General features: G+C 70.9%; 33 protein-coding genes. 21 read left to right on the forward strand and 12 right to left on the reverse strand.

Annotated features, from left to right (window positions below; genetic code table 11):
* Positions 1-325: 325 nt before the first annotated feature.
* The 5 genes from ETD83_RS11945 to ETD83_RS11965 form a co-directional block, all read right to left on the reverse strand.
* Positions 326-712 carry a Fur family transcriptional regulator gene (locus ETD83_RS11945; RefSeq protein WP_138645162.1) on the reverse strand — a complete coding sequence of 129 codons (387 nt, stop codon included), beginning with the start codon at positions 710-712 and terminating at the stop codon, positions 326-328.
* Between the two features lie 18 nt (positions 713-730).
* The gene (locus ETD83_RS11950) at positions 731-1,630 is read right to left on the reverse strand and encodes a metal ABC transporter permease (protein WP_138645163.1); all 900 of its coding nucleotides are present in this window, start codon (positions 1,628-1,630) and stop codon (positions 731-733) included.
* A complete protein-coding gene (locus ETD83_RS11955) occupies positions 1,627-2,334 on the reverse strand; it encodes a metal ABC transporter ATP-binding protein (RefSeq protein ID WP_138645188.1) in 708 nt (235 codons plus the stop codon). Before ETD83_RS11955 ends, ETD83_RS11950 begins: the two co-directional genes overlap by 4 nt.
* A gap of 74 nt (positions 2,335-2,408) precedes the next feature.
* Positions 2,409-3,362 carry a metal ABC transporter substrate-binding protein gene (locus tag ETD83_RS11960; protein WP_138645164.1) on the reverse strand — a complete coding sequence of 318 codons (954 nt, stop codon included), beginning with the start codon at positions 3,360-3,362 and terminating at the stop codon, positions 2,409-2,411.
* Between the two features lie 80 nt (positions 3,363-3,442).
* Positions 3,443-3,751, reverse strand: a complete 309-nt coding sequence (locus ETD83_RS11965; protein ID WP_138645165.1) for a DUF6703 family protein — start codon at positions 3,749-3,751, stop codon at positions 3,443-3,445.
* Positions 3,752-3,790: 39 nt separating this feature from the next.
* Here ETD83_RS11965 and ETD83_RS11970 point away from each other — a divergent pair, with 39 nt between their 5' ends.
* From ETD83_RS11970 to secD, 5 genes are all read left to right on the forward strand, one after another.
* The gene (locus ETD83_RS11970; RefSeq protein WP_138645166.1) at positions 3,791-4,075 is read left to right on the forward strand and encodes an antibiotic biosynthesis monooxygenase family protein; all 285 of its coding nucleotides are present in this window, start codon (positions 3,791-3,793) and stop codon (positions 4,073-4,075) included.
* A 153-nt stretch (positions 4,076-4,228) separates the two neighbouring features.
* Entirely contained in the window at positions 4,229-5,809 is a 1,581-nt protein-coding gene (locus ETD83_RS11975) for a glycoside hydrolase domain-containing protein (protein ID WP_138645167.1), read from the forward strand.
* 265 nt (positions 5,810-6,074) lie between these two features.
* Positions 6,075-7,463 carry a glycine--tRNA ligase gene (locus ETD83_RS11980; RefSeq protein ID WP_138645168.1) on the forward strand — a complete coding sequence of 463 codons (1,389 nt, stop codon included), beginning with the start codon at positions 6,075-6,077 and terminating at the stop codon, positions 7,461-7,463.
* Positions 7,464-7,704: 241 nt separating this feature from the next.
* Complete coding sequence (locus ETD83_RS11985; protein ID WP_138645169.1) at positions 7,705-8,181, forward strand: hypothetical protein; 477 nt, start codon at positions 7,705-7,707, stop codon at positions 8,179-8,181.
* Between the two features lie 59 nt (positions 8,182-8,240).
* Complete coding sequence (secD, locus tag ETD83_RS11990) at positions 8,241-10,511, forward strand: protein translocase subunit SecD (protein ID WP_138645170.1); 2,271 nt, start codon at positions 8,241-8,243, stop codon at positions 10,509-10,511.
* 93 nt (positions 10,512-10,604) lie between these two features.
* Here the strand turns inward: secD and ETD83_RS11995 are convergent, their stop codons facing one another.
* Positions 10,605-11,591, reverse strand: coding sequence for a DUF4190 domain-containing protein (locus ETD83_RS11995; protein ID WP_138645171.1), 987 nt, complete (start codon positions 11,589-11,591; stop codon positions 10,605-10,607).
* A 291-nt stretch (positions 11,592-11,882) separates the two neighbouring features.
* The gene (locus ETD83_RS12000) at positions 11,883-13,769 is read right to left on the reverse strand and encodes a glycoside hydrolase family 15 protein (protein ID WP_230420841.1); all 1,887 of its coding nucleotides are present in this window, start codon (positions 13,767-13,769) and stop codon (positions 11,883-11,885) included.
* Between the two features lie 303 nt (positions 13,770-14,072).
* Between ETD83_RS12000 and ppdK the strand changes: the two genes are divergently transcribed.
* The 8 genes from ppdK (at position 14,073) to sigJ (ending at position 23,503) form a co-directional block, all read left to right on the forward strand.
* Entirely contained in the window at positions 14,073-16,784 is a 2,712-nt protein-coding gene (ppdK, locus tag ETD83_RS12005) for a pyruvate, phosphate dikinase (RefSeq protein ID WP_138645172.1), read from the forward strand.
* Positions 16,785-16,909: 125 nt separating this feature from the next.
* Complete coding sequence (locus ETD83_RS12010) at positions 16,910-17,746, forward strand: YdcF family protein (RefSeq protein ID WP_230420842.1); 837 nt, start codon at positions 16,910-16,912, stop codon at positions 17,744-17,746.
* Positions 17,747-17,799: 53 nt separating this feature from the next.
* Positions 17,800-19,098 (forward strand): deoxyguanosinetriphosphate triphosphohydrolase, encoded by a 1,299-nt coding sequence (locus ETD83_RS12015; protein WP_138645173.1) that lies wholly within the window; start codon positions 17,800-17,802, stop codon positions 19,096-19,098.
* A gap of 154 nt (positions 19,099-19,252) precedes the next feature.
* Positions 19,253-20,479 carry an NAD(P)/FAD-dependent oxidoreductase gene (locus ETD83_RS12020; RefSeq protein WP_138645174.1) on the forward strand — a complete coding sequence of 409 codons (1,227 nt, stop codon included), beginning with the start codon at positions 19,253-19,255 and terminating at the stop codon, positions 20,477-20,479.
* Between the two features lie 121 nt (positions 20,480-20,600).
* Positions 20,601-21,851: an MFS transporter gene (locus ETD83_RS12025; RefSeq protein WP_138645175.1), complete on the forward strand. Its 1,251-nt coding sequence runs from the start codon at positions 20,601-20,603 to the stop codon at positions 21,849-21,851.
* Positions 21,852-21,930: 79 nt separating this feature from the next.
* Positions 21,931-22,416: a GtrA family protein gene (locus ETD83_RS12030; protein WP_138645191.1), complete on the forward strand. Its 486-nt coding sequence runs from the start codon at positions 21,931-21,933 to the stop codon at positions 22,414-22,416.
* A complete protein-coding gene (locus tag ETD83_RS12035) occupies positions 22,413-22,607 on the forward strand; it encodes a hypothetical protein (RefSeq protein WP_138645176.1) in 195 nt (64 codons plus the stop codon). Before ETD83_RS12030 ends, ETD83_RS12035 begins: the two co-directional genes overlap by 4 nt.
* A complete protein-coding gene (gene sigJ / locus ETD83_RS12040; protein ID WP_138645177.1) occupies positions 22,604-23,503 on the forward strand; it encodes an RNA polymerase sigma factor SigJ in 900 nt (299 codons plus the stop codon). Before ETD83_RS12035 ends, sigJ begins: the two co-directional genes overlap by 4 nt.
* 374 nt (positions 23,504-23,877) lie before the next feature.
* On the opposite strand, the gene ETD83_RS12045 is transcribed toward sigJ, so the two are convergent.
* Positions 23,878-24,747: an LLM class F420-dependent oxidoreductase gene (locus tag ETD83_RS12045; protein WP_138645178.1), complete on the reverse strand. Its 870-nt coding sequence runs from the start codon at positions 24,745-24,747 to the stop codon at positions 23,878-23,880.
* A 662-nt stretch (positions 24,748-25,409) separates the two neighbouring features.
* On the opposite strand from ETD83_RS12045, the gene ETD83_RS12050 reads away from it, so the two are divergent.
* The 6 genes from ETD83_RS12050 to ETD83_RS12075 all read left to right on the forward strand — a co-directional run bounded on the left by ETD83_RS12050 (position 25,410) and on the right by ETD83_RS12075 (position 31,753).
* Positions 25,410-26,660 (forward strand): HNH endonuclease signature motif containing protein, encoded by a 1,251-nt coding sequence (locus tag ETD83_RS12050; RefSeq protein ID WP_138645179.1) that lies wholly within the window; start codon positions 25,410-25,412, stop codon positions 26,658-26,660.
* 334 nt (positions 26,661-26,994) lie between these two features.
* A complete protein-coding gene (locus ETD83_RS12055) occupies positions 26,995-27,237 on the forward strand; it encodes a hypothetical protein (protein WP_205717607.1) in 243 nt (80 codons plus the stop codon).
* Between the two features lie 109 nt (positions 27,238-27,346).
* Positions 27,347-27,889: a potassium channel family protein gene (locus ETD83_RS12060; RefSeq protein WP_205717608.1), complete on the forward strand. Its 543-nt coding sequence runs from the start codon at positions 27,347-27,349 to the stop codon at positions 27,887-27,889.
* 309 nt (positions 27,890-28,198) lie between these two features.
* Positions 28,199-30,718, forward strand: a complete 2,520-nt coding sequence (locus tag ETD83_RS12065) for an ATP-dependent Clp protease ATP-binding subunit (RefSeq protein WP_138645181.1) — start codon at positions 28,199-28,201, stop codon at positions 30,716-30,718.
* Positions 30,719-30,758: 40 nt separating this feature from the next.
* On the forward strand, positions 30,759-31,313 hold the full coding sequence (locus ETD83_RS12070; RefSeq protein ID WP_205717609.1) for a CGNR zinc finger domain-containing protein: 555 nt from the start codon (positions 30,759-30,761) through the stop codon (positions 31,311-31,313).
* Entirely contained in the window at positions 31,310-31,753 is a 444-nt protein-coding gene (locus tag ETD83_RS12075) for a protein-tyrosine phosphatase family protein (RefSeq protein WP_138645182.1), read from the forward strand. Before ETD83_RS12070 ends, ETD83_RS12075 begins: the two co-directional genes overlap by 4 nt.
* Here ETD83_RS12075 and ETD83_RS12080 read toward each other — a convergent pair.
* From ETD83_RS12080 to ETD83_RS12090, 3 genes are all read right to left on the reverse strand, one after another.
* Entirely contained in the window at positions 31,743-33,362 is a 1,620-nt protein-coding gene (locus ETD83_RS12080) for a GMC family oxidoreductase (protein WP_138645183.1), read from the reverse strand. The two genes, ETD83_RS12075 and ETD83_RS12080, sit on opposite strands and share 11 nt — an antisense overlap.
* A 369-nt stretch (positions 33,363-33,731) precedes the next feature.
* On the reverse strand, positions 33,732-35,003 hold the full coding sequence (locus tag ETD83_RS12085; RefSeq protein ID WP_138645184.1) for a trypsin-like serine peptidase: 1,272 nt from the start codon (positions 35,001-35,003) through the stop codon (positions 33,732-33,734).
* 125 nt (positions 35,004-35,128) lie between these two features.
* The gene (locus ETD83_RS12090; protein ID WP_138645185.1) at positions 35,129-38,836 is read right to left on the reverse strand and encodes a M28 family peptidase; all 3,708 of its coding nucleotides are present in this window, start codon (positions 38,834-38,836) and stop codon (positions 35,129-35,131) included.
* 260 nt (positions 38,837-39,096) lie between these two features.
* Between ETD83_RS12090 and ETD83_RS12095 the strand changes: the two genes are divergently transcribed.
* Entirely contained in the window at positions 39,097-40,071 is a 975-nt protein-coding gene (locus tag ETD83_RS12095) for a LysR family transcriptional regulator (RefSeq protein ID WP_171064158.1), read from the forward strand.
* A gap of 13 nt (positions 40,072-40,084) precedes the next feature.
* On the opposite strand, the gene ETD83_RS12100 is transcribed toward ETD83_RS12095, so the two are convergent.
* Positions 40,085-41,068: a GlxA family transcriptional regulator gene (locus tag ETD83_RS12100; RefSeq protein WP_138645187.1), complete on the reverse strand. Its 984-nt coding sequence runs from the start codon at positions 41,066-41,068 to the stop codon at positions 40,085-40,087.
* 71 nt (positions 41,069-41,139) lie between these two features.
* On the opposite strand from ETD83_RS12100, the gene ETD83_RS12105 reads away from it, so the two are divergent.
* Positions 41,140-41,749: APC family permease (locus ETD83_RS12105; RefSeq protein WP_205717610.1), on the forward strand; the 610-nt coding region annotated here is incomplete at its 3' end.

A 41,749-nucleotide genomic window follows, 5' to 3' on the forward strand; every position in this document is an offset into this window, starting at 1 on the left:
GGCGGGAACGGCGGGGATCGCGGTGCCGGCGGTCGTCAGCAGGATCGCCGAGGCCAGGAGCACGGTCCGTCGGCTGGTGAACGCCCGTCTTGTCATGAACGCCCTCTCGTGCGGGCGCCACGCCCCCCGAAGGGCCCGCCGTCGGGCCGTGCCGTGGCGATGGGGACATTTATGACATAGGCATACTCATAAGTAGATGTAGCAATGTGCCAACGATTGCTTACGGAGGGTGTGAACTCCGAACCTTGTTCGGTGGCGGTGCGTCACCTAATGGGTGCACCGCGTGTCGCCGCTCGCCCTCGCGGCCGCGGCTCGGGCGGGGGCGTCAGCGGGACTTCGCGATGCAGTCGGCGCAGGTGCCGAACACCTCGACGGTGTGCGTGATGTCGGCGAAGCCGTGCTCGGCGGCGATCGCCTCGGCCCAGCGCTCCACGGCCGGGCCCTCGACCTCGATCGTCCGGCCGCACTCGCGGCAGACGAGGTGGTGGTGGTGCTGCTCGGTGCGGCAGGCCCGGTACACGGCCTCACCCTCGTCCGTGCGCAGCACGTCGACCTCGCCCGCGTCGCTGAGCGCCTGCAGCGCCCGGTACACCGTGGTGAGGCCGATCTTGGATCCGTCGGCGCGCAGGTCGGCGTAGATGTCCTGCGCGCTGCGGAAACCCTCGGAGCCGGTCAGCACCTGCCGCACCGCGTCCCGGCGGGCCGTCGTCATCCCCCAAGCACCTCCGCGTCATCCCCCCATCACCTCGGCGTCCACGCGCGCCTCGACACCTGGCCCGGCCGCCGCGGGGACGTTCTCCGCGGCCGTGCCGGCCCGGGCGCGCCTTCGGCGCACCAGCGTGCCCCCGGCGACCGCGGCGACGAACAGCGCGAGCGCCAGCAGCACGATCGAGGGGCCCGGAGGCAGATCGTACTGGAAGGAACCGGCCAGGCCCGATACGGCCGACAGTACACCGGTCGCCATCGCGGCCAGCATCGTCCCACGGAATCCCCGCGTGAGCTGCTGCGCCGCCGCCACCGGGACGATCATCAGCGCGCTGACCAGCAGCAGCCCGATCGCCCGCATCGAGATCACGACGGTGACCGCGGCGGTCGCGGCGATCAGCACGCTGAGGAACCGGACGGGCAGCCCCGACGCGCGCGCCACCTCCTCGTCCTGGCACAGCAGGAACAGCTCGCGGCCGAACAGCGCGACCACCCCGAGCACCGCGGCGGCGAGGCCCGCGACCACGTACAGGTCGGTGACGGTCACGCTGGTGATCGAGCCGAACAGGTACGACTGCAGGCTCGTCCCGCTGCCGCCGTTGGCGTTGGTGAGGATCACGCCGCCCGCCAGCCCCCCGTAGAACAGCAGGGCCAGCGCGACGTCCGCGCCGCTGCGGCTGCGGGCCCGCAGCACCTCGATCGCCACCGCGCCGAGCACCGACACCACCAGCGCGCCGAGGACGGGCGAGGTGCTCGTCAGCAGGCCCAGCCCGATGCCGGTCAGCGCGATATGGCCGATGCCGTCGCCGAGCAGCGACAGCTTGCGCTGGACGATGAACGTGCCCACGGCCGGGGCGGTCAGCCCGATCAGCACCGCCATCACCAGGGCGATGCGCATGAACTCGTACTGCAGCATGCCGCTCACACGGGCCTCCCCGTAGCCGTGTCCCGCGCCGGGTTCTCCCGGACGGTGGTCTCCTGGACGATGCGGCCGTGCCCCAGCTCGACCGTGCGCGTGATCAGCGGCTCCAGCGGGCCGAGCTCGTGGGTCACCAGCACGACCGTCCGCCCGGCCCCGGTCAGCTCGCGCAGCGCCGCCGCGAGGGCCGCCTGGCTGCGCGCGTCCACGCCCGCCGTCGGCTCGTCCATCACGAACACGTCGGGCTCGCCCGCGAGCGCACGCGCGATCAGCACGCGCTGCTGCTGGCCGCCCGACAGCAGATGCGCCGAGTCGCGGGCGTGGCCGGTGAGCCCGAGGGTCTCCAGAGCGCGGTCGACGGCGGCCCGGTCGGCCGCCCGGTCGTTGAAGACCGCGGGCCTCCAGCGCGACCGCCGCCCCAGCCGCCCGGACGAGACGACCTCCCGGACGGTCGCGGGCACCCCGCCGCCCATCGGCAGCCGCTGCGGGACGTACCCGATCCGCCGCCAGCCGCGGAACCGCGCCGGCGGCGTGCCGTAGATCTCCGTCCGCCCGGCGGCCAGCGGGACCAGCCCGAGCAGCGCCTTGACCAGCGTGGACTTGCCCGCGCCGTTCGGCCCGAGGACCGCCAGCACATCGCCGGTCCCGACCCGCAGGCCGACGTCCGCGAGCACCTCGCGGCCGTCCCGCCGGACGACACCGCCCGTCATCGCGAACGGCGGCGCCTGCTCGGTCGGCGTCTTTTCAGGTGGCGCGTCGTGGAGCGGAAGGGTCGGGTCGTGTTTCATGAGCACTCCAGCGCGGGGCGCAGTGTCCGCAGGTTCTCGGCCATGATCGTCATGTAGTCGCCGGACGAGCCGTCCTCGATGCCCTCGACCGGGTCCAGGACGGCCGTCCGCACGCCCGCCTCCCGCGCGAGGGACCGCGCGACCTTCGGGCTGACCAGCGTCTCGGTGAAGATCGTCGTGGCGCCGGCGGAGGAGACCCGGCGCGTCAGGTCGGCCATCCGCTTCGGGGACGGCTCGCTCGCCGGATCGACGCCGGCGACCGGGATCTGGTGCAGGCCGTACCGGTCCGCGAGATAGCCGAACGCGCCGTGCGCGGTCACGATGTCCCGGCGCTTGCAGGCCGCCAGGCCGACGCGGAACTCGCGGTCGAGCGCGGTCAGCCGGGCAGCGGTGGCCCCGGCGCGCTGCCGGTAGCCGGGCGCGTGTCCGGGGTCGGCGGCGGCCAGCCGGTCGCCGAGCGCGGTCGCGATGCCCGCCATGCGGCTCGGATCGAGCCAGATGTGCGGGTCGTAGTCCGCTTCCTCGTGGCGGACGCCGTCGTGGGCCTCCTCGTCGCCCTCGGTCTCCTCCGGCGGGGCGAGCGTCCGCACCACGCTCGCCGCGTCCAGCGACCTGCTCTTCGCGTGCAGCCGGACGGCGTCGTCCACGGCGGGCTGGACGCCCCTCACGTAGACGGCGTAGTCGGCGTCCGCCACGTTCGCGACCTGCCGGGCCGTCAGCTCCAGGTCGTGCGGCTCGGCCCCGGGCTCGGTGAGCGTCCGCACGAAGACGTCGTCGCCGCCGACCTGCTCCGCCAGCCATGCCACCGGGTAGAACGACGCGACCACCACCGTCTTGCCGGGCGGGATGTCGGCGTCCGCGTTCGCGCAGCCCGTCAGGGCGGCCGCGAGCCCGGCCAAGGCCAAGGCCGCGGCGGGCAGGGCGCGCCGGGGGGCGCTGTAGTGAGGCACCCGCCGATTATGGCGGTAAATGAAAATGATTGTCAAAGTCGCGCAATGGGGCGCGCAATGGGTGGAACCGGCCGGGCCGGTCAGAACTGACCGATGCCGCGCCCCAGCGCGAACGCCACCAGGACCGCCAGCGCCACGACCCGCAGCGCCCTGCCCGAGCCGTCCAGCGCGGGCCAGTTCAGGAAGGCGAACCAGGCCAGCGCCACCGCCAGGACCAGCACCGCGGCGGCCGCCACCCAGCCCGTCCCGGCCATCCCGATCACCAGCAGGACGAACACCGCGACGAGCAGCACCCACCGCGGCAGCCGGTGCAGGAACACCACCGGCGCCGCACTCCACCGCTCGACCGCCGCCCGCAGGCCCGTCGCCTGCTCACCTCTCGCGTCCACGTGCCCAACGTACTGCCAACGTCCTGCCAGGATGGACCGGTGATCGCGATAACCCGGTACCGCGTGCCAGGCGACGACGCCGACGGCTTCGCCGAAGACGTGACCGCGGTGCTGACACTGCTGTCCGCGAGCCCGGGATTCCGCTCCGGGCGCCTCGGCAGGACGGTCGACGATCCCGGGCTGTGGGCCCTCGTCACCGAATGGGACGGCGCGGGCCACTACCGCCGCGCGCTGGGCCAGTACGAGGTGCGGCTGCAGTTCATCCCGCTCGCCGCCATGGCCGTGGACGAGCCGGGCGCCTACGAGATCGTCACGTCCGCTTGATCGGCCGCGTGCTTGATCGGTGGGGTCTTGATCAAGGCGTGTCTGCATACGGGAAACGGCGGGGCAAGAAGCGTCCCGGCCCGGTTTCGCGGCACGCGGTCAAGGTCATCTTTGCGGCATCACGATCATGCCGTGCCCGCCGGGGGAGATGTGATGCGCCATGCCGTCCAGTCCAGCGCCGTCCTGTCCCGTGCCGTCCTGTTCGGCGGTCTGGCCGTGCTGGCGGCCGTCCCTCCCGTCGTCGCCGCCGTCCGGACGTCCCCCGCGCGGCCCGCGCCCCACCAGACCGCCGCGCTGAGCGACGGCGGGGCGCGGCGGGACGCGCCGCGCGTCGTCGCGTACCGCGGTCTGAGCCTCGCCGTTCCGGCGGGGTGGGAGGTCCACGACCTCGACCGGGATCCGTCGCGCTGCGTCCGCTACGACCGGCACGCCGTCTACCTCGGCAGGCCGGGACCGCAGCCCGACTGCCCGGCCCGCCTCGTCGGCCGCACCGAGGCGATCCACGTCCAGCCCGCGGACCGGGCGCGCCCCGCCGCCCACGGACGCGTGTCCCGGACGGTCGTGCACGGCTCACAGCTCGCCGCGTTCACGGTCCCGCAGACCGTCGACCAAGAGGCGCGGCTCACCGTCCCCGAGGCGGACGTCACCATCACCGCCGTCTACGGGACGGATCCGGCCGGGCTCCAGCGGACGCTCCGCAACGCCCGCCTGGTCGCCGCGCAAACCACCGGTGAGCGGACGCCCGTGCCGTCAACACCCCCCGTACCGCCGATACCGTCCGTCCCGCCGATACCGCCCGTGCCACCGGTGCCGCCCGTGCCGTCAGCGCCTTCGGCCCCGCCCGCGCATTCGGCACCGCCCGCGCATTCGGAGGCGGCCCTGGCATCGGTGCGGTCCGAGCCGACGCCACCTGTGCCGTCCGTGCCGTCTTTGCCGGACTTGGGGACCGGGCTGGACATGGGGTCCGAGCCAGACATGGCGTCCGAGCCGGACTCGCCACATGCAAGGCCGGAAGGGCAGGACTCCGCGGCCAAGCCGACGCTCGACCGGCGCCCATGGGTGCGGGGCAAGGGGTTCGACACCTGCACGGCTCCGTCCCTCGCGGCCATGAGGGCATGGCGGCCCTCGTTCAAGGTCACCAACATCTACATCGGCGGCGCGGCGCGCGGATGCGCACAACCCAACCTCACCCGGGGGTGGGTGAGGCAGGTCCGTGACATGGGCTACCGCATCACGCCCACCTACGTCGGGCTCCAGGCGCCCTGCGGCAGCCGTCCGCAACGCTTCACCGCCAAGAACGCCGCGTCAGAGGGCGCCAAGGCCGCCGTGGACGCCGCGCGCAAGGCCCGGGGCCTCGGCATCCCGGAAGGCGCCCCCATCTATTACGACATGGAGGCGTACAGGGGCAAGCAGCCCGGCTGCAGAGCCGCGGTCCTGCGATTCGTGGACAACTGGGTCCGGAGGCTGAAGAAGGCCGGGTACGAGCCCTGCCTCTACAGCAGCGTCAAGTCGGCCATCCGGGACGTGGGACGCTCCGAAGGCATCAGCAGGCCCGTCGCCGTCTGGTTCGCCAACTGGGACGGCAGGGCCAGGGTGTACGGTGACCCGTTCATCCCGGACGAATGGTGGAGCCCGCACCGCCGCATCAAGCAGTACCGCGGCGGGCACAGGGAGACGCACGGCGGCGTCACCATCAACATCGACAACAACATCGTCGACGGACGCGTCTATTAGGGCCCAAACCAGGCTCCGCCAGGGCTGTGAACTGGGGTGGTGTATCCGGGCGGGCTCATGGGCGCGCATACCACGCTGCGTCTACTAGACTCGCCTGTGCCCTAAGCTGGGGTTGCTCGCAGGCGCCGGCGAAGACCGAATCGTTGCCGGCCGGCCGCCAGGGCGCCATCACCGGGGATCGCAATCGCCGCCACCCGCCGTTTCCACGGCGGGATCGGGGCGCACTCACTGTCCCGCCGACCGCCAGCCGGATGGAGAATATTTCATGGCACGCCGTTCCGATGTGCTGGAAACGATCGTCAACCTCGCCAAACGGCGGGGCCTGGTCTACCCGTCGAGCGAGATCTACGGCGGGCTCCGCGCCTCCTGGGACTACGGGCCGCTCGGCGTCGAGCTGAAGAACAACGTCAAGCGCCAATGGTGGAAGTCCATGGTGCAGGGCCGCGACGACATCGTCGGCCTCGACTCGTGCGTCATCCTCGCGCGCGAGGTCTGGGAGGCCAGCGGCCACGTCAAGGCGTTCGTCGACCCGCTCACCGAGTGCCAGTCCTGCCACAAGCGCTTCCGCGCCGACCACCTCGAAGAGGGCTACGAGGAGAAGCACGGCCGCCCGCCCGCGAACGGCCTCGCCGACATCGGCTGCCCGAACTGCGGCGTCAAGGGGTCGTTCACCGAGCCGCGGATGTTCAACGGCCTCCTCAAGACCTACCTCGGCCCCGTCGAGGACGAGTCGGGCCTGGCCTACCTGCGTCCCGAGACCGCGCAGGGCATCTTCATCAACTACCTGAACGTCCAGCAGTCCTCGCGGCGCAAGGTCCCGTTCGGCATCGGGCAGATCGGCAAGTCGTTCCGCAACGAGATCACGCCCGGCAACTTCATCTTCCGGACCCGCGAGTTCGAGCAGATGGAGATGGAGTTCTTCGTCAAGCCGGGCAGCGACGAGGAATGGCACCAGTACTGGATCGACGAGCGCATGCAGTGGTACGTCGACCTCGGCATCCGCAAGGAGAACCTGCGGCTGTACGAACACCCGGCGGAGAAGCTGTCGCACTACTCCAAGCGGACCGTGGACGTGGAGTACCGCTTCGACTTCATCGGCGGTGAATGGGGCGAGCTGGAGGGCATCGCCAACCGCACCGACTACGACCTGTCGACGCACTCCAAGGCGTCCGGCGCCGACCTGTCGTTCTTCGACCAGGAGTCCGGCGAGCGCTTCGTCCCGTACGTGATCGAGCCGGCGGCGGGCGTCGACCGGTGCACGCTCACGTTCATGATGGACGCCTACGCCGAGGACGAGGCGCCCAACGCCAAGGGCAAGCTGGAGAAGCGCACCGTCATGCGGCTCGACCGGCGGCTCGCCCCGGTCAAGGCCGCGGTGCTGCCGCTGTCGCGCAACGCCGACCTGTCCCCGAAGGCCCGCGACCTCGCCGCGCGGCTCCGCAAGAACTGGAACGTCGAGTTCGACGACGCCGGGGCCATCGGCCGTCGCTACCGCCGGCAGGACGAGATCGGCACGCCGTTCTGCGTCACCGTCGACTTCGACACCCTGGAGGACGACGCGGTCACCGTCCGGGAACGCGACTCGATGAGCCAGGAGCGCATCGCGATCGGCCAGGTCGAGGCGTTCCTCGCCGCGCAGCTCCTCGGCTGCTGATCCTCGGTTGGAGCCGCCTCCAGGAGCGCGTCCTCGGGGCGGAGGCGGTCTGCGGGCCGTTCGCGCAGGTCGACGGTCCGGGTTTCGTCAACGGCGGGCGAACGGTGTCTCCAGGGTGGTGAACCTGGGTTAGGTTGGCTGGACCGCCCGCCGCCGTCCCCGGCATCGTGGGCGGGGACGGACGCACCACCGATCCCGGCGACGACGCCGTCCGGTCGAGGAGCCCGAGGGGAGGGGCAGGATGCGCGATCTGTGCCGGCCTGCCCGTCCCGTCGCCCGGCTGCTGGTCGTCGCGCTGGGCCTGCTCGGGATCGTGGTCGGGCCCGCCGGGGCCGGGGCGCACGGCGGGACGTCCCCCACCGGGACGATCACCGGCGTCCGGACCGGAGCGGTGCAGCATGCCACCGCCCGGACCCGGTCCTCCACCGGCAAACACCATTCAAGCCCCCAAACCCAGGGCTCCCACACGCAGGGCTCCCATGCGCAGGGCTCTCATGCGCAGGGCTCCCATGCGCAGGCGGTGCACGCGCACCTGGCCCAGGCCGGGCAGCCGCCGTTCGTCGCGCATCCGGCGCTCGCGGTGCTGCCCGCGTCCGGCGTCGAGGTCCTTCCGCCGTCCGGACGCCTCGTCCGGGCCTTCGCCCTCCACGCCTCACCGGACGTCGAGCCGAAGGGCGTCCCGCGCGGCCGTGCACCCCCCACCTCCCCACGGATCTGAGCTAGTCGTCCGCGGTGCCGCGCGACCGCCCGGCGCCGAAGTCCGTGTGGAGGTTCCCTTTGACTCGCGCCAACGTGGTGCGGGCGGTACTGGCGTTCGCCGTGCTCGCCACATCGTTCTACTTCGCCTGGTCCAAACCCGCCCGCCTCGGCCTCGACCTGCGCGGCGGCACCCAGATCGTCCTCGAGACCCAGAACTCACCGACGGTAGAGGCCGACCGGGAGTCCACCGACCGCGCCCGGGAGGTGCTGCAGCGCCGCGTCGACGCGCTCGGCGTCGCGGAATCGTCGATCACCCGGTCCGGTGAGCGGCGGCTGATCGTGGAGCTGCCCGACGTCCAGGACCCGTCCAGGGCGACCGCCGCCCTCGGCAAGACCGCGCAGCTCACCGCCCACCCGGTGCTGCCCAACGACGGCAAGGCCGACAAGGGCCAGCAGCTGATCCCCGACGAGAGCGGCCAGCAGATCCTCATCGGGCCCGCCGCGCTCACCGGCGACGGCATCGGCTCCGCCGGCGCGAACTACGACCCGCAGAACCTCGGCGGCTGGGCCGTCAACGTCGACTTCAAGGGCGGCGGTGGCAAGACGTGGGAGCGGCTGACCGCCAAGGCCGCGTGCGCGGCCGGTGACGAGCGGCGGATCGCGATCATCCTGGACGGCAAGGTGATCTCCTCCCCGGGCGTCACCGAGAGCGTGGCCTGCGGCGTCGGGATCACCGGCGGATCGACGCAGATCACCGGGGACTTCAGCGCCACGGAGGCAAAGGATCTGGCCGCCCTGATCGAGGGCGGCTCGCTGCCCGTCCCCGTGAAGATCATCGAGCAGCGGGTGGTCGGGCCGACGCTCGGCGACGAGGCGATCGACGCCAGCGCCCGCGCCGCGGTCATCGGTGTCATCCTGACCGGCCTGTTCATCGTGGCCGTCTACCGGCTCGTCGGCTTCCTCGCCACCGTCGCGCTGACCGGCTACGCGCTGATCTCCTACGCCGCGCTCGTCGCCGTCGGCGCGACCCTGACCCTGCCCGGGCTCGCCGGTTTCGTCCTCGCCATCGGCATGGCCATCGACGCCAACGTGCTGGCCTTCGAACGCGCCAGGGAGGAGATGTCGGCCGCCCCGGGGCGCAGCGCGCGGACCGCGCTGGCCGTCGGGTTCGACAAGGCGTGGTCGGCGATCGCGGACTCCGCCGTCACCACGCTGCTCGCCGGGGCGCTGCTGTTCTTCCTCGCCTCCGGTCCGGTGAAGGGGTTCGGCGTCACCCTGACCATCGGGGTCCTCGCCTCGCTCGTCTCGGCGATGCTGCTGAGCCGCGTCCTCACCGACGCCACGGCGGCGCGGTTCCCCCGGCTCGGCAAGGGCCGAGCGGGCGGGCTCAGCGGCGCCGGACGGATCCGCCGGTGGCTGGAGGAGAGCGGCCCCGACCTGATGAAACGCAGCCGCCTCTGGCTCGGGATCTCCGCGCTCGCCGTCGTCGTCGCCGTGACCGGGATCTTCGTCCGCGGCCTCAACTTCGGCGTGGAGTTCACCGGCGGACGGCTCGTCGAGTACTCCACGAGCCGTCCCGTGGACATCGACGTCGCCCGCTCCGCCGTCGCCGACGCCGGGTTCCCGCGCGCCGTCGTCCAGACGTCCGGGGAGGACGACATCTCCGTCCGGACGGTCGACCTCACCAACGAGGAGGAGAAGCGCGTCCACGACGCCCTGGCGAAGAAGGGCGGCGGCGCCACCAAGCAGCGCGACGAGCTGATCGGCCCCAGCCTGGGCGACGAGCTGCGGACCAAGGCCCTCATCGCCCTCGCCGTCGCGCTGCTGGTCCAGCTCGCCTACCTGACGATCAGGTTCCGCTGGACGTTCGCGGCGGGCTCCGTCATCGCCATGTTCCACGACATCACGATCGTCACCGGCATCTTCGCCTGGCTCGGCAAGCCGATCGACGGGGTGTTCCTCGCCGCGCTGCTCACCATCATCGGATACTCGGTCAACGACTCCGTCGTCGTGTTCGACCGCGTCCGGGAGATGTGGGGCGAGAACCCGAAGGGACGGTTCGCCGCGATCGCGAACCGGGGCGTCCTGCAGACCGTCCCGCGGACGATCAACACCGGGATGGGCGCGCTGTTCATCCTGTCCGCGCTGGCGGTCCTCGGCGGCGACTCGCTGACCGACTTCGCCATCGCGCTCCTGATCGGGATCATCGTCGGCACGTACTCCAGCGTGTTCACCGCGACGCCGATGGCGGTCGTCCTGGAGCGCTTCGCCAAGGCCCCGCCGCCCCAGCGCAAGACCAAGTCCCGCCCGCCCCGCCGCACCACACACGATTCGGGCGCGGTCGTCTGACCCGAACGGCGGGCCCCGGATGCCGCCGGGGCCCGGATGCCGCCGGGGCCCGGATGCCGCCGGGGCCCGGGTGGCGCCGGGGCCCGCTTCGGGTCATCGCGGCAGCAGCGACTTCTTCAAGGGCCGGTCATCGCTCTCGGCGAGGCAGACGACGGTGCGGACGCCCGCCTCCCAGTCGTACTTCTCGGGGAACAGCCACGAGATCAGCTCCGGCGACGGGCGTCCGGTGAAGACCTTGTCCGCGCGCTTGTCGCAGGCCGCGGCCGCCTTCTTCTCCGTCGCCTTCGGCCCCGGATACGGGCCCTCAGGCAGCGTGAGCACCGCGTAGACCTGGATCCAATGCGGCTGTGCGCAGGGGATGACGCGCTGCGCCTGGGTGTTCTCATCCCACTTCCCGAGACAGTCGCCGACGGCGAGCCCGAGCCATTCCTTCATGGTCGAGTCCACGGTCTTGGCGAGCGGAGCGGTGAGCGTCCCGGAGCCGGTGTAGCGGGCCAGGCAGATCAGCTTGCGGTCCCCGGCGTTCCAGCTCGTCTTCGTCGGCTGGATGCTGTACTGCGCCAGGTCCCTGGCGTACCGGCTCCGGCGGAACTGGAGCATCTTCCGTCCGCACAGGCCGGTCGCCGCTTCGGCCACCTTCTGGTCGCCGGGGTACTCCCCGCCGGGCATCTGCAACGTCGCGATGACCTCGCCGTCATGCGGCTCCGTGCAGGGCAGCGCCGTGACGAGGTTCCGGAAGGCGCCCTCCCGTAACCCGGTGAAGCAGTCGCCGGTCCGCAGCGCCGCGGGCAGCACCTTGTCCTTGCCGGTGACCCGCCCCGACGCGTCTCGGTCGGTGGTGAAGATCGAACCGACGAAGACCGCCAGGGCGACGGCCGCGACCAGGACCCAGGCGACGGACGCGGCGAGCCCGCCGATCGCCAGGCCCTTGCCCTTCTCGCCGCGGCGCCCGATCTGGACGAACGCGGCGATGGCGAAGCCCACGGCGAGCAGCACCAGGCCCGTGAGGCCGGTGACGAGGGCCACGACGGCGAACCGGTTCGTCCGCCCCGGCGCCGACCCGGGCGCCGGCATCGGCATCGGCATCGGCACCGGCCCCGGGGGGTACACGGGGCCAGGCGGAGGCGGGGGCGGCACCGTCCCTGCGGACGCGCCGGGCGGAACCCACCCGAGGCCGTCCGCCGGGGGCGTGTCTGTAGCGCCGCCCCTGTCCCTGTCGTCAGCGTTCTCGTCAGCGTTGTCAGCGGACGGTGGCATGGTCACGCGCGGTACGGTAACCGGCGCCACCGACATAAGCCGCAATTCAGGCAACCCGCCATCAACTTGTGATCAATGCCGGACCATCGACCGCCAGTCAGATCCTTCGGGTGTTTATGCCAAGGGCGATTGGGGTTCGTTGCTCTCGGCGTTGATGACCTGCATGACCGCGTTGATGAGGGCCAGATGCGTGAACGCCTGCGGGAAGTTGCCCAGATGGCGGCCGGTGTGCGGGTCGATCTCCTCCGAGTACAGCTGCAGCGGGCTCGCGTACGACAGCAGCTTCTCGCACAGGGCCCGCGCCCGGTCCAGTTCGCCGATCATCACCAGCGTGCTGACCAGCCAGAACGAGCAGATGGTGAAGGTGCCCTCGTCCGACTCGAAGCCGTCGTCGGTCTCGGCGGGCCGGTAGCGCAGGACGAGGTCGTCCTCCGACAGCTCGTCGGCGATGGCGAGGACGGTCTCCCGGACGCGCTTGTCGTCGGCGGGCAGGAAGCCGAGCAGCGGGATCAGCAGCGCGGACGCGTCCAGGGTCGTCGCGCCGTAGTGGGCGGTGAAGACGCCGCGCTCGTCCAGCGCGTTCGCGAGGACGTCGGCGTGGATCTCGTCGGCGGCGGCCTGCCACCGCGCGGCCCGGTCGCGGTCGCCGCGGATGCGGGCGAGGCGGGCGCCGCGGTCGGCCGCGACCCAGCAGAAGACCTTGGACGAGGTGAAGTGCTGCGGTTCGCCGCGCACCTCCCACATGCCGCAGTCGGGGACGCGCCAGTTGGCGAGCGCGTCCTCCACCTGCTTGATGATGATCTTCCAGAGCCGGTCGTCCAGCCGGTCCCGCTTGCGCACGAACAGGTAGATGGAGCCGATGATCGCGCCCCACACGTCGTGCTGCGCCTGCATGTACGCTTCGTTGCCGATCCGGACGGGACGCGCGTCGTCGTACCCGGACAGGTGGTCGAGCGTGGACTCGGGAAGCTCCTCCCGCCCGTCCAGCCCGTACATGATCTGCAGCTTGCCCTCGGCGGCCTCGGCGACGTCGGTGATGAAGTAGAAGAAGTCGTTTGCCTCCCAGTCGTAGCCGAGGGTGTAGAACGCCCACAGCGCCATCGTGGAGTCGCGGATCCAGGTGTAGCGGTAGTCCCAGTTCCGGTCGCCGCCGGGCGACTCCGGCAGCGACGTCGTCGCCGCGGCCGCCACCGCACCCGATGGCGCGAACGTCAGGCCCTTCAGCGTGAGCGCGCTGCGCTGCAGGTGGCTGCGCCAGGGATGGTCGGGGAAGCGGCCGCGGTCCAGCCAGTGCTGCCAGTGGTGGACGGTCCAGATCAGCCGCTCCTGCGCCTCCTTCCAGGACGACGGCGCCGCGTGCTCGCTCCACGACAGCGCGACGAACCGCGACTCGCCCTGCTTCAGCAGCGTCCGGGACGTGGCGAGCGACCCCTCGAAACCGACGTTCATGTCGGTGGTGAGCCGCAGCCCGACGCCGTTCCCGCGCGCGACGGCCTCGTGGTACCCGGCACCGGTGTGCTCCCAACGGGCGGGCGTCTGGCCGTAGTCGAACACCGGCATGCAGTCGAGCCGCACCTGGACCTGGCCGTTCACGCACCGGACCATCCGCAGCAGGACGTGGTCGGCGTCGTAGTCGGTGGGGGCGCGGCGGTGCGTGTGGGACCGTTCCGTCTCGTGGTGCCACGGGCCCATGAGCAGGGCGTCCGTCACCACGAGCCAGCCGCCGTGCACCCACCAGGTGGTCTCCATCACCATGGTGCCGGGGATGTACCGCTGCGCGGCGGGCACCTCCACACCGGCCGGGCCGACCCGGAAGTACCCAGCGTCGCGGTCCAGGATCGATCCGAACACGCTGGGGGAGTCCATCCTGGGCAGGCACATCCACTCGATGTTGCCGCTCGGCGCGACCAGCGCGGTCGTCTCGCAGTCCGACAGGAACCCGAAATCGGCGATGGGGGCGAACGGGTCTCCCGCCCGGCCGCCGGCGACCTTCGGCCTCACAGCCTCACCTCCTTCATGATCCATCATTCCCTCTTCCGTGCGGTGGGTACGTCACGCCGGCGCGGCGGCGATTCCGTCCTGATCATCCCCGTTGGTCCGAATTGGAATAGACCACTATCCGCGGCCTGACCTGGGCAAACACCCTCCCGGGCCGGGGGCGCCGAGCGAGGCCGGAATTCGCGGGTACAGTCCCGGCAAACAGGGCAGCGGACCCGCCGCCCGGGGGACCGCGACCGCGCGCGCCCCCGTCGCGCCGGGGCCGGCACTGCCGCTGGGAGGAACCGGAGCGAGAAGGAGCTCCCCGTGCCGAAGTTCGTGTACGACTTCACCGAGGGCAACAAGGACCTCAAGGATCTGCTGGGCGGCAAGGGCGCCAACCTGGCCGAGATGACCAACCTCGGCCTGCCCGTGCCCCCCGGGTTCACGATCACCGCGGAGGCCTGCCGTCACTACCTGGAGCACGGGAACCCGCCCGAGGGCCTGGCGGACGAGGTGAACCGGCATCTCGCCGCGCTGGAGTCCGCGATGGGCAAGAAGCTCGGCCAGAGCGACGACCCGCTCCTGGTCAGCGTACGTTCCGGCGCGAAGTTCAGCATGCCGGGCATGATGGAGACCGTCCTCAACGTCGGGCTGAACGACGAGTCCGTCCTCGGGCTCGCGGCGCAGTCGGGCGACGAGCGGTTCGCCTGGGACTCCTATCGCCGGCTGATCCAGATGTTCGGCAAGACCGTCCTGGACGTCGACGGCGACCTGTTCGAGGACGCCGTCGAGGACGTCAAGCGGGCCCGGGGCAGCGACGACGACGCCGACCTCACCGCCGAGGACTTCAAGGCCCTCGTCGACCGGTTCAAGGCCATCGTCCGGGAGAAGGCGGGCAGGGACTTCCCGACCGACCCGCGCGAGCAGATGGACCTCGCCGTCGAGGCCGTGTTCGGGTCCTGGAACGCGCCCCGCGCCGTCCTGTACCGCAGGCAGGAGCGCATCCCCGTCGACCTCGGCACCGCCGTCAACATCTGCGCGATGGTCTTCGGCAACCTGGGCATGGACTCCGGGACGGGCGTCGCGTTCACCCGCGACCCCGCGTCCGGGCAGCAGGGCGTCTACGGCGACTACCTGCAGAACGCGCAGGGCGAGGACGTCGTCGCCGGCATCCGCAACACCGTCCCGCTGACGGAGCTGGAGCGCATCGACAAGGCGTCCTACGACCGGCTCCTTGAGATCATGGAGACGCTGGAGAACCACTACCGCGACATGTGCGACATCGAGTTCACGATCGAGCGCGGGAAGCTGTGGATGCTCCAGACCCGGGTCGGCAAGCGCACCGCCGCCGCGGCGTTCCGCATCGCCTGCCAGCTCCTCGACCAGGGGCTCATCGACGCGGACGAGATCGCCCGCCGCGTCACCGGCGGCCAGCTCGCCCAGCTCATGTTCCCCCGCTTCGCCAGCAGGCTGGACGACGTCCAGAAGCTCACCAAGGGCATGAACGCCTCGCCGGGCGCGGCCGTCGGCAAGGCCGTGTTCAGCACCGAGCGGGCCGTGGAGCTCGCCGGACGGGGCGAGGACGTGATCCTCGTCCGCCGCGAGACCAACCCCGACGACCTCGCCGGGATGGTCGCCGCGAAGGGGGTCCTGACCTCCCGCGGCGGCAAGACCTCGCACGCCGCCGTCGTCGCCAGGGGCATGGGCAAGACATGCGTGTGCGGCGCCGAGGAACTCGACGTCGACGTCAAGGGCGGGCAGTTCACCGCGCCCGGCGGCGTCACCGTCAACGAGGGCGACGTGATCTCCATCGACGGGACGTCCGGGGACGTCTACCTCGGCGAGGTGCCCGTCGAGAACTCGCCCGTCGTCCAGTACTTCGAGGGCGAGCTGTCCGTCGAGGACGGCGGCGACCTCGTGAAGGCCGTCCACCGCGTCATGGAGCACGCCGACGCGCGGGCCGCGCTGAAGGTCCGCGCGAACTCCGACAACCCCGAGGACTCGGCCCGCGCCCGCCGGTTCGGCGCCGCGGGGATCGGGCTGTGCCGCACCGAGCACATGTTCCTCGGCGACCGGCGGCAGCTCGTCGAGCAGCTCATCCTCGCCGAGGACGAGGCCGGGCGGAAGGCCGCGCTGGACGCCCTGGAGCCCCTGCAGAGGCAGGACTTCGAGGGCATCTTCGCGGCCATGGACGGGCTGCCGGTCACCATCCGGCTGATCGACCCGCCCCTGCACGAATTCCTCCCCGACCTCACCGAGCTGTCGGTCAGGGTCGCGCTCGCAGGCGGCAAAGCGGATGCCAAAGACCGGAGACTGCTCGAAGCAGTCAACCGACTGCACGAGCAGAACCCTATGCTGGGCCTGCGCGGCGTGCGGCTCGGTTTGGTGATTCCGGGACTTTTCGGAATGCAGGTCCGCGCGATCGCCGAGGCCGCGGCGGCCCGGCGGAGCGCCGGCGGCGATCCGCGCCCCGAGATCATGATCCCGCTCGTCGGGGCCGTCCAGGAGCTGGAGGCCGTCCGCGACGAGGCCCGCGCCATCCTGGCCGACGTCAGGACCGCCACCGGCGTCGACGTGCCCGCGCTGATCGGCACCATGATCGAGCTGCCGCGGGCCGCGCTGACCGCCGGCCAGATCGCCGAGGCCGCCGAGTTCTTCTCCTTCGGCACCAACGACCTCACCCAGACGACCTGGGGCTTCTCCCGCGACGACGTCGAGGCGGCGTTCTTCTCCCGGTACCTGGACCTCGGGATCTTCGGGGTGTCGCCGTTCGAGACCCTCGACCGGGACGGCGTCGGACGGCTCGTCCGCATCGCCGTGGAGGAGGGCCGCCGCGTCCGCCCGGACCTGCACCTCGGGATCTGCGGCGAGCACGGCGGCGACCCCGACTCGGTGCACTTCTGCCACGACGTCGGCCTCGACTACGTGTCCTGCTCGCCGTTCCGCGTCCCCGTCGCGCGCCTGGAGGCGGGCCGGGCCGCGATCGAGGCGTCCGACGAGGCGTCCGGCTCCCCGGGAGGCAGCGACAGCCGCTGACCCCGTCCCCGCCGGATGATCCAGCCGATTGATCCATGGGCCGGATGATCTGTGGGCAGGATGACATGCCGAACCGGCGAACCGGACGCACGTGCCGGGCCATCTAACCTAACGTGTCCGATGCGATGACGTTGGAAGTGGATGTGCCGGAGACCGAGCACGCGACCGCCCGGCCCGAAGCCGCCGGGCCCGACGCCCATGCGCCCGAAACCGGCGGGCCGGGCGGCACCGGCGAGCCTGACGAGGGCCGCCGGAAGTCCCGGCGCCGCCGCCGGGACGGGCGGCGCAGGCGGTCGCCCTGGTTCACGATCCCGGCGAGCGTCCTCGCCGGGCTGATCGCCGTAGCCGTCCTGACCCCGCTCGCCGTCGGCGCGCGGGTCTGGTACCAGGCCCGGCAGGACGAACGGCCCCGCTCCGACGCGATCATCGTCCTCGGCGCGGCGCAGTACAACGGCGTGCCGTCCCCGACGCTGAAATGGCGGCTCCAGCACGCCCTCAAGCTCTACCGCGACGGCGTCGCGCCCGCCATCGTGACCGTCGGCGGCAAGGCGCCCGGCGACAACTACACCGAGGCCGGCGCCGGCCGCGCCTGGCTGATCGGGAAGGGCGGGGTGCCCGCGTCCAAGGTCTTCGCGGTGCCCGTCGGGCGCGACACGCTGGAGAGCATGAAGGCCGCGGGCAAGGAGTTCGAGCGGCACCACTGGACGTCGGCGGTGATCGTCACCGACCCGTGGCACGGCCTGCGCTCCAAGAAGATGGCCGAGGACAACGGGATCGAGGCCGCCGCGTCCCCGACGCGCAGCGGCCCCAGCGTCCAGACCCGCGGCACCCAGTTCCACTACATCGTCCGCGAAACCGGCGGGTACCTGTCGTACGTCCTGCTGGGCAAGAGCGTGAAGACGCCGAGCGAGACCGCCAAGCGCATCCACATCGACCCGTCCGCCGACCCGGCGGACGGCTGAACCGCCGGATCCTGGACCGGCCCTGAGCGCTCCCGCTTACCCTGGATAGGGCCATGACGAGCAATTCGATTCACGGGGAATCCGGACACGGAAACTCCGCCTACACGGCGCGGGACCGGCAACGCTGGGCGCCCGAGCCCGCCAAGCGGCGCGACCGGACGGCGTTCGAACGCGACCGCGCCCGCGTCCTGCACAGCGCCGCCCTGCGGCGGCTCGCCGCGAAGACGCAGGTCGCCTCGCCCGGCGCGGACGCCACCGCCGACACCGTGCAGAGCCTGCGCACCCGGCTGACCCACTCGCTCGAATGCGCGCAGGTCGGCCGGGAGCTGGGCCAGTCCCTCGGCTGCGACCCCGACCTCGTGGAGGCGGCGTGCCTGTCCCACGACATCGGGCACCCGCCGTTCGGGCACAACGGCGAGGCCGCGCTCGACATCGTCGCGCGCGACTGCGGCGGTTTCGAGGGCAACGCGCAGAGCCTCCGCGTCCTGACCCGGCTGGAGCCCAAGTCGTTCGCACCGGACGGCCCGCCCCTGCACGGGCGCAGCGTCGGCCTCAACCTGACGCGCGCCGCGCTGGACGCCGCGATGAAGTACCCGTGGTCCCAGACCGAGGCCGTCAACGGGAAGTTCGGCGTGTACGCGGACGACATGGACGTCGCCCGCTGGGTCCGCGAGGGCGTCGAACCCGGCCGGACGTGCTTCGAGGCCCAGGTCATGGACTGGAGCGACGACGTCGCCTACTCCGTCCACGATCTGGAGGACGCGCTGGTCGCCGGGCACATCGACTTCGTCCGCCTCGCCGACCCCGCCGAGCGCCGCCTCGTCGCCGCCACCGCGACCAAGCTGTACTGCCCCGACGCCGACCTCGCCGAGCTGGAGGAGCGCTTTGACGCGCTGCTCGCCGAGCCGTACTGGCCCGACCGCTACGACGGCACCCCGCGCAGCCTCGCCGCCCTGAAGAACCTCACCAGCACCCTGATCGGACGGTTCTGCCTGGCCGCCGAGACCGCCACCCGGGACGCCTACGGCGACCGTCCGCTGACCCGGTACGCGGCGGAGCTGATCGTCCCGCGGGCGCAGCGGCTGGAGAACGCGCTGCTCAAGGGCATCACGGCGCACTATGTGTGGATCAGCCACGAGGAGATCAGGGCCCGGCAGCGGACGCTGATCACCGAGCTGGCCGGCCTGATGCTCGCCGCCGCGCCCGGCACCCTCGAACCCGGCTTCCGCGCCGCCTACGAGGACGCCGCCGACGACGCGGGCCGGCTCCGCGCCGTCGTCGACCAGATCGCGTCGATGACCGATCTCACCGCGATGGCCCGCCACAGCCTGCTGAGCGGCCGACCCCGTTGATCACCTGCGCCTTTCCGGGGCCCGGCCCCGGAAGGCGCGCCGCGGCGCGGGAGGCCGTGCCGAATATGCGCCGACGCGCCCGACGATGACCCTTGTCTCGTTACATGGGCCGCTGTAGGGATAGCTACAGGTCAACTACAGGAGGTCGGTCGGCATGCCCGAGGAGACGTTCGTCATCGCAGGCGCCAGCCTGGCGGGTGCCAAGGCGGCGGAAACGCTCCGGGAGGAGGGCTTCACGGGCAGGCTGCTGCTGATCGGGGCCGAGATCGAGCGGCCCTACGAGCGGCCGCCGCTGTCCAAGGGCTTCCTCCTGGACAAGGAGCCGCGCGAGAAGGCCCACGTCCACGAGGCGGACTGGTACGAGAAGCACGACGTGGAGCTGCGGGTCGGCGTCTCCGTCGCCTCCATCGACCGGGACGCGCACCAGGTGCGCCTGTCCACCAAGGAGCCGATCGGCTACGACAAGCTGCTCCTGGCGACGGGCGCGTCCCCGAGACGGCTGGAAGTGCCCGGATCCAAGCTGCAGGGCATCCACTACCTGCGGACGATGGCCGACTCGGCGGCGCTGAAGCAGGCCCTCACGCACGGCGGGCGGCGCGTCGTCGTCGCCGGGGCGGGCTGGATCGGGCTGGAGACGGCCGCCGCCGCCCGCACCCACGGCAACGACGTGACGATCATCGAGCCGGAGCCGACGCCGCTGCACGCCGCCATGGGCCCCGAACTCGGCGGCGTCTTCGCCGACCTGCACCGCGAGCACGGTGTCGACCTGCGGCTCGACCAGGGCGTCGCCGGATTCTGGGGCGCCGGGGCGGTGTCGGCCGTCGTCACCTCGGGCGGCGCCGAAGTGCCCGCCGACGTCGTGATCGTCGGCATCGGCGTGCGGCCCAACACCCGGCTCGCCGAGGAGGCCGGGCTCGACGTCTCCGACGGCATCCTCGTGGACGCCTCGCTGCGCACGTCCGACCCCGACATCTACGCGGCCGGGGACGTCGCCAACGCCTACCACCCGCTGCTCGGCCGCCGGATCCGCGTCGAGCACTGGGCGAACGCCCTGAACGGCGGACCGGCCGCCGCCCGCGCCATGCTCGGCCAGGAGGTCTCCTACGACCGCGTCCCGTACTTCTTCAGCGACCAGTACGACCTCGGCATGGAGATGTCCGGCGTCGCGTCGCCGGGCGAGTACGACGAGGTCGTGTACCGCGGGGACGTCCCGGGCCGCGAGTTCATCGCGTTCTGGCTGTCCGGCGGCCGGGTCGTCGCCGGGATGAACGTCAACGTGTGGGACGTCACCGGGGACGTCCAGGCCCTGATCCGCTCCGGCCGCCCCGTGGACACCGCCCGCCTGACCGACCCCGGCGTCCCCCTGCCCGACCTGACCTGACACGCCCTCCCCGAAGCAGCGTCTTGGGCGGTGGTCCTGTTCTGAGGCGGTGATCCTGTTCTGGAGTGGTGGGTCCCGTTTCGGAGGCGGCGGGTCCCGTAAGGCCCGTACAGTCGGCTAGGTGGTTACGGACAAGATCGCGACGCTCGGGCGGGCCCGGGTCGCCGTGACGCTGGCCTTCGTCGCGCACGGCCTGCTCGCGGCCGCCTGGGTCGCCCGCATCCCGCAGATCAAGGAGCATCTCGGGCTGAGCGAAGGATCGATGGGCGTCGCCCTGCTGGGCGCGCCCATCGGCGTCGTGATCGCCGTGCGCTTCGCCGGACGGATCGTCGCCTGCTGGGGCAGCCGGGCCACGACCATCGCCGCCGGGATCGTGTGCGCCGGGTCGCTGGTCCCGCTCGGCCTCGCCTGGAACATCGGCGCGCTGACCTGCTCCCTGCTGCTGATGGGCGCCTCGCTCGGCCTGATGGACGTGGCGATGAACGCCCAGGGGGTCGCCGTCGAACGCGGCTACGGGCGTCCGCTGATGTCCGGCCTGCACGGCTCGTACAGCATCGGGACGCTCGTGGCCGCGCTCATCGGCTCGGGCGCGGCGCAGGCGGACGTCCCCGTCCCGCTGCACCTGACCGCCGCCGCCGTGGTCCTGGTGGCGCTCCTGGCCATCGGCTGCCGCGATCTCCTGGACCGCTCCGCCGACACCATCCCCGAGCCGCACGGCGACGCATCCGAGGTTCCACCCTCGCGCTCCGCGACTCCCGCCCTGGCTTCTCGGGCCTTGTCCCGGTGGCTGCTGATCATGCTCGGGGTCATCGGGCTGTGCTCGTTCGTCGGCGAGGGCGCCATGGCCGACTGGAGCGCCATCTACCTGCGCGAAGACCTCGATACGGGCCCGGGCGTCGCCGGGCTCGGCTATGTCGGATGCGCCGTCGCGATGACGATCGGGCGGCTGGCCGGAGACCGGATCGTCGCGCGGTTCGGTCCCGTCCCTGTGCTGCGGACGGGGTCCCTGATCGCCGCGCTCGGCCTCGGACTCGGCCTCGTCGCCGGACACCCGCTCGCGGCCGTATGCGGCTTCACCCTGTTCGGCCTCGGCGTCGCGGTCGTCGCGCCCGTCACGTTCAGCGCTGCCGGGAACGTTCCCGGCGTGCCCGCCGCGGTCGGGATCTCCCGGGTCACCGGTGTCGGCTACCTGGGCCTGCTCGGCGGGCCGCCCGTCATCGGGTTCATCGCGCAGGGCGTGGGGCTCACGTGGGCGCTGGCCGTCCCCGTCGGGCTGGTCGGCCTCATCGTCCTGCTGGCACCGGCGACCGCCACGGCCGCGGCGGTCCCGTCCGCCGCCCCCTCCGAGCCGGCCGCCACGACCGAGAGTTGAACGACACGACGTGATCTTTTAGGTGGGTTGCACCGTTGGCATATGTCCTAGTCAGGTAAGGTCTGGGCGAGTGAGCACCATGCAGCGGTCAAGACCGGTCAAAACGGTCGCGTCCGCCCCGGCGTACCGGGCATTCCTCCGTGGCAGGCTTCTCATCCGTGGCAAGTTCCTGAGCGAACTGCTCAGCTTCGGCTTCGTCGGCGTCGTCGGCACCCTGATCATGATCTTCGGCGCCAACCTGATGCGCGCCTGGCTCGGCGGCAGCCCCGTCACGAGCGTCGTCGTGCCGACCGTGGTGTCCACACTGGCGTCCTACCTGCTCAACCGGTACTGGGTGTTCCGCCACCGCGACAGCGACGGCTCCGGCCGCGAGGTCGCGATCTTCTTCGCGCTGAACGGCGTCGGACTGCTCATCCAGGTGCTGTGCACCGGCTTCACCTACTACACCCTCGGACTGCACGGCGGCATCGCCTACAACGGCGGGCTGCTGGCGGGCGTCGCCCTCGGCGCGGCGTTCCGCTACTGGTCGTACAAGAAATGGGTGTTCACCCCAGCCGCCGCATGACCCCGACCACCCCGACCACCACCGGCTCGCGCGCTCACGGCCTGCGCGTTCACGGCCAGTGCGCTCACGGCCTGCGCGTTCACGGCCAGTGCGTTCACGGCTCGCGCGGTGTGCTCACCGGCGCCATGATCGCCGTCATCATCGTGATCATCGGTGCCCGGGCCGACGCGGCCACCGCCGGATCCGGATGACCCGCCTCGACGACGAGTGGCCCGCACACCGTCCCGCCGTGTTCGGCGCCGCTTACCGCATCACCGGAAGCGTCGCCGACGCCGAGGACATCGTCCAGGATGTGTGGATCCGCGCCCACGCCCGCGATACTTCGCGCGGCGAGGCCACGAACGATGGCGGATCACTCGACCACGTCCGTGACCTGCGGGCCTGGATGATCACCGTGGCGGCGCGCCGCGCCTACGACGTCCTCGGCTCCGCCCGCGCCCGCCGCGTCGACTACGTCGGCTCGTGGCTGCCCGAACCTCTGCTGACCGGCCCGGACGCCGCTGAGCCCGTCCTCATGGACGAGACGGCCGGCACCGCGATGCTCCTGGTCATGGAGGAGCTGTCACCGCCAGAACGCGTCGCCTTCGTCCTGCATCGGGCGTTCGACGTTCCGTACGAGCAGATCGCGGACGTCCTCGGCAAGACGCCCGCCGCCTGCCGTCAGCTCGCCTCCCGCGCCCGGCGCAAGGTCGCCGCCGCGCTGCCGCACCGTCCCGTCCCGGCGGCGGAGCGGGAGAAGGTCCTGGCGGCGTTCCGCTCCGCCTACGAGCGGCGCGACGAGGCCGCACTCTTGGAACTGCTGGCCCCGGACGCGACCTACACCACCGACGGCGGCGGCCGCGTCTTCGCCGCCCGCAAGATCATCGCAGGCGCCGGACGAATCGTCACCGCACTGCTCAGAGTCAGCGCCCGCACGGAGAAGCGGCTCGCGCCCGCTCAGATCAATGGCCGCCTCGAATTCCTCGTATACCAAGACGACCACCTGACCGCCGTGGACACAGTAGAAGTGGCGAACGGCCGCATCACCGCCTACCGCCGAGTCCTGAACCCAGAAAAACTGACCCCACTAACCAAGTACCTCCCCTGACCACAGCCCTACTCAGGTAAAGCGCGGCTCAGATCACCCTGCCGCCCAGACCTCACCTGGCGGACAACGGCACGAGGTGGGTGTCTGCGCCCGCTGGTGCTGGTCCTATGTTGATCTGCCGCACGCCCACCTACGAAAAGTGCCAGGCTCAGGCCGCTCGGTGGATGATCCCGGTGTTGATCGGCTACGAGACCGCTGTCGTGGGCGTTTCCAGCATTGGCAGATCGAGTAGTCCGGGGATGGAGAGGTAGCGGGCACTCGTAGATCTCGGCCCCATATGATCATGTCTTCCATACGGCTGCGGGTTCTGCGTTGACGTGCACCGCATGGATGCGCGAACGGCTCGGTGAGCCCGAGGAGCCTGCCTGGAAAGTTCAGCGCCCTGAAGGGACGATCTTCTCGGTCTGGGTCAGGGCTTCGCCCAGGATGCCCGCCAGGTCCTGCCCGGTGCCCTGTGTGAAGATCGCATGGTCGATGCCACGCTCTGCGAGACGTCCGATCGTGTCCACGGCGGCGTCGACTGAGGGCGGGCTGCTGAAGTAGCTCAAGGAGGTCTTCTCGATCTCGGCGTAGTCGCGTCCCTCACGCTCGCAGTGCTCACGCAGAACGTCCAACTTGCGGGGCAGTTCTTCGCTGTCGAAGAGGTTGCAGGCGTCGGCATATCTGGCGACGAACCGCAGCGTCTTCTTCTCTCCGCCTCCACCGATCAGGATCGGCGGATGGGGACTCCTGAGCGCGGGCGGTGAATTCAGTGGCCGCTCCAATGTGAAATGTTCGCCCTCGAACGCTGATTCGTCACCTTTCCACATCTGGTGAGCGATCTTCAGCGTTTCCTCCAGCTTTTCGAACCTCTCCGACGTCGGCGGGAAGCGAACGCCGAGCCCTCTCGACTCGTCCTCATTCCAGGCGGCCCCGATGCCCAGCCATGCGCGTCCGCCGGACAGCACGTCCAATGTCGTCACCGTCTTGATGAGAATGCCGGGGTGCCGATAGGTGACGCCGGTGACCATCGTGCCGAGCGTGATCTGCTCCGTCAGTGCGGCCGCGTACGCAAGTGCGGAGTAGCCCTCCAGCATCGGTTCCTCCGGCGGACCGACCACGCCGATTTGGAAGAAGTGGTCCATAACCCACAGCGAGTGCAGTCCAGCCTGGTCGGCCTCCCTCGCCATACGGCCGAACGTCGGACCGATCTGCTCAGGTCCGCCGGGGAAGGTGAAGCTCGGAATCTGGAGTCCAATGCGCATGACTGACCTTTCTCATTCGCCGTGTTCCTGCAGGCTTGTCGATGTCGCGTCTTACTCTGCGACCTGGAGCGCGCTCCAGGTCAAGGGCCGTTCGCGAACTGGCGCCCTGGCCTCACGGCATACCCGCCTGGAGCTGTCCAAGCGCATGCCTCCGGAACACGTGCGCGACTCCAGTGACCTGTTTGCCATCGGCGACCACCCGGCTAGCTCGACCTCCACATCATCGGTGGCGGATAGGCGTGGCACGCTTGCTGTGAGCCGTACTTTCATGCCCGGTGGGATAGATATCGGCCTGGGCCGGACAGCCTGGCGCTGAGGAGCTTCAGTGATGAGCACAAAATGCTTGCGGCCTGGATTTTCGGCTGAATCAGAATGCCGGACGGCAGGTTCGTCGTTCGTCGTTCGTCGTTCGTGGTGGGGGTGGCGCTGCGTACGGGGCACAGCTTTCGTCGGGCAGGCTCCGCCTGCCCCCGCCCGACGCGCCGCCCCCACCCTCCAGCTCAGTAACCAAACTGCCTCAAACCGACTCAAAAACGACCACCCAACGATCCACATTCTTTATAATTTGGTTCTGACTGAGCTTGACTTCGACTATCTTACCGGTGACAAAAGACAGGCTTTTTGAGCGCGCAGGCACTCTGAGTTTTCGATACTATTGGTTTATGAGTTCGGTATCGGTCGATCTTCACTCGGCATCCACCAGGGAATTGGTGGACGCCGTCGCGGTGATCGCCCGCGAACTCGCCGAACGCGACGCACCCGACTCCGCCGCCGCCTGCATGGAACTCACCGAAACCCTCGCACGCGCCTCCGACCAACAGGAGAGCGCCCTCGCCGCGATGATCGCACGGGTGGACGCCTCCGGCGAGATGCGCCGCTGGGGTCTGCCGTCCACCCAAGCCTGGCTGCGGTCGCGGCTGGGGATGCGCGAGACCCGGGCCCGCGAACGGGTCACCCTGGCCCGGCAACGGCACCGGCTCCCACGGGTCACCAAGCTGCTCGCCGCCGGGGAGCTGTCCTACGGGTACGCCTCCACCATCGCCGACGCCATCGCCCGGCTCCACGACCAGGACTGCGCGGCTGCCGAGAACGTGCTGCTCGACATGGTCGACCAAGGATTCTCCGCCGGGAAACTCGCCTCGTTCGGCCGCCGCATCCGCGACGTCATCGCCGAACGGGACGGCACCGAAACAGCAGACCAAGACTCCCAGCGGGGTTATGAGCGATCCTGGATCACCTCCACCCGCTCCCTGGACGGCGGCCGCTATGTGAAGGGCTGGCTCAACGCCGAAGACGCCGCCGTATGGGACGGGACCCTCGGACCACTGGCCAAACCCGCCGGAACCGACGACCACCGCGACCTCCCCGAACGCACAGCCGCAGCACTCATCAGCGCGCTGGCCCACGGGCACCGGGCCACCAAGGTCACCCTCGTCATCGACCTGGACACCCTCACCGGCGGCACCGCACCCGCCCGGCTGACCGACGGAACCCCGATCCCAGCCGCACACGCCCGCCGGATCGCACTGAACGCCGGAGTCTCACCGCTGATCCTCGGGCGGGGCAGCATCCCGCTCTACCTCGGCCGCCGTGTCCGGTTCGCGACGGCCGCGCAACGCCAGGTCCTCGAAACCCTCTACCCGACCTGCGCCGTCCAAGGCTGCGAAGTCCCCGGCACCCTGTGCGAAATCGACCACGTCCAAGGATGGGTCCTCGGCGCACCCACCGACATCGACCAACTCGCACTGTGCTGCGGATGGCACAACCGCTTCAAACACACCAACCCCGACCAGATCCACATCAGCCACGGCAGCACCGGACGCTACGTCTACCGCGTCCTGCCACCACCCGACACCCGCACCATCGACATTCACGGCCCACCCCCCGACGAGATCGGTTGGGCCGCCGCCTGAGGAGCGGCCACTCTTCTCCAGCCGCCAAGAGATCGGCTACAGAGATCACCTTCCTTAGCCAGTGCTCTGGACTGGGGCTGACAGAAGGCCACGGAAGTACACAAGGGTCCCTTACAGATCACTAACCGATGTTCCTTGAACTGTAAGGGTGTGGCTGAGCGTGGCGGCGGGAGTGCGGCGGGGGGTAAATCGGTGGAGTGCTCATCGCCGGATCTGCCACGATCACCGGATGGGCCCATTGGACGCGGTCGCAGGCAGGGTGGCCGGCGGGGCCACCGTGGAGTTTCGGCCCAGTGGCTCTTCGATGGTCCCGTTGATACGGAGTCGGCAGCGGGTGGTCGTCGCTCCCGTCGACCCGTCCAAGGTGGAGGTGGGGGACATCGTCCTCGCCCGTGTCGCCGGGACGGTGTACCTGCACCTGGTGTCGTCCGTCGACGCGGCCAGGAAACGGGTTCAGATCAGCAATAACCGGGGCCGCATCAATGGCTGGACCAGCCACGATCGCGTCGTCGGCATCTGCGTGGCGGTCGATGGTGTTGCTCGTGCGGGTGCTGCGGACAAAGCCAAGACCGTGTGACATCGTCCGTCGCGCAATACGACGCTGCGGAGCGGCCGACTTGCGGATGCTTTCCACCAGCGCATGACCGGCGCGTGCTCGGGCGTGGGTTTGGGGCATGGGTGGGGGCGTGGACATCCGCTCGCGCCGGACCGGCCGTCGCCTCACGCTCAAGTTGCTACTGCGCACGGCATTGACCACGGCGTGCCTGCTGGCCGTGTACTTCGCGGCGCCGCTGAACAGGTCGTTCACGCCGGTGACCGCGGTGGCGCTGGTCGGGGCGCTGGCGGCCCTGAGCCTGTTCGTCGTCTGGCAGGTCCGTGCGATCGTGCGATCGTCGTCGCCAAGGCTCCGCGCCGTCGAGGCGCTGGCGACGCTGGTCCCGTTGTTCCTGCTGGTGTTCGCCGCGTGCTACTGCCTCATGGCCAATGGGGCCGGACGCGCCTTCTCCGAGCCCTTGACTCACGTCGACGCCCTCTACTTCACCATGACCGTGTTCTCGTCGGTCGGCTTCGGCGACATCGTTCCCCGTTCGCAGGCGGCGCGGGCGCTGACGATGGTGCAGATGGTGGGGGACCTCGTCATTCTCGGTTTCGTCGCCAAGGTGCTCGTGGAGGCGATGCGCCGCGGTGTGGAGCGCCGGGCTCGCGGTACGGACGGCAATCCGCGCTGACCCCGCCCATTCGTCAAGGACGCAGGGGACGAGGTGCCCTGGCCGCCCTCGACAGCACACGAACCGACCGGTGAGGTTCCCTGCGATCGAGCTTGCGGGCGCGAGACCGCGACGGGCCGGTTCTGGGACTCGGCTGTTCTTCCAGTGCGTCCCAGCCTGAGATCCGCTCCGTTAACGGCCGGGCGGGCCGGTCGGAACGTGCGTAGCCTCGGGCGTGGGCCGCGGAGCTGGGGTTTTCCGGGGCGTGCCATGGGCACGTCCCGACCGTTGCCATAACGCGTCTTCAACGGGGGCAGGAGGGTTTCGGAGATGACCTCGGAGTGGTACGGATCCGGCGGCATGGACCCGTTCGAGGAGATGCTCGCCCGGTTCTTCGGCGCGCGGGCGCAGCGGCGGCCGGTGGAGCGGATCAGCCTCGCGCGGCTGATGAGCGAGCCCGCGCGGGAGCTGGTGCGGGACGCGGCGGCGCAGGCGGCGCAGTGGGGCAGCGTCGATCTGGACACCGACCATCTGCTGTGGGCGGCGACGCGGCAGCAGGGGACGCGGCAGTGGATGGCGCGGGCCGGGGCCGATCCGGACAAGATCAAAGGGGAGATCGAGGAGCATGCGCGGCGGGGTGAGCCGCGGGACGTGCCGCCGGAGCTGACGCCGTCGGCGAAGCGGGCGCTGCTGGATTCGCATCAGGTTTCGCGGGCGCTCGGGTCGTCCTATATCGGGCCTGAGCATTTGCTTTTCGCGCTCGCGCTGGACCGTGGGTCCAGTGCGGGGCGGATTCTTGATCATGAGCATGTGACGCCCGATTCGCTGCAGCAGGCGGCTACCGGCGCCGGGCAGCAGCCGCCTGGCGGGCCCGGCGGCGGGCAGGCGACGGGCACGCCGACGCTGGACGAGTTCGGACGCGACCTGACCGCCCTCGCCCGGGAGGGCCGCATCGACCCGGTGATCGGGCGCGAGGACGAGATCGAGGAGACGCTCGAGGTCCTGTCGCGGCGCACCAAGAACAACCCGGTGCTGATCGGCGACCCGGGCGTCGGGAAGACCGCGATCGCCGAAGGGCTCGCGCAGCGGATCGTGGACGACGACGTGCCCGAAACGCTGCGGGGGAAGCGGATCGTCCAGCTGGACCTCGGTGGGATCGTCGCGGGGACGCGGTACCGGGGCGACTTCGAGGAGCGGCTGAAGAAGGTCGTGGACGAGATCCGCGAGCACTCCGACGACCTGGTGGTGTTCATCGACGAGATCCACACGCTCGTGGGGGCGGGCGGCGCGGACGGCGCCATGTCCGCGGGGAACATGCTGAAACCGCCGCTGTCGCGCGGTGAGCTGCACGTCGTCGGGGCGACGACCATCGACGAGTACCGCCGGGAGATCGAGAAGGACGGGGCGCTGGAGCGGCGGTTCCAGCCGATCCTGGTGCCGGAGCCGAGCCCGGACGATAGCATCGAGATCCTGCGCGGCCTGCGGGATCGGTACGAGGCGCACCATCAGGTCCGGTTCACCGACGAGGCGCTGCTCGCGGCCGTCGACCTGTCGACCCGGTACCTGACCGACCGGTTCCTGCCGGACAAGGCGATCGACTTGATCGACCAGGCGGGCGCGCGGGTCCGGCTGCGGTCGGGGACGCGGGACGGCGGCCGCCGCGAGCTGGAGCAGCGGCTCGACCGGCGGCGGCGGGAGAAGGACCAGGCGGTCGCGGACGAGGACTACGAGAAGGCGTCCGAGCTGCGCGACGAGGTCGGCCGGCTGGAGAAGGATCTCGCGGCGACGCGCGAGGACGACGAGCCGGTCACCGTGCCGTGTGTCACCACGGAGGACATCGCCGAGGTCGTGTCGAGGATCACCGGGGTGCCCGTCACGCAGCTGACGCAGGCGGAGCGCGAGCGGCTGACCCGGCTTGAGGAGCATCTGCACGAGCGGGTGATCGGGCAGGAGGACGCGGTGGCGGCGGTGGCGCGGGCCGTCCGGCGGTCCCGGGCGGGGATGGGCGATCCGGATCGTCCGATCGGCGGGTTCCTGTTCCTCGGGCCGACCGGCGTCGGGAAGACGGAGCTGGCGAAGGCGCTGGCGGAGGCGCTGTTCGGCAGCCGCGACCGGCTGATCCGGTTCGACATGAGCGAGTTCCAGGAGCGGCACACGGTGAGCCGGCTGATGGGCGCGCCGCCCGGATACGTCGGCTACGAGGAGGCGGGGCAGCTCACCGACGCCGTCCGGCGGCAGCCGTACTCGGTGATCCTGCTGGACGAGATCGAGAAGGCGCACCAGGACGTCTTCAACGTCCTCCTGCAACTGCTGGACGACGGGCGCCTCACGGACGCGCAGGGCCGCACGGTCGACTTCCGCAACACCGTGGTGATCATGACCAGCAACCTCGGGTCCGAGCTGATCACCGGGCGGACGGAGATCGGGTTCGGCACGCCCGGCGGCGACGGCCAGAGCGCCGCGCTCAGCGACCGGATCATGGGGCGGCTGCGGGAGGCGTTCCGGCCCGAGTTCCTCAACCGGATCGACGAGATCATCGTGTTCCAGCGGCTGGAGGAGGGGCAGCTCCGGCAGATCACCGACCTGCTGCTGGACGAGACGCGCCGCCGCCTCCGCGCGCAGGACGTCGACGTGTCCTTCACGACCGAGGCCGTGGACTGGCTGGCGCGGCGCGGCTACCAGCCCGAGTTCGGCGCCCGGCCGCTGCGGCGCACGATCCAGCGGCAGGTGGACGACCGGCTCTCCGACCTCCTCCTCGCCGGCGAGCTGCGGCACGGCAGCCACGTCGAGGTCACCGCCATAGGCGACGGGCTCGACTTCCACGTCACCACCATCGAAGCACCCGCGTAAGGGCTATAGTCCTTCTGTAAGCCTTACAGGAGGGTTCCGGGTGCATATCCCGATCGGCGCGTACGCGGCGGGGATCGAGCTGGCGAACGAGCTGGTCAGCACGTCGCCGACGGTGCGGGGAGCGGAGGCGCTGCCCGATCTCGGTGCGCTGTCCGGCCTGCTCGCGGGGCATGGCCTCCGGGCACCCGTCCACGAGGACGTCTTCCAGGTCCAGCTCCTCCGCCGGGAGGTGCGCGGGATCATGGAGACCGAGACGGCGGAGCAGGCCGTCGCGGGGGCTGGCGTGCTGCTCGGGCGCGCCGGGCTCGCACCCGTCCTCCGGCGTGAACCCGGCCGTCCCTGGCAGTGGTTCGTCCCGACCGTGAAGGGCGCGCCGCTCGCGGACGAGCTGGCCGCCTTCGTCGGTGCCGGGCTGCTCGGTGCCGTCCGGGCGCTCGGGCATGAGCGTTTCCGTCCCTGCGCCGCGCCCGGCTGCCGGGGCGTGTTCGCCGACGTCAGCCGGTCCGGGCGGCGCCGCTACTGCATGCCCGAGCTGTGCGGGAACCGCCTCAACGTCGCCAACCACCGTGCCCGCCGACGGGAGACGACCTCATGACCACATTGCTGACCGGCGCGCTTCAGCTCCCGGACGGGACCCGGGTCCGCGGGCGCGGGCTGCGCGACCCGCTGCCGGACGGGCCCGCGCCCGACTTCGGTCTCTACCTGGGCTCGGACCGCCTCCGCCGGCGTCACGAACCGGAAATGGGCTGGCCCGCCGCCTGGATCGAGTGGCCCGACTTCCTGCTGCCCCGCGACCCGGACGCGGCCGTACGGGACATCCGCGCCCTGCACGAGCGGGCCCGTTCCGGCGCCGCGGTCGAGGTCGCCTGCGGAGGCGGCGTCGGACGCACCGGAACCGTCATCGCGTGCTTGGCCGTCCTGTCGGGGGTGGAGCCGTCCGAAGCGGTCGCCTGGGCGCGCGAACACCACCATCCGCGGGCCGTCGAGACCCCGTGGCAGCGCCGGTGGGTGACACGCTTCCCGGTCACGCCCTGAGGATCAGTTTCGCGGCGTGTTCGCCGATCATCATGCTCGGCGCGTTGGTGTTCCCGCCCGTGATGGACGGCATGATCGAGGCGTCCGCGACGCGCAGGCCCTCGATGCCGCGGACCCGCAGCTCAGGGTCGACCACGGCCCGCTCGTCCGCGCCCATCCGGCAGGTGCCGACCGGGTGGTAGACGGTCGTCGCGCGGTTCGGCAGCTCCTTCGCGAGGGCGGCGCGGTCCGGGAAGCCGGGGCCGGGCGACAGCTCCTCCTTGACGTCACCGGCGATGGTCTTGTTGGCCATCACGTCCCGGACGAGTTCGATGCCGTCCAGCAGGAGGCGCGCGTCGTCCGGGTCGGTGAGGTAGGCCGGGTCGATCAGGGGCGCGGCGGACGGGTCGGCGGACGCCAGCCGCAGCGTCCCGCGGCTCTTCGGGTAGATCAGCGTCGGCATGATCGTGAGGGCGGAGCGCTTGTCGACCTTGTGCCGGACGGGCGCGTCCTGGTTCGGGAACGGATACGACCACGGCAGCGCGTGGAGCTGCAGGTCAGGGATATCCCCGGCCTGTCCTGTGCGGACGAACCCGACCGCCTCGAAAACGCTGCGCGCGACCCACGTCCCGCCTTTCGTCCACTCCCGGACGACCCCGGACGCGAAGTACGGCGCGGTGCCCCGGTGGCGGGCCGTGTCCATGACGTACGTCATCGGGACGAACATGTGGTCGTGCAGGTTGTCCCCGACGGGCAGGTCGGCGTGCACGTCGATGCCGTGTTCGCGCAGGTGGGCGGCCGGGCCGACGCCGGACAGCAGCAGGATCTGCGGCGAGCCGAACGTCCCCGCCGCCAGGATCACCTCGCGCGACGCCCTGATCGTCGCGCGCCGCGCCGTCCCGCGGCCCTTCTCCGCGACGACGTCGATGCCGGTGGCCCGCCCGTCCCGGACGACGACGCGCTCCACCGTCGCGCCCGTCAGGACCGTCAGGTTCGGCAGGCCGTGGCCGTCGAGATACCCGACGGACGAGCTGTACCGCAGTCCCTCGTGGACGCTCTGCTGGAAGATCCCCGCGCCGTCCTGGACCTCGCCGTTGTAGTCGTCGTTCCGCTTCACGCCCGCCGTCTCGATCAGCGCCTCGATGAACGCCTCCGACGCCGGGGTGAGGTCCCGCTGCCGCGTCACCCGGATCGGGCCGCCCGCCCCGCGCAGGGCGGTCGCGCCGTCCTCCCAGTTCTCCATGCGCTTGAAGCTGTCCAGGACGTCGTCGTGGCCCCAGCCGGCGCAGCCGTCCGCCGCCCAGTCGTCGAAGTTCCGCCGGTTGCCGCGCACGAACAGCATCCCGTTGATCGACCCGGAGCCGCCGAGGACGCGTCCCTTCGTCTGCGGGATCCTCCGGCCGAGGGCGCTCTTCTGCGGGGTGCTGGAGAAGCCCCAGTCCAGCTTCTTCTTCAGCCGCGGGACGTTGTGGAAGACGGCGATCAGGCCGGGCTTGCGCACCAGCGGCGTCCGGTCCGGGCCGCCGGCCTCGACCAGGACGACGTCCGCGCCCGACTCGGCCAGGCGCCGCGCCAGCACGCATCCGGCGCTGCCGGCGCCGACGACGACGTAGTCAGCGGTCCGCTCCATGTGTTCCTCCCAGCGGACGCGTCCGGCCGGGGCCTGTTTCTTAGGCGCGCATGGCCGGGCGACCACTCGTGAGGGGCCCGCGCCTGGCCCGATCGGCGCCGCCGCAAGGCGACCTGAGCTGCGGCGATAGTAGAGGCCCACGGGCGCGCGGCCAAGCACGAGTCCCGATGACCGGAAACCCGGTCGGCCGAAAGATCCCGTCGCGGTACCGCACCGGCTCATGGGCCAGGTCACGGCCGGTGCGATACCGGCGGGCGTCCGGCGTCCTCCCCGCCAAGGGATCGCCGGACAGCGCTCCCGGCCGGGACCCACGGGAGGAGACGTCCCGGACGAGAGGTCAACACCCTGCGCGGATCAGCGGATCACCGCTCAGCCGCTCAGGACGCGGGAATCGGGGGTTCCCGGCTCGTTGTCGATCAGGCTGGAGATCTCCTTGTAGACGAGGCTGATCCGGGTTCCCCAGTTCGGGCAGCCGCCGAGGTGGTGCAGCGCGATCACCTTGTGCGAGGACCCGGCGAGGACCGGCGAACCGGAGTTCCCGCCCGAGGTGTCGCACATGTACCCGGTGTTCACCCCGGACGACGGCGTGCGGATCACGCAGTTCCCGCCGCCGTCCTCGACGACCGACAGCCGCTTCGGCAGCGTGTCGCCGTGGCCGGGGATGTAGATCCGCTCACCGGCGGTGGGCTCGCGGGTCTCCAGGTAGAGCGTCCCGAACTGCTGGACGCTCTCGAAGTTGTTCACCGAGAACAGGGCGTAGTCCAGTGCGCTGAGCGGGCTCAGCTTCAGCAGCTGGGCGCCGCTGACCTTCGTGCCCGCCCGCGGGTCGCGGCCGCCGCACGTGGCGCACTCGTAGTCGAACTGGAACTCGCTGGCGCGCAGGTCGGCCGCACTCTCCATGCAGTGCTGGTTGGTGAGCATCGTGTTGGTGTCGCCGACGCGCCACGAGGTGCAGTGCCCGAGACCGTTCAGCAGCTGGCGGGCCACCGCGCGGGAGCGGGCGTATTCGGTGGGATGGCTTTCCTTGTAGCAGGTCGTGTCGCGGCGGTTCTCGGCGCCGCAGACGCTGAACGGGCGGGGGTTGGCCGCCGCGTACTCGGCCTTGGTGAAGCCGCGGAAATAGGAGTCGATCCGGGCGCCGAACCCCTGCCGGGTCAGCGCCGCGGCGTTGCCGCGCTGCTGAGCCGCGTGCAGGGTGACGACGGCGGTGTCCCCGTCGATGGACATCGCGGCGAACCCCGTCCCGTCGTGGACGGTGAAGGGGGAGTCGCCGCGCTGCTTCCGGACGGTCGGATCGCCGTGGTAGGTGTGCACCTCGCGGCCGGACGGCGAGGCGACCGTGACGCGGTCGCCGGGGAGCAGCCGCACGGACGCGAAATGCACCTTGACGTAGCTGGAGCCGGGCGTGCGGAGAGTCGCCTGGGTGGTTCGGCTGTCAGGCGAGTACCGGAGCACGATGTTCGCGGCCGTCTTCTCTCCGGCCGCATCGGGTCTGGGAGCGGGTTCGGCGGGTTGGCGGGGTTGGGCCTGCGTGGCGACATCGCCGCTCCGGACGGGAGCGGCCGACGCCGCGGCGGCGGGCAGGATCAGGGTCACGGCGAGCGGGATCACCGCCGCCAGGAAGCGTGACCTTCTGGACATGTGCGCACCTCCTCTGGGGGTCGAGCTGCGCTTGGCGGGATGGGGGGAGATATGTGGATGTCCGGCCCGGCCTCCACCCCCATCCCGGGGAGAAGACCGGACCGGACACTTACCACCGCCGGTGGCTAGAGCGTGATGCTCCAGCCCCTAAGGGTCCCGGTGTCCTGGGGCCCGTAGTCGTAGATGTACACCTGCCAGTTGCCGGCCGCCTCCGAGCTGACGCCCGGGACCTGGAAGGTCCGCGCGCCGTTCCACGGCGTGCACTGGTACTGACCGGTGCCCTGCCGCTTCACCACGTAGTCCTGGCCGGTGGGCGATCGCAGCCAGACCCCGAGGTCCTCCGCACAGGTGTGCGTGGCGTCGATCGACAGGTTCACCGTTGTCGCCGCCTGCCCTTCGATCGCGACCTGGATCGGGCTGACCGTCCAGGTGTAGTCGCGGATCGGGTAGTCGGTCTCGCTGGTGAACGTACGGTCGCCACCCGGCTGCTTGGTCACCGTCAGGGTGTAGGTGGCCGTCCGGGTGACGGTGCCCCGTCCGGTGACCGTCACCGTGTAGCTGCCCTCGGGCGTGCTCGCGGTGGTGGCCAGCGTCAGGGTCGCGGTTCCGCCCGCCTTGACCTCACCAGGGTTGATGGTCGCGGTCGGCCCGCCGGGCGAGACCGTCGCCGACAGCGCCACCTGCTGCGCCGTCCCCTGGGTGAGGGCGGTGCGGACGGTGGCCTGCGTCGACTTGCCGGCCTCGACGGTTCCGTTGGACGGGTCCACCGACACCGAGAAGTCGTCAGTCCCATCGCCCTGCACCCGCAGTGTGAAGCTCGCGGTGCGCGTGGCGGACTCCCCGGTGCCGGTGACCGTCACGACGTAGTCGCCCGCCGGGGTGTCCGACGTGGTGGCGACGGTCATCGTGGACGTTGCGCCGGCTTGGACGGTGGCGGGGCTGAAGGTCACCCTGGGCCCGCCTGGCGACACCGCAGCCGTCAGGTTGATCGACTGGGCGGCGCCCTCGGTCACCGCGGTGTTGATGGTGGCCGTGGCCGACTGTCCTGGTTGGACGCTTGCGGACGTGGGGTTCGCCGCCATGGAGAAGTCGTCCGACGGGTTCGACGGACCCACGGACGTCTTCCACAGCGCCCACGCGATGGCGTCCGCGCTGCGGTCGAGCGCGGTCGTGTTGATGTTGCTCGGGTAGCTGTCGCAGGACGCGTGGTAGCAGCGGTCGAAGGCCACACCGGCCTGGCCGCCCCACTTCTGCGCCTGCGCGGACGACTTCGTCGCCGACGCACCCGTGGACAGGAACGACGTCGCGATCCCGGCGTTGCGGAACGGGCCGTCGTCGCTGCAGCACTCGCCCATCTCGTCCGGGACGAGGTTGATGGAGTCGAAGTATCCCTTCAGGTTCGCGGAGAGCTGCGAGTTGAGGTTGTCGATGAAGTAGCCGGCGTTCGGGCTGCCGACCATGTCGAAGTTGAAGTAACCCTTGATCTTCGTCCGCTCGGTCTGGGCGAGGCGGCCGACGTAGAACTCCGAGCCGTTGAGGCCCTGCTCCTCGTCCGTCCACCAGCCGAACCGGACCTTGTTGAGCATGGTCGGCTTGGTCTGCGCCAGTGCGAGCGCGGTCTCCAGCAGCGCGGCGGAGCCGGTGCCGTTGTCGTTGATGCCGGGTCCGCCCCGGACACCGTCGAGGTGCGCGCCGAACATGTAGACGCTGTTCGCGTCACCGCCCGGCCATTCGGCGATCAGGTTGGGACCGGAGCCCGCCGTGCACCCGGAGGTGCATGCCTGCCGGGTCACGGTGAACCCCGCGGCCTGCAGCTTCTGCTCCACGTAGGCGACGGAGGCGGTGTAGCCGCCGCTCGCCGCGTAACGGTTGCCGCCGTTCTGCGTGGCGAAGTTCTGGAACTGCTGCAGGTGCGCCTGGACGTTCGCGACGTTGATGTCCGGCGGGTCGGTCGTGCCGGGTCCGCCGTCGCTCTCGACGTTGAGCGAGTACGTCGCGGTGTGGGTCTTCGTCCCGCCCCGGCCGGTCACGGTGACCGTGAACGGCCCGGTCTGCGCCGAGTCGCTCGCCGTGAGGGTGAGCGTCGAGGTGTTGCCGGACTGGACCCGCGCCGGGCTGAAGCTCGCGGACAGGCCGCTGTTGGCCGGCGACACGGACGCGGTCAGGTCGACCGCCTCCGAGGCGCCTTCGGTGATGGTCGTGGCGACCGTCGCCTGCACCGTCGCGCCCTGCTTCACCGTGCCCGTGTTGGGCGACACCGACATCGAGAAGTCGTTGCCGCCGGTCGGCGTGCAGGTCGGCTCACCGGACTGCGCGGGCATCGAGACGGCGTCCCACGCGGCCTTGGCCTTGTTGTACCAGGTGCAGGACGAGTCGAGGTTCTTCGCCGCCTGCAGCGTCAGGACGCGGTACCGGGGGTAGTTGGTCCCGGACGTCTTCAGCATCATCGCGTTGTAGAAGATCTTCGCGGCGTTCATGATGCCGATGCCGGTCATGCTGCTGCCGTTGCAGGTCGGGCTGGTCGGCTTGCCGCCGCCCGGGTTGTTGCCCTCGGCGAGCAGGTAGAACCAGTGGTTGCCCGGACCGGCCGCCTTGTGCACCTCCATGCTCGGCACCGAGCTGGAGTAGCAGTTCGGGTCGTTGTTGACCCGGGACGGCTCGTACATGTTGCGGATCGGGCCGGAACCGGTGAGGTTGATCTCCTCGCCGACCGTGTAGTCGGGGACGTCCTCGGGGTTGTTGAGGTACGCCTCGACGGCCGCGCCCCACACGTCGCCGACGAACTCCTGCGTGTTGCCGCCGGAGATGCCGCCGGGCGTGTAGCTGTCGAGCCCGTGGCCGAACTCGTGGGCCACGACGTCGGTCGCGGTGATCCACTGGTTCTGGTTGTTGTAGCCGAACTGGGCCTGGCCGCTCTGCCAGTAGGCGTTGACGGCGTTCAGGCCGACGAACGCCGGGGCCCACTGGCCGTTGGTGTTCAGGCCGGTGCGCCCGAACGACTTCAGCAGGTCCCACTGGCCCTTGGCGGCGTACATGACGTCGACACAGCCGGCTTCCTTGCTGGTCTTGGACGTGCTGCCCCACACGTCGTCAGGACCGGAGAAGACCGCCTTGCTGCTGTAGTCGGCGCAGCTGACACCGGGACGCTCCGGGTCCCGCATCGTGTACTGGCCGCCGGATTGGGTCGTTCCGAACTGGAGGTTCGGCCCGCTCCAGATGCCGGTGCCGGTGCCCGCGACGATGAGTTCCTGCTCGTCGAACCGCTTGCCCGTCAGGGCGTCGACGTAGACCTTCTTCTGGCTCGGGTGCGCGCCGTCACGTCCGGTGACGGTCGTCTCCCACGCGAGCCTCGGCTTCGCCAGGGCGTGGACCACCAGGCGCGGCGCGAGCTTCGTGCCGTCCGGCTTGGTGATCGCCTTGCGCGACGTCCGCGCGGCCTCCGCCTTGCCGACCTTCGGCTTGAGGCCGATGCCGATCGTGCTCTTCTGCGCCACCGACAGGTTGCGCACGTGGCCCTTCTCGTCCGTGGCGACGACGAAGTCGCCGCCGACGACGGGAAGGTCGCGGTAGGTGCGCTCGTAGGCGACGTAGGTAAGCTTCCACGGGGTGCCGACGACCTGCGTCCGGACGTACTTGTCGCCCTTGCTCGGGTGCAGTTCGGCGACGCGTCCGTTGATCAGACGTTCCGCCGAGACGACGGCCGCGGTCTTCGGATCGGGGGTCGATCCTTCCGCGCTGGGGGTGGTTCTCAGGGCCAGCGGCACGAGGCCGCCGATCCCGAGAGTGGCGGCCACAAGGGTCGCCAAGAGGTGTTTGCGTTTCACTTTCCGCATGCCTCCACTGAGGGGGGAGACCGCACCGCGGGGGGACGGGCGGCCGCAGGCACGGCGATGCCGTCCACCGCCAGCGGGGGCACGCCTGCTACATGCTCGGGCGCTCAGATTGGGGCAGAAGGAACGATCGGGCAGGGGGCAGGAGATTCAGGAGGGCGGGGCGCCAGGAGCGGGTGGACGGTTTGTCGTGCCTTGCGAAAATGAGAGTGACATCTGCGGATCGCTTGCGGGCCCTGCCACTTGGGCATAGCTTCGCGGCTATGCAGGTGGAACTGCGGCATTTACGGGTGCTCTGCCAGCTCGCGGAGACGGGCAGCATCACGCGCGCCGCGGCGAGCCTCGGCGTCTCCCAGCCGACGCTCAGCAACCAGCTCCGCCGTATAGAGAAGGCGTTCGGCGGGCCGCTGTTCGCCCGCGACGCGCAGGGCATCACCCCCACCCCGCTGGGACGGCACGTCCTGGCCCGCGCCCGCGGCGTCCTGGCCGACGTGGACGACCTGCTCGCCACCGTCCCCGGCGGCGGGACCCGCACCGGCATCCGGCTCGGCACCCACCCCCACGTCCTGCTGGGCGAGTGGCTGCGCAGGCTCGAGACCGAGCTGCCGCATCACACCGTCAGCACCAGCCTCGACTACTCCGGCGCCGTCCTCACCCAGCTCCTCGCCAACGACCAGGTGGACGTGGCGTTCATGGGACGGGTCGCCGACCATCACGCGCCGCCGTGCCCGCCCGGCGTCACCGAGCGCGTCATCACGATCGAGCCGTGCGGCATCGCGCTGGCGTCCGCCCATCCGCTCGCGAGCCGCGGCCGGGTCAGCCTGACCGACCTCGCCGGGGAGACGTGGATCCCGCCGCAGGGCGGCGACGACGGCGGCACCGCCATGCTCCGCGCCGCCTGCGAGGCCGCCGGGTTCACGCCCCGGTTCCGCTACGCGGGCTCCGACTTCAACAGCATGGTCGGGTTCGTCGCCGCCGGTTTCGCGATCACGCTCGCGTCGCCGACCTGGGTCCCCGGCGACGGGATCACCGTCCTCGCGCTCGCCGGCCGCGCCACCGACGCCTACCGCGTCCTGCGCTGGCGCACCGCCACCATGCCGACCAACGAGATCGACATCCTCCACCGGACGTACCACGAGCTGTACAAGCCGGTCGTCGAGCGCAACACCGGCCTGCTCCCCTGGCTGGCCGACAACCCGGACGCCCGCCCGAAGACCCTCGACATCCCCACCGCCTGATCCCGGCGTTGCCCTACGCGCTGGACACCGGCTGCCGGGCCGCCCGGAACCGGAACACATGCCGGTACGACTGCGGGGAAACACCGGCGACCCGCCCGAAGTGGTAACGGAGATTCACCCCGTTCCCGAACCCCGTGCTCCGGGCGATCTCCTCGATCGGCTTATCGGTCGTCTCCAGCAGTTCCTGGGCCAGCCTGATCCGCTGCTGCAGCAGCCACTGCAACGGCGTGATGCCGAGCGTGTCGCGGAACCGGCGGGCGAACGTCCGCTCGCTCAAATGCGCGACCCTGGCCAGCTCCGGGACGGTGATCGGCTGGTGCAGCCGTTCCCGCGCCCACCGCAGCACCGGGGCCAGGTCGTCGCTCTTCTCGGCGCTGACGACGGGCTTGGTGTACTGCGCCTGCCCGCCCTCCCGGTGCGGCGGCACGACCATCCGCCGCGCGATCTCGTTGGCCACGGCGGCGCCATGGTCGACGCGCACCAGGTGCAGGCAGACGTCGATCGCCGCGCCCGACCCCGCCGTGGTGATGATGTCGCCGTCGTCGATGTAGAGCGGAGCCGGATCGAGCCGCACGCGCGGAAATCGATGGGCGAAGTCGTTGGCGTTCATCCAGTGCGTCGTGGCGCGCCGCCCGTCCAGCAGACCCGCCGCCGCCAGCGCATAGGCACCCGTGCACAACGACACGATCCGCTTCCCGCGCCGCGCGGCCTCCCGCAACACCGCGATCAGGTCGGGCGGCGGCGCGAGCTGGGCATAGCGGGCCAGCCCGGCGACGATGACGGTGTCGACGTCCAGCAGGTCCTCGTATTCATAGGACGCGTGCAGGCTCACCCCCGCGCTGGACGGCAACGGACCGGGCTCGGCGGCGCAGAGCCGCAGCTCGTACCACGGGTCCACGATGTCGCTGCGATCCGTGCCGAAGACCTCGCACGGGATGGCCAGCTCGAACACCGGGCTCCGGGCCGTCACCGCCAGCCCAATGACATGTCCGCTCATGGCAGGAATTCTACGGATACCGTCTTTTCTGCCGCTAGTGGTCGGGTCCGCCACCGTCGACGCTGAATGCCGTGACGGAGACGAACCCCAGAGGGCACCTGACCTTCGGACAGGGCACCGCGATGTACGTGGGCGCCGTCCTCGGAACGGGTGTGATCGCCCTCCCCGCCCTGGCGGCCGAGGCCGCGGGCCCCGCCTCCCTGCTCGCCTGGCTGGCGCTGGTGATCGTGTCAGCCCCGCTGGCGGCCACGTTCGCCGCCCTGGGCGCCCGCCATCCCGACGCCGGAGGCGTGTCCACCTACGCGCGCCTGGCGTTCGGCGACCGCGCCGCCGCCGTGGTCGGCTGGTGCTTCTACTTCGCGATCCCACCGGGCGCCCCCGCCGCCGCCCTCTTCGGCGGCGCCTACGTCGCGTCCGCCGCCGGTGGCGGCACGACGACCACGTTCATCACGGCCGCCGCGCTGATCGCGGTGGTGACGGCCGCGAACATGGCCGGACTCCGCCTGTCGGGGAAACTCCAGCTAGTCCTGGCCGCCCTACTGGTAACCCTCCTCCTCGTCTCCGTCGCCCTCTCCCTCCCTGACGCCGACTGGGACAACCTGACCCCCTTCGCCACCCACGGCTGGACGGCGATCGGACCGGCCGCCGCCCTGCTGGTGTGGAGCTTCGCGGGCTGGGAGG

This window comes from Actinomadura soli (assembly GCF_005889715.1).
Classification (GTDB): Bacteria; Actinomycetota; Actinomycetes; order Streptosporangiales; family Streptosporangiaceae; genus Spirillospora; species Spirillospora soli.

What these genes read in the sequence shown, in the direction of transcription:
- ETD83_RS11945 (WP_138645162.1), bottom strand. Translation starts at nt 712, where the DNA reads ATGACGACGGCCCGCCGGGACGCGGTGCGGCAGGTGCTGACCGGCTCC.
- ETD83_RS11955 (WP_138645188.1), bottom strand. Translation starts at nt 2,334, where the DNA reads ATGACGGGCGGTGTCGTCCGGCGGGACGGCCGCGAGGTGCTCGCGGAC.
- ETD83_RS11975 (WP_138645167.1), top strand. Translation starts at nt 4,229, where the DNA reads ATGCGCCATGCCGTCCAGTCCAGCGCCGTCCTGTCCCGTGCCGTCCTG.
- ETD83_RS11980 (WP_138645168.1), top strand. Translation starts at nt 6,075, where the DNA reads ATGGCACGCCGTTCCGATGTGCTGGAAACGATCGTCAACCTCGCCAAA.
- ETD83_RS11985 (WP_138645169.1), top strand. Translation starts at nt 7,705, where the DNA reads ATGCGCGATCTGTGCCGGCCTGCCCGTCCCGTCGCCCGGCTGCTGGTC.
- ETD83_RS11995 (WP_138645171.1), bottom strand. Translation starts at nt 11,591, where the DNA reads ATGCCGATGCCGGCGCCCGGGTCGGCGCCGGGGCGGACGAACCGGTTC.
- ETD83_RS12010 (WP_230420842.1), top strand. Translation starts at nt 16,910, where the DNA reads ATGACGTTGGAAGTGGATGTGCCGGAGACCGAGCACGCGACCGCCCGG.
- ETD83_RS12015 (WP_138645173.1), top strand. Translation starts at nt 17,800, where the DNA reads ATGACGAGCAATTCGATTCACGGGGAATCCGGACACGGAAACTCCGCC.
- ETD83_RS12020 (WP_138645174.1), top strand. Translation starts at nt 19,253, where the DNA reads ATGCCCGAGGAGACGTTCGTCATCGCAGGCGCCAGCCTGGCGGGTGCC.
- ETD83_RS12030 (WP_138645191.1), top strand. Translation starts at nt 21,931, where the DNA reads ATGCAGCGGTCAAGACCGGTCAAAACGGTCGCGTCCGCCCCGGCGTAC.
- ETD83_RS12035 (WP_138645176.1), top strand. Translation starts at nt 22,413, where the DNA reads ATGACCCCGACCACCCCGACCACCACCGGCTCGCGCGCTCACGGCCTG.
- sigJ (WP_138645177.1), top strand. Translation starts at nt 22,604, where the DNA reads ATGACCCGCCTCGACGACGAGTGGCCCGCACACCGTCCCGCCGTGTTC.
- ETD83_RS12045 (WP_138645178.1), bottom strand. Translation starts at nt 24,747, where the DNA reads ATGCGCATTGGACTCCAGATTCCGAGCTTCACCTTCCCCGGCGGACCT.
- ETD83_RS12050 (WP_138645179.1), top strand. Translation starts at nt 25,410, where the DNA reads ATGAGTTCGGTATCGGTCGATCTTCACTCGGCATCCACCAGGGAATTG.
- ETD83_RS12065 (WP_138645181.1), top strand. Translation starts at nt 28,199, where the DNA reads ATGACCTCGGAGTGGTACGGATCCGGCGGCATGGACCCGTTCGAGGAG.
- ETD83_RS12075 (WP_138645182.1), top strand. Translation starts at nt 31,310, where the DNA reads ATGACCACATTGCTGACCGGCGCGCTTCAGCTCCCGGACGGGACCCGG.
- ETD83_RS12080 (WP_138645183.1), bottom strand. Translation starts at nt 33,362, where the DNA reads ATGGAGCGGACCGCTGACTACGTCGTCGTCGGCGCCGGCAGCGCCGGA.
- ETD83_RS12085 (WP_138645184.1), bottom strand. Translation starts at nt 35,003, where the DNA reads ATGTCCAGAAGGTCACGCTTCCTGGCGGCGGTGATCCCGCTCGCCGTG.
- ETD83_RS12090 (WP_138645185.1), bottom strand. Translation starts at nt 38,836, where the DNA reads ATGCGGAAAGTGAAACGCAAACACCTCTTGGCGACCCTTGTGGCCGCC.
- ETD83_RS12095 (WP_171064158.1), top strand. Translation starts at nt 39,097, where the DNA reads ATGCAGGTGGAACTGCGGCATTTACGGGTGCTCTGCCAGCTCGCGGAG.
- ETD83_RS12100 (WP_138645187.1), bottom strand. Translation starts at nt 41,068, where the DNA reads ATGAGCGGACATGTCATTGGGCTGGCGGTGACGGCCCGGAGCCCGGTG.